This is a genomic window from Caproicibacter sp. (genome assembly GCF_046707225.1).
Lineage (GTDB): Bacteria > Bacillota > Clostridia > Oscillospirales > Acutalibacteraceae > Caproicibacter.
Window position 1 is genome coordinate 1 of record NZ_JBJKOP010000046.1, and the last position, 56,364, is coordinate 56,364.

The window sequence follows — 56,364 nt, forward strand, 5'->3', positions numbered from 1 at the left end:
GCCTGACAGGCTGTTTTTTCAAAGAGTCAGCTTTTTTCAAAAAGCGTACAGGCTGTCTGCGCGGAAAATCCCGGAGATTTTCGGGAATCTGGCAGGGAGACGCGGGCGGCGGACAGCGACAGGACGGGACAGGCCACGACAAAAAGAGCGGAAAAAGCGGGCACATTTTGAAAAAACGCCGCATATACATGCAAAGACACGTTTCAAAAAAGGGAGGCGGCGCTATGCCCAGCGGAGGCGCAAGGAAGGGCGCGGGGCGCAAACCGAAGCCGCTCGCCGAGAAGCTGGCGGCGGGAAATCCGGGACACCGGCCTTTGAAAAAAGTGGAATTCACGGGCACCGGCGGGGTCGATCCGCACGAACCGCCCGCGTATCTGCGCGTTTTGGAAAAGCGGGAGCAGGAGAACCGTCCCAGCATCCCCACGCCGACCGAACTGTATACCGACACGGTCAAATATCTGGAGCCTTCCGGATGCCTGAATCTGGTTCCCGCCGCGCTGATTGCCGATTACGCGATGGCGAAATACTACCTGCTCCACGCGCAGTATGAGCTCGGCAAAACGGCCACGGTCGTCAAAATCAAAAAGGGGCTGAAAAAAGAGCCCGCCGAAACCTACGAGATCACCGACTTTGCCGAGGCCATGCTGAAAATGCAGAAAAACGTGCTGGCGACGTGGGAGCCGATCTGGGATATTGTTTCGCGCAACAGCGAGCAGCTGGTGACGAATCCGGAAAAAGACCTGCTGGCGGTCATTATCAGTGGCCGCAGGCGCAAATCGAAGCCGAGAGGAGAGCCGCCCGATGGATTCCATGCAGATACAAAAAATCCCGGCTGAAAAACTGAATCCGGCGAAATACAATCCCCGCAGGGATTTGCAGCCGGGCGACCCGGAATACGAAAAGCTGCTGCGCTCGGTGGATGAATTCGGCTATGTCGAGCCGATCATCTGGAACCGGCGCACCGGAAATATCGTCGGCGGGCATCAGCGCTTCAAGATTCTGCGGCAGCTGGGCTTTGACGAAATCGACTGCGTCGTCATTGACATGGATGAAGCGCGGGAAAAAGCGCTCAATATCGCGCTGAACAAAATCTCCGGCGACTGGGATACCGCAAAGCTGGCGGAGGTTTTCAAGGACATCGAGCAGTACGGCATCTCGCTTGACATTACCGGGTTTGAAGCCCCGGAGATCGATAAACTGTACCAGAAGCTGAACCGCGAGGACGGTAAAATCGTCGAGGACGATTTCGACAGTGAGGCCGAAGCGGCGAAGATCACGGAGCCGGTCACCCGACCCGGCGACGTGTGGCTGCTCGGGCGGCACCGGCTCATGTGCGGGGACAGCACGGATTCGGACGCGGTCTCGCGGCTCCTTGACGGCAAAAAAGCCCGGATGGTTTTCACCGACCCGCCGTGGAACGTGGATTACGGCGGCGACGCGAAGCATCCCAGCTGGAAGCCCCGGCAGATTCTCAACGACAAAATGACTGAGGAGCAGTTTTACGCATTCCTGCTTTCGGCGTTCAAAGCGATGGCTTCGGCCTGCGAGCCGGGCGCGATGGTCTACATGGTGATGTCGGCGCAGGAATGGGGCACGGCCATGCGCACCATGAAGGAAGCCGGTTTCCACTGGTCGTCCACAATCATCTGGGCGAAGGATTCTCTCGTTTTATCACGGAAGGATTACCATACACAGTATGAGCCGATCTGGTACGGCTGGCTGGACGGCGAAAAGCGCCTCTGCCCTTTGCAGGATCGTCAGCAGAGCGACCTGTGGCAGATTCCCCGCCCCAAAAAGTCAGAGGAACACCCGACCATGAAGCCCATTTCGCTGGCAGGGCGGGCAATCACGAATTCTTCCCATACCGGCGACGTGACACTTGATTTTTTCGGCGGCTCCGGCACCACACTTCTGGCGGCGGAGCAGTCCGACCGCATCAACTGTTCCATGGAGCTTGACCCAAAATACTGCGACGTGATTGTAAAACGCTATATTGAATTCCGGGAAAGCGACGAGGGCGTGTTTCTTCTGCGCGGCGGAGAAAAGCTGGCGTACAACGAAATTGAAGGCTGACACCCATGTTTTTCAACTTGATTTTACCCCCGAAAAGAGTGATGAATGGGACTGCGGAAACGCAAATTAAATTTTCGGAGGTAACAAAATGGAATTCAGGTTTAACGTAACAGGCTCGGAACGCAAAAGACTGGTCGGAGCAATCAGCGAAATTCTCGACACCCCGATGAAATACCTCGGCGCGCCGGGCTTCGGTTACGAAGTCGGCGACTACACGGTGGATAAGGACGGAACGGTCAGCGGTGAATACAGCCCACGCCTTCTTTCCGCTCTTGCCGGGCACGGATTTGAGCCGGAATCGTACCAGACCCTGCACTTCATCACGCCACGAGGCACCCTGCTGATTGAGGAACGCTTCGATACCGAGGAAGAAGCCCGCACCGCAGGATACGAAATATATTTCACCCATGAGGGACGGGATATCTACAGCAAGCCAAGCGGAAGCGGTGAATCTTCCGTCAAGTTTGCGATTGTCGGCGCGCCCCTTGAGGAAGCGCCCGATAAAGCTGAGATGCCCGAAGAATCCGACCGCCTAATCATCGAGATGCCAATGGATGGTTTTACGCCGGAAAAGCTGGATAACCTGAAAAAGATGGTGGGAAGCAAGGCCGCGCTCATCAAAACCGCCCTCGGCGCGTATGACCTGCCCATTGAATCGACCGGCGAGACACTCCGCTTCCCTTGGTTTTCCGGCGGCCTCGACGGCGACACGGTGAGCGCGTATACACAGTTCATTGCCGCCCTTTGTAAAACGGCGAAAGAGAAAAAACGCGTAACCGCCAAGGTACAGGACGAATTTGAGAACCCACGCTTTACCATGCGGGTGTGGCTCATCGGCCTCGGCATGGTGGGCGACGATTACAAGTTGGCGCGGAAACTCCTGCTCCAAAATCTTACCGGAAACGCCGCGTGGCGGTACGGTGCGCCGGAGAAAAAAGACGCCAGCGACCCCGCTGACGGCGCGGACGCTGGCGAAGAAAACCCGGCGGCGATTGCCGCCCCGGCGAAGGAAGAAACCGCACCTGCCGCCGACACGGGCGCAAACGTGGCCGAAGAAGCGGGTGCCGACCATGAATAACTTTCCCTCAAAAGAAACAGTTGAGCGTCTCCGGCGGGAATACCCCGCCGGAACACGGGTGGAACTAATCGCTATGGATGACCCCTACACCAAACTTAAGCCCGGCGACCGCGCGACGGTTCTCGGCGTGGATGATGCCGGAAATATCCTGTGCGAGTGGGACCGCGGCTCCTCGCTGAGTCTGATTAAATAGCTTATTTCAAATTAAAGTAATGTTATATCGGAATAATACAGATATCCTCTTTTTGCGTTTTGTCTTAAATCGTCTTGAAAATAATTGATTGCATTTTGAATATTGAAAACTCTGTAATTAAATGCAACTGATAGATCTAGATTAACATTAAACCTTTTGCTTCTTCCTCATTAGATTTAATGGTACGAGGTTTTCTCGTCCTACTTAAATTATGAATTACACCTCTATAAATTAGATTTGAAAGCTTTTTTCGATCTGTACGTGTTACACTTAGAAATAAATGAACCGGAAGTTTTTCATTTGCTGATCGCGATACATTTCTAGTTTCAGCGCCAGAATTTCTTTGAGATAACTTTGGTATTATTATTCTTTCCAAATATTCAAAGTCCTTATCCGTCAACTGACTTTCACTTAATATCTGGCTATCCACTATATTTTGAATAGCTGAGCTTACCGAATTATAGTCAATCTTTTCAGTATGGGTGGAAGTAGCATATTTCTTTCCAGCAATATCATAAGCGTTTTTTAATATTTCAAAATACCTTCTTGGCAATCCATTAGCTGCAAATGCTGACAATAGGAAAGTCTTTTCATCTTCAAATATCCAGAGATATTCTCCATGCGATTCCGGATGATACTTATTTAATCTCTTTTGAGTAATGTATCTAAAAAATTCTTCGTAGTCGTCATTTAATACGTTCATTTCCAAATACTCCATGCTACAATCTTCACCAGCAATAAAATCAAATTCACAACCATATGCCTTAGAAGGGTAATTTGTTTTTTGTGGTGGATAAACACTTCCAATAAAATAAATAAAATTGCATTCTTCGCTAGAGTCTGTGGCCCCTCTTATTAATCTTAATAGTCTAAACACCTCAATTTGAGCTTGGTTAGAGACCCCTGAAATCTCATCAATTAGCAACAAACTGTAATTAATATTTAAAATATTTTTAAGCCCCCTAAAAAATTCGACAATATATCTTGAGCCATTCATATGCGCTAATTTTTCAAAGGTAAATTCCAACTGCTCCCTTTCATTTATTTTTCCAGCTAATCCAATTTCTTTATTTCCGAGTTTAGCCGAAGCTTCACTTGAATTCTCAGAAACAATATTGAGTTTCCCTGATAATAATTCTCTATTAAGACTATCTAAAAGAATATTTACATTTTCTAATATATCTTCAATGGCATAATCCTCAACTTCTTGATCAAACAAAAAAATTTCATTTAATAATTTTATGAATCGGTTTTTATTAATTTTTTCTATTACTAAAAGCTTTCTAGTATTATCCTTTATAAAATTTACAGTTACTTGTACTATATCGGTATAAAGATGTATCCTAAACATTGTTTCACTAAGTGCCTCATATTCCGAAACTTTGGATAAAGATATGTAAATCGGCAATATTCTTTTCTGATCGAATTTATTAAGCAATTCCTCTCTTATTGCTTTTAATATATGCGTTTTCCCAGTTCCCCTAATACCTTCAAACAAAATATTGGTCTTAGAAGTTGCAATATCCAAAATATCAAACCCTGGATTGGCATGTGTGCTATAATCAAAATTTGCTTGAGCATCATTATTGAAAAATTCTGGACTTATTTGCACGATAGACATTTTATACTTCCCCTTTTCAGTTTTATAGTCGATTAACTTGAAAAGCGTCTTTGTATTAGCAAGCATATTTTTCGTGATACAAGACGGATGACGAAGTCAGGCTGTCGCCTGGCGAGGAGGACAACGTAGCAGCACGAGAAATAGGCCGTAAAGACTGGGTGGCTTTGGAGTTAATTTTGACTATAGAATTTATTCAAATATACCATTTTCGCCTGCTTGCTTTCCTTATATTCCCATATTACTACTATTTCACTGCTTCGTCCATTTCTTTTTAAACAATATGCACGATTATCCTGCCCACCGGCTGAAAGTGCCAGCTTGTCTATCGAAATCTATATTTTTATGGGCTGTCCGGCGTCCTAATGGGAAAACCCGCCGCATAAAAATGATAATAAGCCTGCCGGGAGTCCCGAAAAGGACTCCCTTTTTCATTCCCGGAGGTGATGCTGTGGATGATTTCAAAACTTTGAAAAACTATAAACCGTCCCGCTTCAAGGCGGCGGGCTCGGTATATAAAGAGCGGTTTGCAGATTCGGCGGTGTATTTCGTCAACAATCTGCGCCACACCAAAGGGCGCTGGTACGGCGAGCCGTTCGAACTGATCAACTGGCAGGAGCAGATTATCCGCGATCTATTTGGAATCGTCCGCAAATTCGACGAGTGCCGCCAGTTCCGAACCGCGTATGTGGAAATCCCTAAAAAGCAGGGCAAATCTGAGCTTGCGGCGGCGGTCGCGCTGCTTCTCACCTGCGCCGATCTGGAGCACGGCGGTGAGATCTACGGCTGCGCCTCCGACCGCAGTCAGGCGAGCATCGTATTTGATGTGGCGGTGAACATGGTCGACCAGTTCCCGCAGTTGAGCAAGCTGATGAAGCTGAACATCGGGCAAAAGCGCCTGACCTTCACGCCGCTTGACAGCTTTTATCAGGTATTGTCCGCCGACGCGTACACAAAGCATGGTCTGAACGCCCACGGCGTCATTTTTGACGAGCTTCACGCCCAACCGAACCGGCAGTTGTTCGACGTCATGACGAAGGGATCGGGCGACGCGCGTGAACAGCCCCTGCATTTCATCATCACCACAGCCGGAACCGACCGCAACTCCATCTGCTGGGAAATGCACCAGAAGGCCGAGGACATTCTGCGCGGCAAGCGCATTGACCCCACCTTTTACCCGGTGATCTATTCCGCCGCCGACGATGAGGACTGGACTTCTGAGGAAGTTTGGCGCAGGGTAAATCCGTCCCTTGGCATCACGGTGACAATGGAAACGATGCGCCAGTCCTTTGAGGACGCGAAGCAGAATCCGGTGAACGAGAATATCTTCCGCCAGCTGCGCCTGAACCAGTGGGTGAAGCAGTCCGTCCGCTGGATGAACATGGAGCGGTGGGACAGTTGCGACTTTAAATTCGACCCGAAGTCGCTGGAAAACCGAATCTGCTACGGGGGCTTGGATTTATCCAGCACCACAGACATCACGGCGTTCGTACTGGTGTTTCCGCCGGAGGATGAGGAAGATAAATACATCGTTCTGCCGTTTTTCTGGATACCGGAGGAATCGCTTGAAACCCGCGTCAGACGCGACCATGTGCCATATGACCTGTGGAAAGCGCAGGGCTTTTTAAACACCACTGAGGGCGACGTCATCCACTATTCCTTTGTTGAGAAATTCATTGAGGAACTCGGCAAGAAATACAACATCAAAGAGATCGCGTTCGACCGCTGGGGCGCGTGGGAGCTGACGCAGAATCTGGAGGGACTAGGCTTTACCGTCGTTCCGTTCGGGCAGGGCTTTAAGGATATGTCCCCGGCGACGAAGGAACTGATGCGCCTGACGCTGGAGCGGAAGATCGCCCACGCGGGGAATCCGCCCCTGCGCTGGATGGCGGATAACCTCTGCGTCAGCACCGACGCCGCCGGAAATATCAAGCCAAACAAGCAGAAAGCGACCGAGCGCATCGACGGCGTTGTGGCGCTCATTATGGCGCTGGACCGCGCCATCCGCAACGAGGGCGCACTGCCGGGCAGCGTGTACGACACGCATAGCCTGCTGATGTACGGAGAGGACGGGTGGAACTGATGGGCTTTTTCTCACGGAAAAAGAATCCCAAGAACAGCCTCTCCACCTCGAAAAACTTCTTCTGGGGTGGTTCCACCTCCGGCACCTTCGTCAACGAGAACACCGCCATGCAGACGGCGGCGGTGTACGCCTGCGTCCGCGTGATTTCGGAAGCCATCGCGAGCCTGCCGCTGCACATATACCGCTATGAGGAGAACGGCTCCAAACTCCTGACCGGCCATTCTCTGTATAACATCCTGCACAACGCCCCGAATCCGGAGATGACCAGCTTCGTTTTCCGAGAAACGCTTATGAGCCACCTGCTCCTGTGGGGCAACGCTTACGCGCAGATTATCCGGGACGGCGGCGGGCGGGTGCTGGCACTTTACCCTCTTCTCCCCAACAAAACGGATGTCTGGCGCGGCCCGGACGGCCAGATTTACTACACCTACTGGCGGAACGCGGACGAAAGCCGCCCCAATGAGAAAAGCGGCGGCGTGACGCTTTCCAAAGACGACGTTCTGCACATCCCAGGCCTGAGCTTTGACGGGCTGGTCGGCTATTCGCCCATCGCGCTCACCAAAAACGCGGTGGGCATGGCAATCGCCACCGAGGATTACGGCGCTTCTTTTTTCGCCAACAACGCCAATCCCGGCGGCATTCTGGAGCATCCGGGGACGCTGCAGCATCCCGACCAAATCAGGGCAGCGTGGGAGATGCTCTACAAGGGCGGCAATAAAGCGCACCGGATCGCCGTTCTGGAGGAAGGACTCAAGTTCCACCCGATTTCGGTGCCGCCGGAGGAAGCTCAGTTTCTGGAAACCCGTAAATTCCAACTCGACGAAATCGCCCGTATTTTCCGTATCCCGCCCCATATGGTCGGTGATCTGGAAAAAAGCAGCTTTTCGAACATCGAGCAGCAGTCTCTGGAATTTGTGAAATACACGCTCGACCCGTGGGTGGTGCGCTGGGAACAGACCATGAACCAGTCTCTGCTCCTGCCGTCCGAAAAAGCCTCCGTTTTCATCAAATTCAATCTGGACGGCCTGCTGCGCGGTGATTACGCCACTCGCATGAACGGCTACGCCATCGGGCGGCAGAACGGCTGGCTGTCGGCAAATGACATCCGGCGGCTTGAGAATATGAACGAAATCACGCCGGAAGAGGGCGGCGACCTCTATCTTGTCAACGGCAATATGGTGAAGCTGGCCGACGCGGGCGCGGCGTATATGAAACAATCCTCAGAAAACAAAGGGGGTTCCGGTACATGAGTGAACAATCGCGGGCAAGCGGCTCGCAAAACGCACCGATTCCAAGGCGCGAATCGCCAGCGGCGGCTTGCCGCAAATTTTGGAACTTCGTTCAAAACGACGGTGAGGAGCGCACTCTGTATCTGGAGGGCGCTATCGCCGACGAAACCTGGTGGGGCGACGAGGTCACACCGAAGCTGTTTAAGGATGATCTGCTCTCCGGCTCCGGCGACATCACCGTCTGGATAAACTCTCCGGGCGGGGACGTATTCGCCGCCGCACAGATTTACAATATGCTAAAGGAATATTCCGGCAAAGTGACCGTCAAAATCAATGGAATCGCGGCTTCGGCGGCCTCGGTCGTCGCCATGTCGGGCGACCAGGTGCTCATGTCGCCGGTTTCCAATCTGATGATCCATAATCCATCGACCGTCGCCATCGGGGACGGCGACGAAATGCTCCGGGCAAAGGCGATGCTCGATGAAGTAAAGGAATCCATCATCAACGCCTACGAAGCGAAATCCGGGCAGTCGCGCGCTGCAATCTCCCACATGATGAACGATGAAACGTGGATGAACGCCAAAAAAGCGGTGGAGCTTCACTTTGCGGACGGCATTCTTTATACGGAGTCCGCGCCGCAGGATGCCTCCGGCGGGCTGATTTTCTCCCGCATGGCGATTCAAAATTCACTTCTTAGTAAATTCCCGGCAAAAAAGCCGCTTCCAGAGGTATCCACCATCGAGCGAGAATCGCGCTTGAATCTCTTAAAATAACATATCGGGAGGAACTGATGATGCCCACAATTCTTGAACTGCGCGAGAAACGCGCCAAAGCATGGGAAGCCGCCAAGACCTTTCTTGATCTCAAGAAAACCCCGGATGGAATGCTGACCGCCGAAGACGCCGCCGCCTACGATAAAATGGAAGCTGAAATTATCGCGCTCAAACAGCAGATTGACCGCGAAGAACGGGCGCGTGAATACGAGCAGGAGCTTGCCTGCCCCACCAGCCAGCCGCTGACCGGAAATCCCGGCGTTCCGGCGCAGGCTCAGTCCGGCAGGGCGTCCGACGCTTACAAAGCGGCGTTCTGGGATGCCATTCGCGGACGCAAGGCAGCAAACGCTTTGCAGGTGGGCACCGACAGCGAGGGCGGATATCTGGTTCCGGACGAATTTGACCGCCAGTTGGTAGAAGCCCTCGAGGAACAAAACATTTTCCGGCAGTTGGCCCGGATTATCCAGACTGCCGGCGGCGACCACAAAATTCCGGTAGTGGCAACCAAAGGCACCGCAAGCTGGGTGGATGAGGAAGGCCAGATTCCCGAGAGCGACAACAGCTTTTCTCAGGTATCGCTCAGCGCGTATAAGCTGGCGACGCTGATTAAGGTCAGTCAGGAACTACTGAACGATTCGATCTTCCCGCTGGAAAGCTATATTGCGAGCGAATTTGCCCGGCGCATCGGAGCTAAAGAGGAAGAAGCGTTCTTTGTTGGTGACGGCACGAAAAAGCCCACCGGCGTTCTCGCCGCGACGGGCGGCGCGCAGGTGGGCAAGACAACGGCGGTGGCAACCGCCATCACACTGGATGAAATTCTAGATTTGTACTATAGTCTGCGGTCGCCCTACCGGGCAAAGGCTGTGTTTCTCACAAACGACACGACCGTGAAAACCATCCGAAAGCTGAAAGACAGCAACGGGCAGTACCTATGGCAGCCGGCGATTACCGCTTCCGCGCCGGATACGATTCTGGGCAAACCCATCTATACCTCCGCCTTTGTTCCGGCTATCGCGGCAAGCGCGAAAACCGTGGCGTTCGGGGATTTCAGCTATTACTGGATTGCCGACCGGCAGGGGCGCACGTTCCAACGGCTGAACGAACTGTACGCCACTACCGGGCAGGTGGGCTTCATCGCGACCGAGCGTGTGGACGGAAAGCTGATTCTGCCGGAAGCGGTGCAGGTGCTTCAGCAGGCGGCGTCATGATATGGCGGATTTGCTTGACAAAGTAAAGAAGAATCTGATTCTGGAGCATGATCAGGATGATGTCCTGCTCCAAAGCTTCATCGTCGCCGCGACCGCCTACGCCGAAAAATATCAGCATGTGGCGGACGGTTTTTACGCCGAAAATACGATGCCAGCAACCACGGAGCAGGCAATTATTATGCTGTCAAGCCACTTTTATGAAAGCCGCGACGGCTCCACCGGGGGATTTTTTGCCGACAGCGTTCCGGCGGGGCAGCAGGTATGGGATACGGTCAATATGCTCCTGCGCCTTGACCGTGAATGGAAGATGTGAGCCATGAGTTTCGGAAAAATGAACGCTTTCATTGATGTCATTCAAACCGAACAGACGAAAGACACTGACGGTTTCGTCACCTCGTCCGATACGGTGCTTGCCAGCGTGCGTGCTTACCGGGAAGACCGCCACGGGAACGAGATATGGGCGAATCGGGCGGCGTGGTCGTCGGCGACCAGTTTGTTCTGTTTCCGCAGGATTCCCGGCGTAGAAATACGACCCTCGCTTTTACTCGTCTGCTCCGGCGAACGGTTCCGTATTCTCAGCGCGGAGGATGTGCGTGGGCGCGGCATGTACATTGAGGTTTTGGCGGAACGGCTGGAGCCGAGCAAGCATTGAGGAGGGATTCCTGTGGCAAAGGTAAGTTTTTCTATGCCGGACGACTTTTTGCGGAAAGTCTCCGCGCTCGGCGAGAAAACCGATGAGATTATTCCCCGTGTGCTGGAAGCGGGCGGTGAGGTCGCGCTCGAAAAGGTTCGCGATAATCTGGAATCGGTCATAGGCCGGGATACCAAATCCCCTTCGCGTTCCACCGGAGAGCTTGAGTCGGCGCTGGGACTTTCTCCGGCGAGGATGGATAAGAACGGCAATTTTAATGTTAAAGTGGGCTTTTCGGAACCACGTCCCGATGGAGAAAGCAACGCAAAAATCGCCAACATTCTTGAGTACGGCAAGCACGGACAGCCGCCGAAGCCCTTTTTAAAGCCAGCAAAGACACAGGCGCGCAAGCCGGGCATCGAGGCGATGAAGGAAAAGCTGGAGGAGGAAATCAAAAAGATATGAACATCCTTCAGGAGCTGACCGCGCTTATCACCGGACTGGGGCTTGCGGTGGAAACCGGCCTTTTTTCCGGAGAGGCTCCCGCCGAATACGCGGTCATAACGCCGCTGACCGACTCGTTCGATCTGTTCGGCGACAACCGCCCGGAATATGAAACGCAGGAGGCGCGCCTGTCGCTCTTTTCCAAAGGAAACTACATTGCGCTGAAAACCAGCGTTCTCCGCGCGCTGGTGGCCGCCGGTTTTACCGTCACCGACCATCGGTATATCGGACATGAGAACGATACCGGTTACCACCATTATGCCATCGACGTGGCAAAACCGTATGCATGGGAGGAATGAAGATGGCCACCATCGGCATGGATAAACTCTATTACGCAAAAATCACCGAAGGCACCGACGGGGATGAAACATACGCGACGCCAACCCAGCTTGCAAAAGCGATTAAAGCCGATCTCACCATTGATCTCGCGGAAGCGACGCTCTACGCAGACGACGGTGAAGTATATATCATCAAGGATTTTAAGTCCGGCAAACTGTCGCTGGACGTGGAGGACATCGGCGCTCAGGCGGCACAGGACCTGACCGGGGCTGTCGTGGACGGCAACGGCGTTCTGGTTTCCGCCGGTGAAGACGAGGGAGCGGCGGTGGCGGTAGGCTTTCGGGCGCTTAAACCGAACGGGAAATACCGCTATTTCTGGCTGTACCGCGTAAAATTCGGCATCCCCGCCGCGAATCTGCAGACCAAGGGCGACTCCATCACCTTCCAGACCCCGACCATTGAGGGAACCGTGATGCGCCGGAACAAGGCCGACAGCAAGGGCAATCACCCTTGGAAAGCCGAAGCGACCGAGGGCGACGCCGGAGTGGCTGACGCAACCGTCACCGGCTGGTACGCACAGGTTTACGAGCCGGTTTACACCGCGCCGCCGTCCGGCACATAAGGGGGGATTTTTTCATGGAAGAAGGACGCGGCGCGCTGATTGACATCGGCGGCGAGGAATACGAGTTGATTCTCACCACGAGGGCGACAAAAGCAATCGCCGGGCGCTACGGCGGCCTTGAAAATCTGGGTGAAAAGCTGATGCGCTCGGAGAATTTTGAGATGGCGCTGGATGAGATCGTCTGGCTTCTGACACTGCTCGCGAACCAGTCCGTCCTGATTTATAACCTCAAACACAAAGACGCGCCGAAGGAACTACTGACCGAGGAGGAAGTGGAGCTTCTCACCTCGCCCCTGCAGCTGGCGTCGTATAAAAACGCCATCACCGAAGCCATGCTCCGGGGCACCGCCCGGAACGTGGTCAGCGAAGGCGCGGAGAATCCATTAAAAAACACACCAGCCGGGTGAGCGACAGCGAACTTTTCACCCGGCTGTATTATTACGGAACCGTTCAGATGCACATGGAGCCGGAGCAATTCTGGCTCACGCCTATCGGACTTTTTCTGGATTTATGGGCCTGCCACAAGCAGTTTCTGGGGATCGAGAAACCGTATCGGGAGCTGACAGTAGATGATGTAATACCAAGAGATTTTTAAGATCAATGCTACATCTCAACATGTAAAGTGATCTCATTATACTCCTGGGCAGCCTCTTTAAAAACATCAATAATTTTACTGATTTCAGAAGTCAACTCTTGAGATCCTTCCGTTTCCGGCTTGTAAATAATGGTTATGTCCGCCGGAACATACATAATTCCGGTTATGGAATCCCAAAGCGCATCTAAATTTTGCCCATACCACTCAGGCAATTCCAATTCCTGTTGTATTACTTGATGAATCTCACCTAAATACTGACATTTCGAGAAATCAAGAACTCTCTTCTCACAAATAAAATATTTCTTGCAGATTCTGGCTCACTCCCATCGGCCTTTTTCTGGATTTATGGGCCTGCCACAAGCAGTTTCTGGGGATTGAAAAAGTGCATAGGTAAAAAATTATGCCAAATAAACTCTAACTGTTTTCGGAAATCATTTCGTAAAATACATTTTCTGAAATGATTTCGATATCCATTCCAGAAGCCTTGTACTTTTCGGCTTTCTTTTGCTTGGAGCTCTTGCCATCCTTAATACTTGAACAATAATCATTATTACCCAGAACTAAGTAATTTGTATCTTTCGTTACTCCATCTCCACATTTCCCGCCCATGTTCACTACCAATTGCATGGCATCCTTGCGAATCATTCTTTGTAATGTACCTGTGAATACAAAAACCTTTCCAAATATCGCGGTCGTTTCATCAAATTGAGAAGTGGTCGCTGCAATGTCGGAAGCCCTGACTCCGCCCTTGTGCAAAGGATAAAGGGACTCGAAAAGAATCCCTGAATTTTTCGCATAGTTTTTCATGTAATCGTAGCATTGATTCGCTTTCATTACATCCGACAGTGCCCTATGCTCAACATCCCCTTTAATACCAAAGCGTTCCGACAGATCAGACAATCGATGATGACGTTCTTCCGAGAACAGGCGGCGGCTTAACCGCATTGTATCAATGAAATCATTCTTAAAATACGTCGACGGATTCAACGGACACAGGCATCATAAAGAAAATTTATATCGAAGTTTGCATTATGAGCGACAATTATGCTATCACCGATAAAAGATAGGAATCGAGGCAAAACACTATTTACGTCCGGAGCCTCCTGAAGCATTTGATTTGTTATTCCGGTTAAGCCAGTAATAAAGCCGTCAATTTCATAACCGGGATTTACAAAACTTTCAAACTGGTCAACAATTTCTTTATTTTCAACCCGGACAGCGCCGATTTCAATAATATCGTCATAATCGGGGTCAAGTCCAGTGGTTTCCAAATCAAGTACAACATAATCGTCTAACTCTTTTAATAAGCTTTTTCCTTTGAATTCACGCTGAGCAATATTTTTCACGTCATTCTCTAATCCAAAACTTATGCGTATATCCACAGAAAATCACCATCCTTAAATCCTTTTTTCCATTATATATCGAAAGCTAGGCTTTTTCAATTTCATTTGTTTGGAGGTGACCGCATATCGCTGACGATTTTGGGGTGCGGATCGGCATTGAGGGCGAAAAGGCTTTCAAGGACGCGCTCCGTGACATCAACCAGAGTTTCAAAGTCCTCGGTTCCGAGATGCAGCTGGTCACCAGCCAGTTTGACAAAAACGACTCCTCCGTGCAGGCCGTCACCGCCCGGAATGAGGTCCTGAATAAAGAAATTGACCAGCAGAAGGGAAAAATTGAAACGCTTCGCGCCGCTTTGCAGAACGCCTCAGATTCTTTCGGCGAAAACGACCGCCGCACCCAAAACTGGCAGATTCAGCTGAACAAAGCGCAGGCCGACCTTAACGGCATGGAAAAGGAGCTGCAGAAAAACAACAGCGTTCTGGACAGCGCCGGGAAGGAATTCGACGACGCCGAAAAACAGGCGAATCAGTTCGGCAATGAAATCACAAGCGCATCAAAGCAATCGGAAGAAGCGTCCGGACGCTTTGATAAGCTCGGCGGTGTCGTCAAGGGGATCGGCGCGTCTCTGGGCGTGGCTCTGGCCGGAATCGGCGCGGCTGCCGTGGGCGCGGGCAAATCGCTGGTGGATGCTTCCGTAAACTCCGCCGCCTACGCCGACGAAATTCTCACTCTGTCCGACCAGACGCACGTCGGTACGGAGGCGCTGCAGGCCTACCAATACGCCGCCGAACTGATCGACACACCGCTTGAAACCTTTACCGCGAGCATGGCGCGGAATGTCCGGTCTATGGATTCGGCGGCGGGAGGCTCTAAGGAAGTGGCTGCGGCTTACGCAAGGCTTGGCGTTTCGATTCAGGATTCGAACGGACACCTGAGAAACGGTGAGGACGTTTACTGGTCGGCAATCGACGCACTCGGGCAAATATCCAATGAAACCGAACGGGATGCGCTTTCGATGCAGATCTTCGGCAAATCCGCGCAGGACCTCAATCCTCTGATTGCGAAGGGCAGCGCGGGAATCAAAGAGCTGACCGCCGAAGCACAGAACATGGGTGCGGTCATGTCGGGCGACCAGCTCAATTCGCTCGGAAAGTTCGACGATACAGTCCAGCGCCTGAAATCCGGAGCCGAGGCCGCAAAGAACGTCATGGGCACAGTCCTTCTCCCGCAGATGCAGACGCTCGCCAGCTCCGGCGTGTCGCTGCTCGGGACCTTTACGAAGGGACTTTCGAACGCGGGCGGGGACTGGACAAAAATTTCAGCGGCAATTGCAACGACGATTGGAGGGCTGACCAGTTCCATCCTCACCGAGCTGCCGAAAGTGGTGCAGGCGGGGCTGGACATTGTGCTGTCGATTGGAAACGCGATCACAGCAAATCTGCCGACGATCATCAATTCGGCGGTTTCCATCGTCATGACGCTGGTGCAGGGACTGGTGAGCGCTTTGCCGCAGATCACGCAGGGCGCGCTGCAATTAGTTCTGTCACTGGTGGACGGCATCATCGCTAATCTTCCGCAGCTGGTGAACGCCGCGCTGACAATGGTGATTACTCTGGCGTCGGGCATCGGGGACGCGCTTCCGAAATTGATTCCCGCCATGATCGACGCGGTCCTTACGATTGTGAACACACTTCTCAACAACATGGATAAAGTGCTTTCCGCCGCGTTCAAGATCATTGAAGGGCTGGCGAGAGGGCTGATCAACGCTCTGCCGAAGTTGATTGACCGGCTTCCGCAGATTATTGACTCCATTGTGGATTTTATTGTAAACAATCTGCCTCTCATCATTGAAACCGGCGTAAAAATCATCGTTGAACTGGCGGCTGGCTTGATCAAGGCGATCCCGACGCTCGTGGCAAAGCTGCCGCAGATTATTTCCGCGATGGTAAGCGGTTTCGGCAAGCTGCTCGGCGCTTTTACGAATATTGGAAGCAACATTGTATCCGGCATCTGGCAGGGTATTGCAGGGATGAAAGACTGGATTTATGACAAGGTATCCGATTTCTTCGGGGGCATTGTGGATAACGTCAAAGGTCTGCTCGGGATTCACTCCCCATCCACCGTGTTCGCCGGGATCGGCGGCTTCATGGCGCAGGGACTCGGGCAGGGATTCAGCAAGGCGATGAACGATGTTTCCGCCGATATGCAGAATTCGATCCCCACAAATTTTAACCTGAATCCTGCACTGGGTGTCGGCGGGTTTACAGGCGGTTTCACTGGCATGGCGGGAGCTTCCGGCGGCTTTACGCTGCACATCGAGAATTTTGTGAACAACACGGAAAAGGACATCCAGCGCCTTGCCTATGAATTTGAGTTTTATCGGCAGCAGGCAGCGGCGGCAAGGGGGAACGCGTGATGCTGAGCTTCACGTTCGGAGGCAAGGACAGCTTTCAGGACTTTGGCATCTATGTGGCTTCCCGTCCGCATATCCCATCCCCGGAGCGCCGGGTAGCCTACATCGACGTGCCGGGAATGGACTCCCGGCTTCGGCGTGACAAGGGCACTTACGGCGATATCACTCTTTCCGTGGAATGCTCGTTTCTCGGCGACCCCGTTCCGAAAATCAGCGCCGTTAAAGGATGGCTTCTGGGCGCTGGCGAAGCTGATCTGACTTTCAGCCACATTCCGGGACGGAAGTATCGCGCGCAGGTGGTGAACAGCATCGACTTTGAAATCGTGCTGAAAATCACCTCGCATTTCGTGATACTGTTCAACTGTCAGCCGTTCCAGTACGCGACCGATAATACACCCATTAGTGTTGCAGATGGTTCCGGCTATGTTCTATCCAATCCGGGAACGGTGAAAGCTCTTCCGGTCATTAAGGCAATCGGCTCCGGTGCGGGCGCTCTGACGGTGAACGGGAGTGCTGTGTCTTTCAGCGATATCGATGAGAATGTTATTCTCAACTCTGAAATTCAGGAAACGTATCAGGACACCGGCACGGAACTCATCAGCAAGAATTCCACCAAGACCGGGGATTATCCGGTACTTCTGCCGGGTGAAAATGCGATCTCGTTCTCCGGCGGGATCACATCCCTTGAAATTACTCCGAACTGGCGGTGGCTGTAATGGTGTTAGTCTATGATTCCAAGACGCAGGAATTTTCGAATGACGGACTGGGGACGGTCACTCCAAGTTCCTGTGTCGTTTCGGAAGAAATCAACGGCGCGTTTGAACTGGAGCTGACGCATCCGGTCGATTCCTTCGGCAAGTGGAAACGACTCCAGAAAAACAATATCATCCGAGCAAATACACACCGTGGGATTCAGGCATTCCGTATCTACCGGGTGGTCAAGAACGTTGTCGACGGTACGGTGAAGGTGAATGCCCGGCATATTTTTTATGATTTGCTGGCTAATTTCGTGGAGGATGTCCGACCGACCGGCAAGACCGGAGCGGAAGCCGGACAGCAGATTCTGAGCGGATGCCAATACCTGACTCCGTTTACCTTCTCAAGCGACATCACACATACTTCCACCGCCTACTATCTCCGCCAGTCCCCGGTGCAGGCTTTTCTCGGTGACACTGATCAGGCATTTATCTCGAGGTGGGGAGGCGAGATCGTCCGGGATAATTTCAGCATCGCCGTCAACACCCGGCTCGGCGCGGACAACGGAGTGCGGATCGCTTACGGAAAGAACATGGCGGGGCTGGAATTTCAGGAGGATGCTTCCGGCGTAGCGACGCGGATTCTTCCGGCGGCCCTGACCGAGGACAATCAAATTCTGCTGCTCCCGGAAAAGTATATCGACAGCTCCCATATCTCTGAATACCCGTTTCCCATTGTTGCCATGCTGGACACCGGCTTTCAGGTTGGGAAGGAAGTCGACGGCGCGGTTCCGTATCCTACAGTCGATTCCTGCTATACAGCCATGCGGCAGTTTGTTTCTGACCGGTATCTTGCCGGGGCTGACATTCCGAAGCTTTCCCTGTCCGTGGATTTCGTGGATTGGAAGGACATCACCGGTTATGAAAAATACAGGTCTTTGCTGACCGTGAATCTCGGCGATGACGTGACGGTCGACTATGCACCGTTTGGCGTCAGTGTCAAGCTCAGGGTGTGCGCGGTATCGTACAACTGCCTGACCGACCGGTTCGAAACGCTGACCGTCGGAGAGAAGCGGATTTCCGTCGTGAATTCCATCAACTCCGCTTCGCGGCAGCTCAGCGAAGTAAAGCGGGAAATTACAGTTACCAATCAGAACGTGTCCTCTGTCACGGAAAACGTATCTGACCTGAACAGTGACGACAAGCTGACTCCGGGTGAAAAAAGCGCCGCCCTGCGCGAGTGGAGTTCCTTTGCCAATGAAAAAGGAACGCTCAGCACGCAGGCCACGGCGCTTGGAATTACAACCGAACTGTCTGCCTACAACGACTCGTTCCAGCTCCTCTCCAATTACCTGAATGGCGGAGCGCTGTACACGACCGGTATCCCCCTCTGGCTGGATTCCGGCCACCTCAGTGTGACCACTGAAATCAGCGGCACACAGTACCGGCAGAAATTTGAGGATTACTATGCTGCCCGAAACACACTGGTTCAGGCGATTACCGCAAAGCTCAAGGCGCTGGCTGATACCGCACAGAACGGCGTCAACGCCAACACGAACGAAATCACGACGATCAATTCGACGCTCACGACAGTTCAGACCGATGTGAACGGCCTGCAGACTTCGGTTTCCAGCATTGACGACCAGATTTCCAACACCGAGGACGGCATCGCGCTCCGGCTTTCGAATGCGGAATCGACCATTGAACAGCACAGCGCTTCCATTGTCACCAAAGTCGAAAGCAGCACCTTCGACGGATATGTTTCGGAAAATGACGCACAGTTTTCAGACGTTGATACCCGGCTGACCACGATGCAGCAGACCGTGGACGGTTTGTCGCTTTCGATCAGCCGGACCGGCTACCGAAATCTGCTGAAAAACTCAGCGGGCCGGAACGGGCTGACCTTCTGGAGCACAACCGAAACAGTCACTACCGTTTCCAATACGGATACTTCAAACAACACGGTCAGCAATTCCGCGTTCCTCATGGCGGCGGGCAGCGCCATCTCGCAGGATTTTTCCCTGAAATTCAACGCGGCACATACGGTTTCTTTGCTCTTTCGGGCTTCCGGCTCCGGCGGAACAGTTACGGTCAGCATTACACAAAACGGAGCCGAATCCGTTTTATATGACAACGCGAATACCGGCACGGACTGGGAGTTCGTCACCTTTTCCTTCCATTCTCTGGACACGGTCTGCTCCATTAAAATTACAGCTTCCATTGAAATTCTCGCGTCCGATCTAATCGTTTCCGAGGGCACAAACATCGCGCCGTGGGTACAGTCCGACGAAGAGCTCTACACGACGAATTTTATCGCCGACAGCACCGGTCTGACGATTGGGAGCAACACCACCGACATGAAAGCCCACATCTCTACATCGGCATTTGAAATCTATCGCGGCGATGATCTGCGTATCAACGTCGCGCCGGACGGAACGCGCCTGCAGAAAACCATTATTGAGGACGATCTCACCGTCGGCAGCGTTAAGGAAATTGTCCGGGCTGGGGTCGGAGTGGACTTTGTAGTGATATAAATTATTTATTTGAGATAGGTTTCCAGGTGCTGTCTTTGACATCGTCTTGATTCGGCTTTCTCACATGTTTCAGCATATTTTTCTGGCAGGCCCCAAATTCTGAATAATTTTTTTGAGCCTGCCGCAGTGAAACGTCATTTGCTCCGCCAACAAAATCCACATCATCAAATTGAATATCATCATCTTCCCAAAAGCAAATAGGACAAATATCATATTCGTGTTCATTCTGTAAAGTCTTATATCCACAACAGGGGCAAGTATATTTTTTCATTCAGTCACTCCCCACATTGAAATGATTATATAAAATTCTTCCATTAGTAAATTGATATTGGAGAATAAATATGTCTGAAATCATCAGCGCCCTGCAGAACGGATCGCAGGTCAAGGTTGTGTATTCCTATACCCAGAATATCTCCGCGAATACGTCGGCCATCACCACTTCCCTGTATGTTCACCGCGACAGCTACGGACCTTCGTATGCCGATTCCTGTACCGCGTATATCAACATCAACGGCGCTCGGGCTATGACGTACACGGCGGGCTTCACGATCGGGTCGAGCTGGGTGCAGATCGGCAGCACGGCGACCGCGACCGTCGCGCACAATGCCGACGGTACCAAAATCGTCAACATCGCCGGATACTTTAATTCCAGCGTCACCTCAAAACTCGAAAATCTCGGTGTTTCCCAGAACATCACACTGGCAACGATTCCAAGGGCGAGCCAAATCACGGCGTCCTCCGGTTCTTTCAACATCGGCGGTTCCATTACAATCTACACGAACCGGAAGAGTACTTCCTTTACGCATGCCCTGAATTTGTATTTCGGCGGCTATGCCACGACGATCACCTACGATATTACCGACAGCTACACTTGGAACACCTCCGGGTGGGCCTCGGCCATGTACCAGCAGATTCCGAACACGAATACCGGAACCGGCACGCTGCGGCTCATCACCTACGACGCGGGCGGCAGCGTGGTCGGATACACGGAACTGGTAATTACGGCCCATGTGGTTAACAGCAATCCATCGTTCACCAATTTCTCCTATGCCGATGTGGATTCCAATACCGTCGCGCTGACCGGCGATTCTTCACAAATCGTCCAAACAAAATCGAATCTCCGGGTGACCGTGACCGGCGCGTCGGCACAGAATTACGCGACCGTTTCCTCTTACCGGGTGCAGTACGGCTCCAAGACGGTAACAAGCAGTTCCAGTGTCATCAGCTTTGGCACCGTGTCCGCAAGCGACAGCCTAATCGTGACCGTCGTCGACAGCCGGGGTAACACGGCACAGCAGAGCGTCGCCATCACGACGATTGCCTATTCCCCGCCGGTGATTTCTTCCGTTTCACTCTCCCGCGTGAACAACATCGAAGCCGGAACGGGGCTGCAATGCGCCGGGACATACGCTGCCTACATGGTAACGAAAAGCCAGTATTTTCTGAAATACCGGTACAAGACAACTTCTTCCGGCACATGGAGCGAATACGTCCCCGTCACGCCGACCGTGAGCGGCGGTGATTTCTCGTTCAACGCCAGCATCGGGAACTTCGATATCGACTCGTCGTTCAACTTTGAGATCGCGGCGTCCGACTATTATGTCTCAACCGTACAGTCTGCCCTGCTGCCCACGGCAAAGCCGGTCTTTTCCATCCGCGACGGACAGATCGGCGTCAACAAAATCCCGGAGAACGGGGCGCTGGACGTCAGCGGCGACGTTTATATCTCCGGTTCCAAGGCTTACAGCGACGGCTATCATCCCAGCGCCGATACTGTAGACGGGCTGCACATCCTGCGCGGCGCGGCATCCGGGACCACGGCGACACAAACGGCATACGGTTCCATCTACTACTCGGCGGATATCAACATCAGCTTCGGAATGACTTTGCCGGTGGTTCCGTATGTCCTGACGTCGTTCAACACGAACGGCTTCGGCTACTGCGTCATCAAAAGCACAAGTACGACCGGGTTCACAGTCAAAATCACCAATGAGGTCACATCCTCGGGTGTAAACTGGGGAATCCATTGGCTCGCAATCTATGAATCGTAACAGTTGAAAAGCAAAACGCAATATTGCAGATGGAACACCTGATTTTTGCCCTTTAAAACAATGCGGGTGAAGTCCGTCAAAATTATGTAGAAAATTCCAGCCGGCGATTCTTTCGCATCCGCTTGATGTTCCTGCCTTTCAGAGTTATACTACCCATGATAGGATTTTGCGGGTCCGTTCGGTATTGTGAATCAAAGCATTTGGAGGACATGCTCGTTTGTCCACAACAGGGAATTGGTTTTAGGAATCAAAACTTCAGGAATTACGGTGTTTGCATGGACAAACTGTAAAAATTTTACTTACTTAGCAAATTTTAACTCTATGGGACCGCAAAGACCGCATGAGCATGGCCAGCGGGCTGGAGGTCCGCGTCCCCTATGCGGACCACCGGATTGTAGAGTATGTTTTCAACGCCCCCTGGAGCTACAAATGTCCCGACGGCGTCGTAAAGGGGCTTCTGCGGGACGCCGCCCGCCCCTGGCTGCCCGAAGACGTCCGCACACGCCGGAAGAGCCCCTATCCGAAGACGCATAACCCCGCATATGAACGGATTCTCCGCCGCAGGCTGGACCTCGTGATGAAGGACGAGGAGGAACCGCTCCATCTCCTGGTGAATTCCGCGGCGGTTGAGCAAATGCTAAGTGAAAAATCGGATTACGGGAAACCGTGGTTCGGGCAGCTGATGGCGGGACCGCAGATGATGGCATATCTTCTGCAGATCAACTATTGGATGAAGAATTATGAAATTGAGATCGAGTTATAACCTCAAAAAACCTGCCGGGGCAAGAACCCGGCAGGTTTTTAATTTTGCTCTGTAATTTACTGTATGGCGGAATCCGGCTCAGACGACACCATGACTCCCGATTCGTCAAACGTATAAGTCACCCCGTCGATCGTACGCGACGTGCCGACTACATATTGTCCGTTCTCATAATAATACTGATCCCCTTCAAAGGTGACGAACCCATTTTCCGGGTAACTGATTTGAGGAAGTTTAAACCATTTGGTCCAGTGATAACTGCCGCCGATCACTTTGCCGTATTTCATGTTCTCTCCGGAACAACGGTTGTCCACCGATTTATTTCCTCCCACGTAAACCCCAACGTGACCCGGGCTGTAAAGGATCAGTCCGTGAATGCGCGGGAGTGTGGATGCATCGGACAGGTTGATGCTGCCTTTCACTTTCGCTGAGGCGAGCATGGAAGTCGAACTGCCGGCAACGGAAATCAGACCCGGATCCGGGTCGCAGTCATCGCCCTGCCACCAAAGATAGGATTTGACCAGACCGGAACAGTCGGTGGAACGGGAACCGTCAATATACTGGCCATAGTGCCCGTACTGGTATTCCCATCCTTCCTGATAGGCCTTCAGAACATGCTCCGACAGGCCGACGCCCGTCTTTGCCTCCGCAGCCGACGCGGGTACCGCCTGAAATGCCAAAACGCCCCACAAGGCAAAATTCATCAAGAGAGCGGCAACAAAAGCAAATCCCCGTTTTGATCTCATGGCGCATCCTTCTTCCGATTACGAACTTTTAACAACTGTTACAATTTAGTAACATAATATCACACAAAGGTAACAGTTGCAACAGAAAAAGGAAGCGCAGGGATAAATTTGTAGTATTTTTACAAGGGATAGGAAATAGTTTTTGTAATATTTACCTATTCATGAAGAAGAAACGCGACAATTTCTTCGGTATGCATGGAACGGGAGCCCTTAACAAGAACGGAATCACCGGGCTCCAGCAATGTTTTCAGCACTTCGCAGGCCTGTCGGTTATCGCCGCATACACGGCAATCCATGTCGGAGCGGACAGCTCGCGCTCCTTCCGCCATGAGGGCGGCACGCTTTCCAATCGTGATGAGTACGTCCACGCCGGAATCGGCGGCGAATTCACCCACATTCCGGTGCGCTTCGGCGGAATAGCTGCCCAGCTCCAGCATATCGGCCAGCACGGCCACCCGCTTTCCGCTTTTCAGGGATTTCAGAACCCCAAGGCTGCTTTTTGCCGAATCCGGACTTGAATTATAGCTGTCGTCCAGGATGATTACACCGTTCTCACGGCGGATTTGCTGCCTCATGGCGGGCGCGCGGTAGTTTGAAAGAGCCGCCGCGGCATCGGGCAGCGGTACGCCGAGCTGGCCGGCAACGGCAAGTCCCGCAAGCGCATTGAGAACATGGTGCGTTCCGATCATGGGGAGCGATACCTCCCCCGCTTCTCCGTTCGGAGCAATGTATTGGAAACGGGTCGACTCCCCCGTGATTTCGATCCCCTCCGCCCGAAAGTCGCAGTCCTCTCCCGTTCCAAACAAAACTGTTTGAAAAGGAAGAGTTCCGGCCAGGCCGCGCAGCATTTCATCGTCCCCGTTTAAAAACAGTACGGAACCCGGATGAAACCGGTCGGTAATATGCAGTTTCTCCGCCAAGATATTCCGGCGGCTTCCCAACTGCTCGATGTGGGAAACGCCGATGTTTGTCATCACCGCATAATCCGGCGCGGCAATTTTCGCAATCCGGCTCATTTCCCCGAATTCGCTCATCCCCATTTCGACGACCGCGGCGCCGTATTCTTCGGAAAGGCGGAACACCGTCAGAGGAACCCCGACCTGACTGTTGTTGTTCCCGCGGGTTTTCATCACATTCAGCCCCGCCGAAAGAGCCAGGGCCACCATTTCTTTCGTGGACGTTTTCCCCACGCTGCCCGTGATGCCGACAACCGGCAGGGAAAATCGCTTTCTGTACTCGGCGGCGATGCGCTGGAGCGCGTCCTTCGTGTCGCCGACGGCGATCCAGGCGCCCGGACCGCCCGCCGACTGATGCTCCTGGGTCAGAACAGCCGCAGCGCCCGCTTCCAGAACGGAGGGGATGAATTCATGTGCGTCTACCCGCTCGCCGCAGATCGGGACAAACAGCGCCCCCGGGGCAACCTCGCGGCTGTCCGTTGAAACCGACGTCACTTCGGCGGTCGGACTGCCGCAGAGCAGCCGGCCTGCGCACGCCGATACCATTTCAGAAACCGTCATTTTCATAGAATCCCCTCACAGCTTTCCGTTTAGAATATCGGCAATGACCTCGCGCTCATCCAAATGATACTTGACGCCCTTGATTTCCTGATAATCCTCATGTCCCTTTCCGGCAAGAACAATTACGTCGCCGTCCTGAGCGTTTTCCATACAGTATTTGATCGCCTGTTTCCTGTCCGGGATGACGACGTATTTTCCTCCGGTTTTGTCGATTCCCGTGCGAATATCGGCAATGATGTCCATTACGTCCTCGTCGCGTGAATTGTCCGCCGTTAAAACGGACAGGTCGGCAAGCCTTCCGCTTTCTTCCCCCATTTCAAACCTGCGGGAACGTGCGCGGTTTCCGCCCGCGCCAAACATGCAGACAAGCCTTTTCGGGTGATATTCGCGCAGGGTCTCCAGAATATTTCTCATTGCGAGAGCATTGTGGGCGTAGTCGATAAGAAGGGTGTAATTGCCGGGGACCTTGACCGGCTCCACACGTCCGCAGACTTTTACGTTTTCCAGCCCGTCGCGGATATTCTGTTCCGTAACCGGAAAGTGCAGGCAGACGGCTACGGCCGCCAACGCGTTGTAAACACTGAATCTGCCCGGAATCCCGACTTCCACGCCGGAAAAATTCAGCCTTCCGGAAAGGTTGAACCTGACCCCCAGGAACCCCTTGCGCGAAACAAGCTCTTCCTTTTCCGCAGCCAGCCCGGCCTTCGGCGAAAAGCCGAAAGTTTCCAGCGCACAGGTATGCCCTTCCACGATCCCGCTCCAGTTCTCATCGTCCACATTGATCACGCCGATTTCGCACATACGGAACAACAGGCGTTTGCAGGCCATGTATTCCTCCAGGTCTTTGTGCTCATTGCCGCCGATATGGTCCGGAGAGAAATTGGTGAATACCCCGTAATCGAATCGGATTCCGGATAAACGATGCCCTCTCAGGCCGATGGAGGATGCCTCCATGACAACCGCCTTACAGCCTTCATCCGCCATCCAGCGCAGATAAGACTGGATTTCATAGGATTCGGGAGTCGTGTTGTCCGTCTTGATCACCCGGTCCCCGATCACCGCTCCGATTGTGCCGATAACGCCGGTCTTGATTCCGGCTGTTTCCAGAATCGAACGAACCATATAGGAAACGGTGGTTTTTCCTTTCGTTCCCGTAATCCCCACAACCGTCATTTCGCGTGCCGGATACCCGAACCATGCCGCGGAAATCAGCGCCATGGCAAGGCGCGTGTCCGGCACCATAACGACGCTCGCACCGCCGGCCTCAACCGGGCGCTGTGCCACAATCGCAGCCGCGCCGGCCTTTGCCGCTGTTCCCGCAAATTGATGGCTGTCAACCGCAGACCCGCACAGGCAGATAAAAAGGCTCCCCTGTTTCACCTGTCTCGAATCATAAACCACATCCGTTATTTCCAGATCCGTACGCCCGGAACAGGTAAAGTCCAGATCCCGGATTAAATCCGCCAAAAGCATGAAAACGCCTCCGCTGTCATATTGTTTTATGGATGAAATTTCCTGAATTATACCGTAAGTGAAAGGCTGTGTCAATATTCCCCGACACTTTGCGAGAACTGTATTAAACAAGAACTTCTTCGGTATTAGTATGAATAAATAATACTGAATAATGTTTATAGAAAGGAAAAATTCTCCTGTTATTTTAGCTCGCTTAGAGAAAAAATATTTCTCTGACACTTGCCGCATATTGTATAATTTTTTTACTCTGTCATAAAAATGTATGGTTACAAGTCGAATGATTTCGTGTTATTTTATAATTAAATTTTACCCTTGCAGGCCGATTATGAGGAAAGGAAGCATATCTTTATGGGTACTGTAAACGAGAAGCTGGAGTCCTACGGATTGAAAAAAGTGCTGAACTACCTGGACAGCAATCCGGAGGAAAATGTGCCGAAGCTGATCGGCTGGCTGAAAAAATTCGATCGGGACGGCCTTTACCAAAACACGTATGAAATGGTTGACGGCTTTATAAAGGACCCGGAGAATAACTGGAACCGTCTTATCCTAAGCCTTTATTCCGATATAGACGAAAGCGTCCGGAGAAAAACTTTTGAGAATTTTCTGATCAACTCCGCGATCCTCGGCAGTCAGAAAAAGAACAAGCTCGTGGAAAAATACGACTGCAACATACCGTGGGCCATCCTCATGGACCCGACCTCCGCCTGCAATCTGCACTGCATCGGGTGCTGGGCGGCGGAATACGGAAACCGGCTGAACCTGAGTTTTGATACTCTGGACGATATTGTTCGCCAGGGGAAGGAACTGGGCACGTACATGTATATTTTCTCCGGCGGAGAGCCGCTGGTAAGAAAAGACGATATCATCAGGCTGTGTGAAAAGCACAATGACTGTGAGTTTCTGGCTTTTACCAACGGAACTTTGATTGACGAGCACTTCGCGGACGAAATGCTGCGGGTCAAGAATTTTGTTCCCGCCATCAGTATTGAGGGATTTGAGAAAGAAACTGATTTCCGCCGCGGAGAAGGGACCTATCAGGCCGTCACCCGCGCGATGAAGCTTCTCAAAAGCAAAAGGCTTCCGTTCGGCGCTTCGCTGTGCTATACGCGGCAGAACGCGGAAACCATCGGCAGCGAGGAATATTTCAATCATCTGATCGAGCTGGGATGCAAATTTGCCTGGCTTTTCACTTACATGCCGGTCGGAGTGGACGCCAAGCCGGAGCTCATGGCAACGGCGGACCAGCGCAAATTCATGTACGAACAGGTGCGGAAATTCCGCGAAACAAAGCCCTTGTTCACACTGGACTTCTGGAACGACGGAGAATTTGTTAACGGATGCATCGCGGGAGGGCGCCAGTATCTTCATATTAACGCGAACGGCGATATCGAGCCCTGCGCCTTTATCCATTACGCGGACTCCAACATTCATGAAAAGACATTGCTGGAGGCATACCGGTCGCCGCTGTTCATGCAGTACCGCAGAAACCAGCCGTTTAACCGGAACCAGCTCCGCCCTTGCCCGCTGCTCGACAACCCCGGCAGGCTTTCGCAGATCGTGAAAAAATCCGAAGCAGTCTCCACGGATCTGGCTCACCCCGAAAACGTGGATCAGCTGACGGAAAAATGTGTGGAAACCGCAAAGGCATGGGCGCCCGTCGCAAAGGAAATCTGGGAAAACAGCGAAGGCCGCGAACGGGCGGACTGGAAAGCGGATCGGGAAGCGCAGCAAAAAGCCCAGATTGAAAAAAAGGTTCAGGAAAAGGAAAACAAAAAAAAGATTAAGGTATCCATGTGATAGAAGCTTCATACGAAAGGGACTGTTTCGCAATGCGACAGTCCCTTTCCTTATGCCGTTTTATTGTTTTCCGTTTTCTATCAAAGCATAAAGCTTGTCAATCTCGTCTTCATTGGTGAGATCACACCCGGACAGCGCCCGCGCGTATTTTTCCCGCAGTTCTCCGTCCTTTGCAAGGCTTTCCAGGCCCTGTTCCACTCCTTCGGTCGTCATCGGCACAATCAGCCCGTTTTCACCCGATGTGATCTGGTCGGAGGCGGTGGAAAAATCCGTGAGCAAAATCGGACGGCAAAGCACCATCGCCTCATCTACGGCAATGGCTTTCCCTTCAAAACGCGACGGCTGCATATAAATGTCGCATTCCCTGACAAAGGGATACGGGTTGCCGCGCTCCCCCAGAAAAACGACGCAATCCTCCGCTCCAAGCTGAGCCGCCTGCTGTTTCAGGCTATCTTCCTCCGGCCCGACACCGATCACATACCACCGCAGGCGAACGCCTTTCCGGTTCAAAGCAACGACGGCAGGCATCGCCAGATCAAGCCCTTTCTGGTGAGAAAGCCGCGCAACGGACAGCACCCGGATTCCGGTGTATCCGTCGTCGAATCCCTTTTCTCTTTCCGCCATGGAGCGCAGAAAATTCGAGGATATGATATTGTAAATCACGTGGAATTTTCCAGACTGGTCGGGGAAAGTTTTTTCCAAAGCCGTTTTGCAGGATTCCGATACCGTGCAGAGCGCGTCCAACTTTGCAACATACGGACGGTCAAAATCTTTGTAAAGGCCCATCGCGTTGTAATCGCCGTGAATGAATCCGATTTTTACGCCCGCATTCGCTTTCTCGACGGCGTAATAAAGCGGCTGCCCTTCCATATACGCGACGACCGCGTCATACCGCTCCCCGGCCGGGCGGACAAAATGCCGCTCAATTTTCCACATTCTTGAAAGCCGTTCTCCCATCGTGCCGCGAAGCCCGGCAAAGCTGACCAGCAGACGGCAAACAGCCAGAAGCGGGTGTCCGCTGGATACAAGAGCCGGAAATGCTTTGCGGATATTGAGCCGGTATTCCTGCGGAAACAGCGGCGGCAAAACATGGACCTTTTCCGGTACACGGCTGAAAAACAGCCCCTCGTTCGCAAACAGCTGCAGATCCACCTCATATTTTTTATTATCAAACAGTGATAATACCGTTACCAGGCTTTTCTCGATTCCTCCGCTGTGCAGACTGTAATTGACAAAAAGGATTTTCTTCCGTTCAGGCATGGTAAAACTCCCAAGGATTTATTTTTTTCGGGTATCTCTCATTAATACGCGTGAATACGCGCCGTAAAACAGATAGACAAGGGGCGCAAACCCGGACCGGATAACCGCCAAAATCATTCGGTCCGCCCTGCTTCCGTATTTCAGATAATCGGAACGAACGGCTTCCCTTGCATACGGATTTTTCAGAATTGAGCGAATTTCGCGATACTTCTTTAAAAATCCGCCGGGATTTTTCGGAGAAAAGCAGTTGATCAGGGACGAGTGGACCGCCGAGCGCAAAAACCACGCAAGATGCCGCTTTGCGTACCTCTCATACAGTCTCTGTTCCGTCAGGATCCTGCGGATGACCGAATAGCACTGGGTCATCATCTCCATTTTGTGCGGACGATACCGCGTGCTGAGAGAGTCCGGATTGTAGCGGTAATGATAATAGGCTCCGCCTACGACCAGAAGGCGTTCCGCGGCACAATGCGCCATGATGGACGCCGGCATATCCTCCAGCATAATTTCACGTTCGTCGCCGAACCGGATCCCGTTTTCAAGGTACCAGCTGCGCAGATACATGCGGCGCCAGGCGCAGCCCAGCATTTCCACGTGGCGCCAGGCGCTGTCTTCACGGTCCGGCCCGACCAGTTCCGTAATCAGAAGCTCCTTTACTTCGTCGCCGAATTCCGGATAATTGATAGGAAGCTTGCAGACGCGCTGTTCACCGTCCTGAAGATTTTCCCGGATAAAGTTAAAAAGCACAAGATCCGCCTGATATTCGACCGCGGCCGAATAAAGATTTTTCAGCATATTCTCGTCGATCCAGTCATCGGAATCGACAAACAGCAGATAATCGCCTCCGGCGCGTTCCACACCGTAATTTCTCGTATTCCCCAGCCCGCTGTGGGGTTTGTCCAGCACGCGGACGCGGCCGTCCCCGGAATACTTCCGGGCAATTTCCAGCGAGCGGTCGGTGGAAGCGTCGTTGACTAAAAGGACCTCAAAATCGGAAAAAGTCTGATTCAGGATGCTGCCGACGCAGCGCTCCAGATATTTCTCAACATTATAGATCGGTACGATCACACTGATTTTTGGCACTGTTTATCCCTCGTATTCTTCCGCCGGGAATTCGGAATCATCACAGCGGCAGTCATATTTGGACTCGGCGGCTTTGTACTTACTTCCGCGGGTAGGAAGAAGCCGCCCGCTTTGCCGAAACAATCTGCGGGCAAAGAAACTCCCCGGACTTTCCTCTTCAGGATTCCGGGAATTGCCGCCGATCCATCCCTCAGAAATTTCATACTGTTCCTCCCCCGCCGCGCTCTGGTGTACGGCTGTCAGTAATCTTTTCCTGAACTATTTTCAGTTTGGATTATTATAGCATTGTCCACCCTGAATTACAAGTAAACGCCTGCTACATTCTCCCCGCGAAGGTTGAAATCGGATGCGGTCTATGCTATGCTTTATGGGATGCGATAGACATTATTGGAGAGAGATTTTTATGAATTATTGTCTTATATTGCTGACAAAAAAATATCCGTTTGATTCCGGCGAGGAATTTATAGAAAACGAAATTCCTATCCTCGCCAAAACGTTTCAGCACATTGTTTTAATTGCAACCTCGGTTTCCGACCGGGGTGAACAGACCCGGCCGGTTCCGGACAACGTGGAGATTCACGCTCTGCGCGCCTCCGGAATTCGCCGTTCTCTTCTGCCGCCCCTTGCCTGCTCCTTCCCGTTTCCCCTGCCGGGGGTTGTTTCGGGCCTCGACCGCAAAGAAGCGAAAGAGTCTTTTCGAAGAAAGCTGTTTTGTCTGTACTTTCTGGCAAAGGCCGGGCAGGTATACAAAGGATGCCGAAAAATACTGTCTGACAAACATCTGGACTCTTATGACGGCGTCACCTTTTACAGCTACTGGCTTTATGACACCGCCCTGGCGGCGGCGAACCTGAAACGGGAATTCGGCTTGAAAAACAGCCGTGCGGTCAGCCGCGCGCACCGCTATGATCTTTACGCGGATCAAAACCCGTCCGGGTTCCTTCCAATGCGCGAGTACCTTCTTCAGAATCTTGACAGGGTTTACCCCTGTTCTGTGGACGGTGAAAATTATCTCGTTGAGCGGCACCCGCAATTTTCCGAAAAAATTCGAACGGCCTATTTGGGAACCCGGGACCACGGCGTTTCACCCGAAAATGAAAGCGACGTCTTTCACCTGGTCAGCTGCTGTCACATCTCCCCGGTGAAACGGGTCGACCTGCTCGCCCGCTCGCTTGCAACGCTGAAAGAAAGCGGCCTGAAACTGAAATGGACACATTTCGGGGGTGGCGAGGGGCTCGAGGCGCTTCAAACCTACGCGAATGAAAATCTTAGATTCATCGAATGCCGTTTTGAGGGCGAAACCGGCAATGCCCGCCTGATGGAGTACTACGAAAAAACGCCGATCGACTGTTTTGTGAATACCAGCAGTTCCGAAGGGCTGCCCGTCAGTATTATGGAAGCCATCTCCTTCGGCATCCCCGTCATTGCGACCGACGTAGGCGGCACGGCGGAAATTGTAAGGCCCGATCAGAACGGCTGGCTTCTTCCGGCTGATTTCAGCCCGGAACAACTCGCCGGCAAAATAGAATTGCTGTACCGGATGCCGCCGGAAGCACGCAAGAAAATGCGCAACGCAAGCCGCAGCCTGTGGACTGAAAACTTTTGCTCCGAACAGAACTATTTGAACTTCGCGGCTGAAATATCCGCCAAGGATTCTTAACGTATGTAGACTCCGCCGATCGGCGGAGTTTTTTCATTAAAATATATTCGCGATACTTGGAATTTCCGACTCATTCAAATAGGAAATCTGCTCGATGCTGCGGTCACAGTCCGCAAGGAACTGTTCTGTGCCGCCGTACTGGCAGAGCATCGGCAGCCCGGCCAGCGTCTGATCGATTGCCTCAAGCTTGGAGTGAGGCATATAAGTGCAAAGAACCGTGTGCATGGAACGCCAGTCGTCCCCCGCTTTGCGGCTCAATTGAACCGCTGTTTCAGTTTCTCCTCGCTGTTCCGCGCTTTTTGCCTCCGTTACGGTTTGAATCATCCGGGTGCTGATTTGATTGGTATAGACGGTCCCCAGAATACAAACGCCCGTAAGAACAATAAAAATGCCCAGTGAAATCCAGACGCGCTTCACTTTGACGCCTCCTTTTTCACGATGAAAAAGTCGCCCTTGGTATTGGCAGTCATAAGAAAAACATCCGCGGTGGAAAGATGCTGCCCCCGCAGGACGCCGTCAAGCCAGTCTTTATTTTTTTGGCACAGCTGCAGCGAAAAATCCGAAATAACGCCGTCGCTGACCACAACGGTCTCAATCCCGTTGTCCGGAAGAGGAACCGCCAGCATCCCGGCCGTCGGCTGTTCCTTTTCCGGTTTTTTAATCACACTCATCTTGCCGTTGGTCTCAACAATCGCATAGGCCACGTCCTGAATGCTGAACACGTTTTTCTGCCGAAGCTGCTCGCTCAGGTCTTCCGTCGTCATGCGCAGGCGCTTCATTTCATTCTGCTGTACCGCACCGTTATTAATGACGATAATCGGCTTGCCGCACACGAGCTTGCGGAATTTAGTACTTTTCAGCATCAGCGCGGAAATGACGATTTCAAACATAACCAGGGCGGCAATCGGAATCAGCCCGCTGGCAAGCGGCTGCCCGGAATCCTGCATCGGTATGGAAGCAATATCCGATATTAACAAAGTCACAACCAGCTCACTGGTCTGCAGTTCGCTGATCTGTCGTTTTCCCATCAGGCGTACCGCCAAAATAACCACCGCATACAACATTAATGTGCGGATAAAAGAAATTGTCATTCTTATCACCACAGTTAGTATAAGCGGCAGACCTCTCATTATGTATCGCCCGGCGCGGACACTCAGGCGTTGGTCGTTACAAAACCGATCACATCACCCCCTGCCGCTGAGATGCGGCTGCAGGATTCTTTCAAATCGTTAAAAGGCGTGGAACCGTATTTTGCGGTAAGAATGACCGACCGGGCATACGGAGCGATACTTTCCGCATCCGAAAAGCGGATCTCTGAGGGAGCATAAAAAACCACATAGTCGTAGGATGCCGCCGCTTCTTCCGCAAATTTTACAAAGCCTTCCGTGGAAAAAAGGTCGGAGGGATTGACTCCGGAAACCGGCGAACCGGAAACAAGACTGAGGCCGGTCGTCTTCTGAACCGGAACAACGGCCTGCTGCAAGCTGCAGTCACCTTTCAAAACCTCATTCAGCGTTTTTTCGGGCTTGATTTTCAGCTGAGAAGCTAACTTCGGGCTGCGAAGGTCACAGTCCACCAGAAGAACAGATTTTCCCATCATGGAAAGAGCGGCGGAAAATCCGGCCGCGACCTGATCTCCTCCGTTATGCTCGCACACGTTCGCCACAAGAAAGCTGCGGTTCTCTCCGCACGCGTTCAGAGCGGCGGAACGAAGAGAGCGCAGGGAGTTTCCCCTGTCCCTTAACTCATGCGGAATCTCCGCAAGCAAGCGCACTTTCAGCATTTCCTCCGCAAATCTGCTGTTCCGGATAGTTTTATCGCTCAGGACCGCCAGAATTCCGAAGCAGATAAATACGATAAATCCAAGGACAGCGCTCAGAAATCCGGCTTTCACAATGGAGGATTTGATCGATTGGGGCTTCACCTGCTCGGCATGGTCGCTGATGCCCGCGGTCAGAACCGGGTCCGGAAAATGCTGTACCAGTTCCTCCATGAGCAGTTCGGCCGCGGTGTCGGAAATCTGGGCGGCCTTCGCCGCGTTGGTCGTGCTTACGGTCAATTTAACCACCGGAGAGGAATTTTCCATTTCTGCCGTTATTTTTGCGATTTCCGACTTGTCAACTCCGACTTTTTCAGCGGTATGAGTCAGAAGGTCGTCTCCGGAAGCCAGCGGAACGGCGCTCTGAACACGGCTGTAGAGAATATTGGTATACTGAAGGTGATAGTCGCTGTCGGCTCCGTTCGGCACGCCGCAGGTCACGGTAAAGGTTGTGCTGCTTTGGTAAACACGGTGTCCGAATTTCAGCGGCAAAAGGCCGCCGACAACGCCGAACGCCAGAACCACAAGAATAAATTTCATCCAGTTTTTTCTGTAAAAATGCATAATTTCAGAAAAGCTTACAAACAGTTCCATTGGTATCCTCCCATATGCTTTCTTTTTCAGGCGCCCGCAAAAGCCAGCACCTGCCTGAGAATGGTTTTCCAATCATAGTTCCGCCGCGCGAATTCCCTTTCCTGTTCGGAAAGGGACGGGTCATCCCGGCAGCGGAGCGCAAACTCTACCGTTCGGCCGATGTCGACCGCAGAGGAGTCGTTCGGCAGACGAAGCGCAAACGGAGGATTTCCGTCCAGCGCGTCGTCCTCATAGGCATAAAGAAAAGGCAGCCCCGCCGCACAGTATTCCCTCGCCTTCAGCGAAGAGCATCGGGTCAGGCCGCGGCGGTAACATCCAAGCGACGACACGCCGAGGTCGGCCGACGCGTACACGCGCAGCAGTTCCTCGCCGCGCAGAAAGCCCCTGCACTCCACATCCTCCTCAAGCCCCCTGCTTCTCACATCTTCCAGAAAAGCGGGCATTTCCTTGCGGTCCCCGCCGACCAGTACAAAACGGACGCGGGGGTCTTCCTGCTTTTTCCGTTCCCGGTAGACCCGCATCCCCTCCAGAACACGGTCGTACGCCTGCCACCAGAGCGTTCCGGCAACCCCGACGAGGACGACTTCTCCGCTGTCCCCTTTGTGCCGGACAAAAGAGAACTCGTCCACGTTCACTCCATTGGTGATGTTGACGGCCGGTAGCCCGAAAAAGCGATCCGAGCGGTCGCCGATCAAAACCGCCGCGTCGGCGCATTCGCGAAGGCGGCAGCCCGCCAATCGGTCCTGCGCGGCCGTACAAAGAACTTTCAGCAGCGTGACCGCCTGCCTCTGAATCGGCCGGACTCCCTTCACACTGCGCAGATAGTCCATCAGATAAGGATAGTTCGGGATTTCCACGATCACGCGGCGCGTCCCGTTCTCTTTCAATTTGCGGCAAATGCGGATTACATCAAAGCTGATGCGGTCCAGCCGAAGATAGGCGACGTCAAAGCGATGATCGGTTAAATAGTCCAGCGCCGCCTGGGAAAACCGGTGCATTCTGCGGAATCCTCTCGTTACGGGAACACTGAGGGTTTCACCGCCCTGGAAAAAGATAAAGCATTCGTTTTTCCAAAGCGTATGGGTAACCTCGTATCCGAGCTGTTCAAAGGCCCGAACCTGCCATTCGATTTTTCTCGTCACACCCAAATACAGTTCAGCATCCTCCTGAAAGGTCAGATAGAACAGTTTCATCGGGACAGCACCTCATAAAATTCAGGATAATTTCTCTCGGCGCTGAAGGAACCGCGCCAGATGGAGCGCGAATTCCCGCAGAGCTTTTCATAGTCCTCTTCCTCCATGGCACGGACACGCTCCAGCATACCGAGAAGCTCGGAGGGATCGAAATCCGCCTTCAGCAGGAACCCGTTCTGCCCGTCTTTCACAATTTCCCCGGTTCCACCCACATCGGTCGCAATGACAGGAAAACCGAACGAACAGGCCTCCATAATGGAAACTGGAATTCCTTCGCTGGAGCTGACGTTGACAAATACGGACACTTCCTGCTGTTTATAAAAATCCAGCACGTCCGCGTTTTTCATCGCGCCCGGAAATTCCGCCCGGACGCAGGGAGGCAGGGATTTTGCCAGCTGTTTCAGCTCTCCTTCCATCGGGCCGGAGCCGATATGCGTCCATTTCACCGGAAAATCAGCATTGTGCAGCGCTTCCGCGATTAGAGGAAGGCGCTTGACCGGAACCATGTAGGAGCAGGAGACAAGATGGAACTGCGTCCTGCATCCCCCGCGGCAGCCCTCGTCCGGCGTACCCAGATGCGCCGTGCGCACCTTGCCGGCATACTGCGGGTAACGGCTTTTGAGAATTTCCGCGCCTTCGTTGGAGCAGGGAAAAACGGCCGAAGCGCTTTTCAGCAGATAACTTCTCATCGGAAGATAGCGGTGCGCGCTCCGTTCTTCATGAATGTCAAAACCGTGAGCGCGTGAAACAAGTCTTGCTTTTTTCCCCTTCGAACGGAGATATTCCGCGAGCAAAGCCCCTGCCGCAGCCGCATCGTAAAACCAATAGCTGTACACGGTGACGTCATCGGCGGACAAAATCAATTTTTCCCGAATCAGAGCCCGGAAAATGCTCATCGCGTTCTTCATGAAAAAGAGCGTTTCATGCGCTCTTGCCGCGGACAGCCTTTTGGTGCGTATCAATTCAAAGAGCTCCGCGCGAACACAGGGCATTCGCAGCAGGGACGCATATTCCGCCCTGCCGGCGGCAGCGCGCTTCAGGGGAATCCATTCGACGCCTTGCGGCAGAGAGCGGGTCTTAACGCTATTTTCTTTCAGTCCGCAGGGGCAGACCAGAATTTTATCAAATCCGCTTGCATAGCGAAGCTCATTTTCAAGGAATTCCTCACCGCCGTCAAACGGAAAAGCCGAGGTGAGAAGCAGCAGCAGTTTCACGGATGCTCCTCCCCCAGCCCCTGCACCCGCTTAACCGGGCGCACATGGGTCCCCAGCCGGAAAACAAAAAGCGCGGCCAGATAAACTGCAACGTAAAAGCAAAGATAAGTCAGATTAAAGACGTTTGTCACCCATAGAAACGCAAAGCTGCGGGGAATATAAACAAAATCCCTGAGCGCGAGCAGGCAACAGGCCATTACGATCCATGACCGGGTCAGCATGGAGGCAAAAAACCGAAGAATCAGCCCCACGCCGGCTCCGACGATGATCACGCCCAAAAAGCCGAACGCGACATAGGATTCCGCAACAAAAGAAGTTCCGAAGCCGCCGCCCGACAGATAGCGAAGCGGATCAACCAGATAGGTCAGGGCATGGGCGTAATTGTGCGTGCCGACCACAAAGGCCGTGGTCTGGACCTCGAGAATCGGTGATAATCCGAACAGGGACCTCGTAATCAGATTATTATGGACAAACAGCTCAAACGGATAAAACAGGTACTTCCATGTCATGCCGTGATCAAACAGATCCCAGTTGTTGACCGTTTGGACAACCACGCGGAAGCTGGCTCCCTGGGAATAAAGGAAATTCACCACGGTATCCAGAAAATTCCGGTGAGACAGCAGTCCGTAAGCGCGAATTTCGGCCAGAAGCTGGAGCAGATACATTGCGACGACCGCAAGAATTCCGCCGCCGACCACCGTCCGTTTTTTAAAAATACGCTCTGATTTTTCATTCAGCGAGTCCCGAAGGACGAAATAAATCAGAATCGTAATCGCTTCGCAGACAAAGGTATTTCTTCTTCCGGTAAACAGGGTCGCGAGCAGATAAACGCCGTAAACCGCCATCGGCAGCTTAAGCTGTTTCCGGCTTGGCATCGTGGCGAGAAAAACCGCAAACGACGGAACAAAAAACATGGAAAGCCGGCTGACCGCGGACGGAATGCTTGCGGCGTTCACCTTGGTGAAAGAACCCAGGTATCCGCTTCTGAGGACATTGAGAATGGATTCCATCAGCGTATAGAAAGAAGCCAGGGAGCTGACCAGCAGAACAACCGTACTGATCTGCCTGATGATGGGCAGCAGCGGATTCTGCGACACGGCGGCCCAGCCGTTTTCTCTGACGGATTTCTCCCGTTTGGCAAACATCGGCCCGGCCAGCCGGTAAGCGGTATAGATGCTTAAGAGACAAAGCATAACAACCTGGAGCGCGACAAACAGATTATAAAAGTTTTCCGCCTCCAGATAATAAAGGATTTCAGAATAATGCGCCAGAAAAGACACATAGACGCGTCCAAGCAAAAGAATATTGTATGTTCCGACAAAGACAAGAAAAGGAAAGTCACGCCGAACATTGGGAATCAGATCACAGACAATGGCAAGATTCATTACGATATTTGCGGCAAACATCAGATTCGCGGCGGTCTCATAAAAAAATCCGCCGAATGCCGTCAGAAGATTTGCCGTAAGCATCAGCAGCAGGGTGGTACCGAACAGGATCGTATTCCTGAAGCCGCTTTTTGCCGAAAATCCCGTCATGATACTCCTCCATTTTACGATCTATATGGAAAACATTACTAACCCGATTATACCATTAAATCGAAATATTGCCAGCTTTCGCTGTAAAATTCATTTAGCTCTCATTTTTTCCGCCGCTTCCCGGCTCGGTTCTGCGAAAACGGTTTTATTTTTTACATAAATCACCATACCCGGCTTCGCCCCCTGGGGTTTGGACACATTTCTTACAAGGGTATAGTCCACCGCGACATTGGAGGATTCCCTGCCGCGGCTGAAGGTAGCCGCGAGAAGAGCGGCCTGCGCAATGCCGACGGGGGTCGCCTCCCTCCCCTGAGTAAACAGGACGACATGAGAACCCGGGATATTTTTCGTATGGAACCAAAGATCGTTTTTGCCGGCCTGCCTGAGCGTGAGAAGATCGTTTTGGCTGTTGTTCCTTCCGACCAGAATGCGAAACCCGTCGGAAGATTCGAACTGCATCGGCCCCTGAACGGCGGATTTTCGCTTCGCTCCCCTCTGCACACGGAGATATCCTTCTCCGGCAAGCTCTTCGCGGATCTCGTTCAGATCCCTCTCGTCTGCAGCACGGCTCAACTCTTCAAACACCGTATCCAGATACGCAAGCTCATGCTCCGCCCGCTGAATCTGCACGGTAAGAATTTCCTCCGCCGTGCGCTGTTTGCGATATTCCTTGTAATATTTCTGCGCGTTCTGCGCCGGGGAAAGGATCGGATCCAGCGAAACTGTGATGATCGGCTGCCCTTCCTCGTAAAAATTCTCCAGGAGGGCGGAACTCCATCCCTTTTCCAAACGGTACAGGTTGGCGTTAATCAGATCGCCGACCATCCGCAGGGTATCCCGCTTCGCACACTGCTCCAGCTCCGCCCGCTGTGCGTTGATCTTTCTGCTCAGTCGGTCGGAGGCGTTCGTGAGAACCCTCAAAAGGTCCTGGGAGCGTACTTTCATGCGGGCGATACGGTCGCGTTCCTCGTAAAAATCGTCGAGAAGCGCGGAAAAGCTCTCTTCCTGCCTGACAATCGCCGCGCTGCCATATTGACCGATCCGCAGGAAGGAGAAATCAAGCGGTTTTCCGTCCGACGCACGCGCGATCCACGGAGCGCCGGAAGCGTCCCCGACCGTGCCGGAAACGCGTTCCAGAAAAAAGGCAAGACGGTCCCATTGTTCCGGCGTCATTGCGCGCAGAGTCATTTCTTTGCCGCGCCCCGTGAGAAAAGCAAGTTCTCTGCAAACGACAGGTGACACGCCCTGAAGGTCGGAAAGCAGCGCCTTGGAAAGCTCCATATCCCCGGGAATCGCCCGAAGACGGGCCAAAATCTCATCCCGGCCGACCGACAGCAGGCACAGCTTGTCCTGAGGCGGTGGCAAACGGTACGAGAGGCCGGGCAGCACCAGCCGTCCGGAGGTCATCCCCGCGTCAACCCTCCGCAGCGCATCGACGATGGCGCCGTCGCCGTCGATCAGAATAATATTGCTGTAACGGCCCATAACCTCCATGGCGACGGTAAGCCTGACGGCATCGCCCAGCTCGTTCACCGTGTCAAAGTCCAAAAAAAGAAGACGTTCCAGCTGCGGCTGTCTGATGCCGGCAAGGCGCGCCCCCGAAAGTTTTTTTCTCAGCAGCATGCAGAGCATCGGAGGTTCTTTGGGATTTTCAGGCGCATAGCGGGTAAAGTGAATGCGCGCGCTGTCTGCCCTGGCGGACAGAAGCAGACGAAACGCGCCGTCTCTGGTCCGCAGCATCAGCAAAATCTCTTCCCGATTTGGCTGATAGATTTTATCCACTCTGGCTCCGGCCGCCGTTTCTTCAATTTCGCGCTTCAAATGGTGCAGAAACGCCCCGTCCAGTGCCATTCTTTTCCCTCCGTATCGTTATAGATAATGTGCCGGCCCGTGCATCGCGCCCGACCGGATAAACCTGACATCCCCAAAACGTTCCCCAAGCTTCTGCATCAGGAACGGAATCACCGGATCCTCCGTTTCGAAATGACCGGCCTCAACCATCGTGACGCCAAGGCTCTCCGCGTCCAAAAGAATGTTATGCTTGCATTCTCCCGTGACAAACGCCTGGCATCCGGCCTGAGCCGCGTCGTAAAGATATTCGGCTCCGCCGCCGCCGCATAGCCCGACCGAGGTAATCCGCCTTTTCCCGTCCGTAAAGCGGACGCCCTCGCACCCAAGCGCGTTCTTTACAAACTCGGCGAACTCGCGGGGGCCGTACTCCCGGTCCGTCTCGCCGCAAAGCGCCTCGGCGAGGCCGCACGCCGAGTTCTCGCGCAGCATGCGGACATTTTTCAGTCTGAGGCGTTCGGCCAGGCAGTCGTTGACGCCGCCGGGCGCCATGTCGAGATTCGTGTGGGCGCAGATTGCGGCAATGGAACTGCCGGCCAGCAGGTAAGGCACGGAATTCGTATTCAGCTTTTTCAGCGGATGAAAAATCACCGGATGATGACTGACAATCAGCTGCGCCCCCAACCCGGATGCTTCCAATACGACTTCAGGCGTAATATCCAGGGAAAGGACGGCGGCGGTGACCCCGGTGTTTTCATCCCCGACCAATAATCCGGGGTTGTCGAAGCTCATTGCCGTGCGAAACGGAGCGAAACCATCGATAAACCGATAAATATCGCCTGTAGTTGTCATAGCGCAACCCCTCTTCTCATGAAACCGATTCGGATTTCAGAATTTTATCAATTTCAGCCGCAAGGGACATGAAATGCCTCGCTTCCTGAATGCTTCCGGTTTTAAAAAGCCCATTCGCACGCTTTTCCAAGCGCCGCTTTTGAATCGTCAAATACTTTTTTCCGCTCTCCGTTTCCGCCGTCATTCTGCCGATAGTACAAAAAAGCTCGTTTTCCTGCGGCTGCCGCGGACCGAAAGAAACCTGCATGACAGCGTAAACATGGCCTTCTTCTTCGACGGCCTGCTCCCGCAGCACAGAATATCCTTCGCGGGCAAGGTACGCCCGCAGTTCCTCCGCTTTTGTCATGGGCTGAAGAATCAGGCGGCGGTCCGGTTCCCGCAGCCAGGGGGCCTGCTCCAGAATATGAACCATCATCAGGCCGCCCATCCCCGCGATGACAATATCCTCGGCCTCGCAAGGCTCGATTTGCTCCAAACCGTCCGAAAGACGAGCCGAAACAACACTCGAAACACCGTAGCGTTCGATGTTGGCGCGGGCTCTGCCGAGAGGGCCCGGCCGAAGATCGGCGGCTACGGCGCTGCGGACCAGTCCCTGCTTTGCAAGCCAGACCGGCAGATAGGCGTGGTCGGTTCCCACATCCGCAAGCGCCGTGCCGCGGCGAACCAGAGAAGCGCAGAGCGCGAGCCGGTTTCCCAAGGAAAACAAAGGGCGCTTGCCGCCGGACATGCCGGACGGCCGTCCGGCAGAGCTTCTGTCGGGCGGCCGTTTGCTGTTACTGGCGGGCAGCGAGGTGTTCATTCAGCTTCTGAACCATTTCCTCAACGTCCACGCCGTGAACGACGCAGGCTTCTTCCAGCGATTCGCCGCGAGAAGCCGGACAGCCCAGACAGTGCATTCCCATCTCCATAAAAAAAGGCGCCGTGCTTTCGTCAAGATCCAGAATATCTCCGATTAAAGACTGTTTTGTAATTGATGTCATCATTGTATCCTCCAAGAATAGGTAAAATTCATAAAAAAGGGACACGCTTATTATAATACCCATGCAAAATCTTTGCAATACATTTCTACAGGCGGGCGATGCTCCTATCAACCAATCACCAATTCATGCAACGCCTGTAAAAAATTTTCGTTTATAATTTACAAATCTCCGGCCGTTTTTATTGATATCTGAGAATGATGCTAGTATACTGAATTTGTTAGCGCCTTAGCAAATCTGTCAAAAACGGGAGGGGAACAAATTTGACATCGTATCACTTTTTATTTGATCTGGCTTTGATTCTGCTCAGTACCAAGCTTCTCGGTCTGCTGACAAGAAAAGTCCAGATGCCTCAGGTGGTCGGTGCTCTGCTCGCTGGCCTGATTCTTGGACCGGCCATGCTGAACATCCTGAAGGAAACTGATTTTATTTCAAAAACCGCCGAAATCGGCGTTATCGTCCTGATGTTTACGGCAGGGCTTGAGACCGATTTTCAGGAAATGAAAAAGACGGGAAAAGCGTCTTTTCTGATCGCCATGGTCGGCGTCCTCATTCCACTGGCCGGCGGTTACGCTGTTGCGGCAATGTTCAACAAAACCATGCTGCCGGAAGTCGACGTCAGCCTGTTTCTGCAAAATGTTTTTATCGGGGTCATTCTTACGGCGACCTCCGTGAGCATTACGGTCGAAACGCTGAATGAAATCGGCGCGCTGAACACCCGGTCCGGAAACGCGATTCTCGGGGCCGCGGTGATTGACGACGTGCTCGGCATTGTCTGCCTGACCCTTGTCACCAGCGCCGCGGACCCTTCGGTCAATATCGCGGTCGTCCTGCTGAAAATCGTCGGCTTCTTTTTCTTCGCGGGCGTCGCGGGATACCTATTTTATCTTCTGTTTAAAAAAATGATCAATCGGAGCGACAAGGATCTGCGGCGTTATGTCATCCTCGCTTTCGTTTTCTGTCTTTTGCTTTCTTACTGCGCGGAGCGCTTTTTTGGCGTCGCCGATATTACGGGCGCCTATATTGCGGGCCTGATTCTTTCGAACACCAAGGAGACCGAATACATAACTTCCCGCTTCAACACGGTTTCCTACGCGCTTCTCTCCCCCATGTTCTTCGCCAGCATCGGCATTAACGTCTCCCTGCCGGAAATGACGCCCTCCATTCTGTGGTTTTCCGTTCTGCTGACGGTCGTCGCCGTCTTAACGAAAATCGTCGGCTGCGGGCTTGGGGCCAGGTTATGCAGGTTCACAGGAAGGGAAAGCCTTCAGATCGGCGTAGGCATGATTTCCCGCGGTGAAGTAGCCTTAATTGTAGCAAACAAGGGGTTCGCACTGAAAATGATGTCCCCCGTTTATCTGGGTCCCGTTGTTTTGACGGTGATTCTGACGACGATCCTGACCCCAATTCTTCTGAAAATTGTGTATCGGAACCAGGACCTGACGCACAATTCACCGGAAATGTTCGAAAATAAAGTCGGCAAGCATTATCAGGCTCAGGAAAATTATGATAAAGGATAATCGCTGAAACACCACATAAAAAAACTTCTCTGCCTCACTGGCAGAGAAGTTTTTTATCATTCTATATTTTCCGCAGGATAGTACCAATTGTCCCCTTCCTGCTTTTTCGCAATATACATCGCACGGTCTGCCTTCACAATCAGTTGGTCGACCGAATCCCCGTCCTGAGGGTAAAAACTGACTCCGACGCTCAAACAGATTTCCACCGAAATCCCATTGCAGACAATGGCGTCCCGCTTTGCCTGAAGAATCTTGGACACGACGATTTTATAATTGTCCGGCGCGTTAATCTGCGGAAGCAGGATCAGAAATTCGTCTCCCCCGTAACGGGCCACAACATCGTTTCTGCGCGTCGCCGCGGTCAGGATTCCCGCAACCTGAACCAGAATCTTGTCTCCGGCTTCATGGCCGTAGGTATCGTTAATCTGCTTAAAGTTATCCACATCGATAAACATGAGTCCAAGAACTTCATGATTCCGCTCCGCCGCGCGAAGGAATTTTTCCGCCAGTTCATAAAACAGCGCCCGATTGGCGACCCCCGTCAGCTGATCGTAATAGGCAAGGCTTTGAATGGCCTTTTCCTTCTGTTTCAGCTCCTGATTCAGAAGACGGAGCTGGCTGATGCTTTCCCTGAGCTGACGGATCCGCTCGAAGGAATCCGTCACCTCCGTAAATTCCAGAAGAAGGCGTTTTTGGTCCTCTTCCATAAAACGGGTTACCCTGATATTGTATTTTTCACGGCTGTCGATCAGTTTTTCATGCATGGCGGCGGAAAAAAAAAGGCTATGCCCCTGCTCCAGCGCATCTATCAGGGATATTTGAAAATACGGGCTGTTAAAACCGGGAATGAGTTCCGGCAAGCTGCCGCACTTTCCATCTTCACTGTGTCTTTTTATAAAGCGAAGCATGAAGCGGTTTTGAAATAATATTTTCAGCTTCTCATCGACAATGAGAATTCCAAGATTCAGATGATCCAGCACCTCGTGAGCAACCGTATCCATTAAAGCCCCGCCTCAATTCCGTCAAGCAAACGAAACAGCTCCTGAAAGGATTCCACCATTAAATCAATGATAACCGCACCCTCTATTTCCGTGTCGTCGATCAGGAAAGTAACAAACAGGATCATAAAGGAATGGTTTTTTTCACCGTCTAAATCTTTGTTGAAATCGATCCGGTTATAGACCGCCACCTGTGGGAGGTCATAGTTCAGCTGAATATTGATCAAATTTCCAAGTTCTCCGAGAATACAGTTGAGCAGAATATTCCCGATTTCCCGGATCACGTCAAAATCGACATCGGTAAAAACGGTGTCTTCCGGCGCAAGAGAGCCTTCTCCGGAGCAAAGAGCCACAAATTTCTTTATTTTATCGGCCGGAAACACCAGGTTTGCTTTTCCCGTCAGGCTGTTTGTAAAGGATATCGTCGAAACCATCAGCGCCGCATCGAAAAATCCCGAGAACTGATCGCCGAGCAGTTCGCCGGACTCGGTTTCAGGAATTATGATTTTGGGGATCTGCAGCGCGATCCTTTTTTGGACAATTTCAGACAGCATATCCGCCGCTTTCCCCATGCCGATATTAAACAGCTCGCTTAGAATATCATAACGAAAGCATTCCCGATCCATTTTTATCGTCCCTTATCATCCGGTCGCACAGCAACCGCATTTTTTCATCATTCAGGGGTTTGTTGACAAAAGCCAGAACATTCTGCGCCTCGATTTCCTCCCGAACGCTTTTCTGTACATCCGCGGTGACAACAATAACGCCGGAGCCGCCTTCCTTTTGAACGATGCGAACCAGCTCAGCTCCGCTCAATTTCGGCATTAAAAGGTCGATGAAAATAAAATCCGGTTTCAGACTCCGAAACTTCTCGAGACCTTCCTCCCCGTCGGAAGCAAAACTGATTTCCATAACCTTACCCTGCATAATTTTTTTTAATAAATTAGCGGTTACTTTTTGAGAAAAAACAGAATCATCCACTATGAGGACATGAATCATACGCTTGTTCAGCCTCCAGCAGTTATCGTTACAATAAATAATTAGACAATTTTCTTAATCATAACATGGAGACAAAGCAATGTCAATAAAGCCGTGGAAAGTGACTGCTGCAGCGCGAATTTTAACATTGCCGGAAGCTGTAGCAAAAATAAAAAAAGCAGGGAAAAGAGACAATAGGCCTTTCTCTTTCCCCCGGCAGACTTTAATTATTTACGATTCAAAAAACACTCTGATTCCTTCGTAGGTCATATAGATGTCCAGCTTGGAAACGACTTCAAAGGGAGAATGCATGGACAATACCGGAACTCCGATGTCAACCACGTCAACATTCAGATTGGCGACATACATGGCAACCGTTCCGCCGCCGCCCGCGTCCACCTTTCCAAGTTCACCGATCTGCCAGAGCACCCCGTTTGCCTCAAACAGGCGCCGGATTTCGGAAACAAATTCGGCGGAAGCCTCGCTGGAGCCGCTCTTGCCGCGTCCGCCCGTATACTTGCACATTCCAACCCCTCCGTTCAGGAAACAGGAGTTGGCCGTCTCGTAAACATCCGCATAGTTCGGATCGTACGCAGCCGTCACGTCGGCGGAAAGGCATTTTGAACGGCTGAGAACGTGCCGTCCCTCCAGGCCCTCGGCCTCTGCCAGATCGGCGATAAAATAGCGCATAAACTGGCTGTTCAGGCCCGTGTTTCCGTCGCTGCCGATTTCTTCTTTATCCGCGAGGACGCTCAAAACCGTGTGCTTCGGGGTTTTCATCTGAAGCGCGGCCATCAGAGCCGGGTAAGCGCAGACTCTGTCGTCGTGTCCGTAAGCTCCAATCATGCTGCGGTCAAATCCGATGTCCACGGCGCCGAACGCGGGAACAAGCTCCAGGTCGGCAGATACGAAATCTTCTTCCGTCATGCCGTACTTCTCATTGAGAATTTTCATCAGGTTGAGCTTAACCAGATTTTCGCCTTCCTCCACACGAACCGGACGGCTGCCGGCCAGTATGTTCAGGTTTTCTCCCTCAATCGCCTTGGAAAGTGTTTTCTGCATCTGTTCGGACGCGAGATGGGGCAAAAGATCCGTGACGGTAAACTGAGGGTCGCCCGGTTCTTCGCCGACACGCAGGTCCACATGAGTGCCGTCTTTCAAAACCACCCGTCCGTGCAGAGACAGCGGAACGGCCGTCCACTGGTACTTTTTGATTCCGCCGTAATAATGTGTTTTGAACAGCGCCAGCCCGTCCTTTTCATAGAGCGGATGGGGCTTGAGGTCCAGTCTGGGGGAATCGATATGCGCCGCGGCAATCCTCACGCCGTCGCGGCAGCCTTCTTCTCCGATTATGGCCAGAATTACCGCTCTGTTCCGGTTGTTGTAGTAAACGCGGTCTCCGGGCTGATAGTGCTTTCCCTGTTCATAAGGGACAAATCCGGCCTTTTCCGCCGCCTCAATGGCGAAGCACGCCACTTCCCGCTCCGTTTTTGCCCGCCCGATAAAGCTGCGGTAGCCCTCGCAGAAACGGTCCGCCTGCTCCGCCTTTTCCTCCGGCACCTTAACAAAACCGTTTTTTCTGTCAATCAGAAGCTTTTTGGTCAATTCCTTGATTTCTTCCTTTTTTTCCATGGTCCGACTCTCCTTTATATTTGATAAAGTTTTTTATACTTTTCATAGCTGTTCATGACGGCGTCCGCATAATTTCTTGTTTCCGAATAGGGGATCCGGGTTAAATTTTTCCCGTCCGGCGAGATTTCGGAATTCTTGAGCCAGCCGTCCACCGTTCCGGATCCAGCGTTATAGGCACAAAGGGCGGTGCGAAGCACTCCGTATTTTGTCACCATCATGGACAAATACCGGCACCCGTAGCGGATGTTAACCTCCGGCTGAAGAAGGTCCTGTTCGGTATAATGGTCGTTCTGGCTTTCCTGAAGCCAGTTGAACGTGTCCGGCATTAACTGCATCAGGCCAAGCGCTCCGGATCGCGATTCCGCTTCCGCTTTAAAATTGCTCTCCGATCGAATCACCGCGTAAACAAGCGCGGGCTCCAGCCCGTATTCCCCGGCATACTTTTCGACATAGTCAGAATAACGAAGCGGGTATACCGATTTTTCAAAACGGTTGTACCCGATTCGGAGAACCAAAGCGGCCGCAATCAGCAGGGCCGCCAGCAAAACTGCCGACTTCCAGAGTTTTTTCTTTTTAGAGCGCTTCATTCTCCTCCCCCAGAATTTGTTTCAGCAAGCAAGAGACGCTTGCTTCCAAAATATCATAACCGGTAGAGCCGCTGAAAACATGCCCGGCTCGCTTTTCATAAAATTCATTCGGGTTCTGCGCGCTCATGCGTTCTTTCGCCGCTTCCTCCGACAAACCGTCGCGATTCATAATCCTTTTCAGCCGGGATTCGGCCGGAGCCGTCACCGCGACGCTTGTGTCGCAAAGAGAATCGGCGCCGCTTTCAAACAGAAGGGGAGCGTCAAGAATCACGGCGACGGAGTCGCCGCTCTGCAGCTCCTGAATCCGCCGCACCGTCTCTTTCAGAATAACGGGATGTGTAATTTGATTCAGGCGGCGGGTTTTTGCCGGGTCGGCAAACGCCCGTTTCGCAAGCAGGCGCCGGTCGAGCTGTCCGTCGGCATTCACAAGATCCGCCCCGAACTCCTCTTTCAGCTCCGCCAGACACTCCGCGTTCTGAACGGCTTCCCTCGCCAGCAAGTCCGCGTCGATTACGGCGCAGCCAAGCTTTTGAAAAACCGCCGCCACGGTGGATTTTCCCGCCCCGGTTGGTCCCGTCAGTCCGATGACCGGCTTAATCAAGCTGCAGCACCTCGAATCCCGCCGCCCGCATCAGTCGGTTGTAAACGGCAAGGCCGACTCCGTCGGGAGCCGGGCAGCGCGCGTAAACCGTTTTTGCCCCGAGATCGTCCAGCCGCCGAAGGGCCTCAAAAAGCTCCCTTGCCTGCGTTCCGTTGTCTTTTTCCGCTCCGTAGCATACGGCCGGGACCTTCAGCAGTTTGTCCTCGCCGTCGTAGCAGAGCGCCGCAACGCCCGGTTCCGCGTGAGAATTCACAAATGCAAAATAAGATTTTTCGCCGCCGCTCAAAATCACCACATTCGCCTTCGGGGAATAATGCTTGTATTTCATCCCGGGCGACAGCGGCCTCGCTCCCTTCGGCAGAGGGTTCATGACGGCGGGGTCCACGTCCACCCGGCCCAGCACGGCCCGCAGCTGATCCAGTGTGATTCCGCCGGGTCTGAGCAGCCGCGGCGGGTCGGAAACCAGCGTTACGATTGTGGATTCCACACCGACTCCGCAGGGGCCGCCGTCCAGGACGGCGTCAATTTTTCCGTCCATGTCCCGCATTACATGCTCCGCCGTTGTGGTGCTGGGCAAACCGGACCGGTTTGCAGAGGGCGCGGCGATGGGGACGCCCGCGGCGGTGATCAGAGCCCGCGCAACCGGATGCGAGGGAAAGCGGATTCCAACGGTCGGCAATCCTGTGCTGACCTCGTCCGGAATCAGTTCCGATTTCTGCAATACCATGGTGAGCGGCCCGGGCCAATACGCCCGCGCGAGCTTTTTCGCCGATTCAGGCAGATTTGTAACCAGCCGGTTAATCTGTTCCATGCCCGAGATATGGACGATCAGCGGATTGTCCTGAGGCCGGCCTTTCGCTTCAAAAATTTTTGTTACGGCCTTTCCGTCCAGCGCGTTTGCGGCCAGGCCGTAGACGGTTTCCGTCGGCATGCCGACAAGGCCGCCGTTTCTTATTATATGGGCCGCGGCTTCAATCGATTCGCCTTTCGCCGCGTCAAGGTAAAGTGTTTTCATTTTATTCTCCAGAATTTGTTCCGTTTTCAGCAGAATTCTTTAGTTTTTCCGCCCGGTCCGCTGCGATCAGAGCATCCAGAATTTCATCGAGGTCCCCGTTGAGGATCGCGTCCAGCCGGTACAGCGTCAGGCCGATTCGGTGATCCGTCACGCGCCCCTGCGGATAATTGTAGGTGCGAATCCGCTCCGAACGGTCGCCCGTCCCAACCTGAGAACGCCGTTCGGCAGCCACCTGATCGTCCTGTTCCTTTTGTTTGATTTCGTATAATCTGCTGCGCAGAATTTTCAGAGCCCTGTCCTTGTTTTTGTATTGGCTTCGTTCATCCTGACACTCCACCACCATGCCGGTCGGAAGATGGGTCACGCGGATGGCGGACGACGTTTTATTGATGTGCTGGCCCCCGGCGCCGCTGGAACGGAACGTGTCGATTTTCAGATCGTTCGGGTCCAGTTCAAACTCCACCTCCTCAACTTCCGGCAGCACCGCAACCGTCGCTGTCGAGGTGTGAATCCGTCCCTGCTGCTCCGTCTCAGGCACACGCTGAACACGGTGGACCCCGCTTTCGTATTTCAGGCGGGAGTAAGCTCCGTCGCCCGTTATCATAAAGCTGATTTCCTTAAAGCCGCCCAGCTCGGTTTCATTGGCGTTCATGATTTCCGTCTGCCAGCCCCTTGACTGGGCATACATGCTGTACATACGGTACAGCACGCCGGAGAACAGGGCGGCTTCCTCCCCGCCCGCTCCGCCGCGAATTTCAACAATGACGTTTTTTTCATCGTTCGGGTCGCGCGGAAGCAGCAGAAGCTTCAGCTCTTCGCCGAAGCGTTCGCGGTCCGCGCGCGCCGTGCTGATTTCTTCTTCCGCCATATGCCGAAGCTCCCGGTCGGACTCTTCTTCCAGAATCTGCCTCGCTTCGTCTTCCGTTTCCTCGGTTTTCCGGAATTCGCGGTATTTTTCCACAATCGGCTCGATGGAACGGACCTCTTTCATCAGTTCCCTCGATTGCTCCGGGTCGCACGCCACGACCGGGTCGCATAGTTTTCGGTTTAATTCTTCGTATCGTTTTTCAAAGACCGTCAAATTTTCAAACATCAGCATTCTCCTTTGTTTTTTAACCGTGAATCCAAAGGAGAGCTATAATTCATCCTGGCTGGTTTCCCGGACGATTTTTTTAATATTCTTTTCGCACTTCAAACGCGGAACCATAATTTCATGGCCGCATTTTTGGCAGCGGATTTTAAAATCCATACCGGAGCGCAGCACCAGAAACGTATTGCATCCGCACGGATGCGGCTTCTTCATTTGAAGCACGTCTCCCGGTCTGACGTCCATGGGCGCACCTCTCTTCCATCGCAATTAATAGCCACAGTCTTTAGTATAGACCAAAATTCGCCAAACAGCAATATCCGCCGCCCAGTTTTTCGGGCGACTTGCGGTTTGTCCAGGTTCGGCATATAATAAATCCATTCTGAACAATAAGGCTGGGATTATTATGGGAACCAAAGAGCAGATTCTCAACCGTCTTCGTGAAAACGGGGAGTACATCTCCGGGGAGGAACTCAGCGAACAGCTTCACGTTTCCCGCACGGCGGTTTGGAAATACATCAACTCCCTGAGGGAGGAAGGTTACGGCATCGTTTCGGCGACAAACCGCGGCTATCGTCTGGAAAGCTGCCCGGACCGTTACTCGGAGGCCGAAATCGGCGCCGGTTTGGAAACGGAGTTTTTAGGCAGGAATCTTTACTGCTTCGATACAATCGATTCGACCAATGAGGAGGCAAAACGCCGGGCGCTCACCGGCGCCCCGAACGGCAGCGTATTTGTTTCGGAACAGCAAACCGGAGGCAAGGGCCGCCTTGGCAGAAGCTTCGCCTCCCCCGCAGGAACCGGGCTGTGGTTCACCGTTCTGCTCCGGCCCGGAATCCTGCCGCTGCGCGTCTCCGTCACGACCCTGCTTTCCGGGCTTGCCGTAGCCAGAGCCATCCGCTCCCTTTCCGGATGCGACGCCAGGATCAAATGGCCGAACGACGTTGTCATCGGGAGCAAAAAGGTCTGCGGGATTTTGACGGAAATGACGGCGGAGGTCGACCGCATTGAATTCGTCGCGGTTGGAATCGGGGTCAACGTAAACAACGCGGCTTTCCCCGAGTCCCTGAGGGAAAAAGCAATTTCCATCCGCATGGTCGGCGGAAAGCCGCTGCGGCGCGTTTCTCTTTTGCAGGAAATTCTGATTCAGTTTGAAACCCTGCTGAAACAAAACGCCGAAGCAGACCCCGCGTTCTGGGAAGAATATAAAAGCTTATGCGTTTCCCTTGACCGCCAGGTCGAATTCACACGCAGAGGCGCGCTGGTAAAAGGAACCGCCGCGGACATCTCCGCCGGCGGCGAGCTGATCGTCGAACTGGAAGACGGAACAAGGGAAACCGTTACTGCCGGAGAAGTCAGCGTACAGGGGATCTACGGGCATTAAAGGACGGCGTCCAGCGCAAAGTCAGCGCGGGCGCCGCTTTTTTATGAACCGCGAAACCGCCTAACCGTGCTGCGGCTTCGTTAAGTTACATGATACAGTTGCGTGATCGTTCCAAGGTCATGCGTATTGCCTTCGTCGTCCACCAAATAAGTCTGGATTTCATAGCGGTATTCCGAGAATGCGAACGTGCCGTTCGGGTAATAAGCCTCCCGGCGCGTCCTTTGGACGCCTCCATGGAAATGGGAAGAACCGCCTACGTAGGCCAGGCCCTGAAACGCCACGGCGATTTCCGACGCGGCAACCTGTGTTACCTTATCCGGCATCAGAGGGGTAAGCACCGCGGCAAACAGGCCCATGGCCTCCGCGGTATCTTTAAAGCTGAAAGTGCTCCAGCCCCAGCAGCCGCATTCGTTCCACGGGCCATAGAAAAGCCCCGGAACCGCGCCCTCCCTCCGGCCTCCGGTCAGAAGGGTTTGAAACCACATCGTCTTATCTGCTGAAATCAGGATGAGACAGCGTGAAAGCCAACGCCAAACCGACAGCATTCTTTTTGTTTTGAGCATCTCATTACCTCCTTGATTTTACCACGGTTGACTGGCTTACAACAGCAGAAAATCCTTTCGCCGAAATCAGAACATTGGAATCACATCCTTTCCATTCAACCGTCTCTCTTCCGCGGACTTTCCGGCGGGAGAGCGGCGCGTGTCCGCAAATTATCTTCTCAAGCGTTAAAAGCTTTGATTGTTTTTCCCATCAAGCAATATAACCACTTAACAACACGATTTGTTACAGAAAAAATTTAAATTTGTAGCAATCAATAAAATTAAGATCTTACTTTTGTGAATTATAATGGATTTTCGAAATTTCAGCGTAAAAAGCAACGCCGGGTTCGGATAGAACCGGGCGTTTTGGTAAAGTCATGTGAAAAGCCTATCTAATATTCTAAGACGCCCATATATCCTGTACTAAATATATCAAAGACAACTTTGTGTCAAAAACGATATATAATTTAGTTTGACGATAGGATTTATTGAAAACTTTCCATTGATAATCATGAGAGAAATTGGGATATTTTTGTGTATCTACGTCTAATATTTTCAGAATCGCAATCATCTGCTCCTGCATCTCCGTGCTTTTTTGTGAGGACATTTTTTCTAAGAACGGTGCATCTCCCTGCGTGTCTGTTCCATTCAACGCATAAATTTCATATGTTTCCCTGTCACCCGTGCCGCCGGTTTCTGACACGGAATATTGCTTTTTAAAATTGCTCGGAACGATGAAACCCCAATCCTGGTACATTCTAGTATCCGACGTAAAATACCCATAAAGGAAAAATCCGAGTGGAACCCCTAAAATGATCAAAAAAACAAGGATGATTCCCCGGTTGGATTTTTGCACGTTAATTCCTCCAAGCAATTATTTTCTTCCCTTTTTTCTATCTGCGAGCCTGTATTTTGGAAGCGTACCTTCCCAAAGTTAACCTGTTCCCTAAACGGAACTTAAATTCGAAGTCCTTCGGAAGACGGTCCGATAAAGAGCCATGATGAAAAGCCAGCCCGCCGCAAACAAAACGCCGTCAAAAATGCTGAGAGGACCGTAAAGCGGATGAAAGGCGAATTCCGTCAGCGCCGGAAGAAGAAGAATTCCAAGCGTAACAGGGAAAACAATGCGGAAACGCAGAAATCCATAGATTGTGTACCATCCGGCGAGAAAAAGCAGCATCAGATAGAAGAGACGATCGCTTTGAATCGGAATGGGAAACATTTTGACTCCTGTTTCTAATCCTTGAAAAATCGTGATATTGTTCCCTGTTGTCATTTGTATGAGTAAGCTGTTGAAAAAAAGCAGGACCCCTAAAACCGAAAAAGCTGAGACAGCCGCTTTTTTCCGCCGAAGATTATCTCCGTGCTTTTGTGCCGCCCAAAAAGCAAACCAGGCTGCTCCGCACCAGAAAATCGCGCCAATTGTACGCAGCCCTTCAAAAATCCACGGAGCACGGCTCCATGGAGTAAAGGCAAATTCGGTCAGAGCGGAAATCAGCAAGACCGTGAAAACGGCGGGAAGGACGAAGCGCAGCCTTGCGAAACCGTATGCAAGGAACCCGCCCAGAAACAGCAGGAACAGACCGAAAAGCACATTGAAGCCCAGTTCGCTCAGCCGGTAAGCCAAATCCAGCGGCCTGCCCGCTTCCTCAGTCGCAGCCCGGAATCCCTGCGTGTAGCAGATCATCCGGAACAGTGTTACAATCCAAAGCAGCGCCGCAAAAAGAGAGTTTATCATCCATATGTTCTTTCGCAAAGCTTTGCTTCCTCCTTTTTCAAAAAGCTATATAAATGCGGAACAAAGAAACGGCAAAGCCCGGCGCAGGTTTACGTCGCGATTTTTTGCCTATTTTTCCTTGTCCCTGTCTTCGCTGATCTGCTGCTTCTCGGAACAATCGTGATCGGCTTTGCCATTCTGCTTCCCTCTGGACAGATACAGAAGATAGATTGCAATGCCAAAATTAACGATGACGGCAAAAAATGTAAACGGATGAATATAATCCACTAATCTTCTTCCCGTACCCAGGAAAGCAACCCATTCATATTCTGTTACCCATATTGACTGTACCGTATCGGCACAATACATCATATTAAAGAACAGCAGCGCAAGTCCAACTACTCTTATAAAAAGATTTTTCATTAATCCGAACCCCCTTCCTGTAAAAATCAGCGGGCCAACAGCTTTTCTCTGACGGCCCGCTGTTATTGTTTGGGCCATTACTTTGAAGTAGAGTCAGGGAAAGCTGCATTGAGACATTCCGTTGCTTTTTTTAATGTCGTTTGGAATTTCGTAAGACTGTCTCCCTTGCCGATGTCTTTTGTTTTAATAAATAAACTGTCCGAGAGAGAAACTAATGTTTCAGTGTTTTGCTGGAAGGAACGGTCTGTGGGGAATTGACCTTTCTCCTGCAAAACTTTTTTTAAGTTCCTTTGATAAGCCGCCTTTGCGTTGAAAAAATCAGCAAATCGTGAGTTTAGCTCCTGAGGAAGAACCGGTTCGTTCAGTCCTTTTTGGCTCGTGTAAATAATTTTGATATACCTTGGCTGAGCATTGGTATCGCAATCGATATAACCCAAAAGATAATCTGCCGATCTCTGGTCGCCGGAGGACGATTCCGCTATCTTTTTTACCATATCCTGAAATCGGCAGCAGTCCTCAAACCATTGAAGGTTAAATGAATTGATGAGAGCCTCTTGTAAATGAGTTTCCGAAACCCTATTTGCGGCGGATGCAGAGGAAGAAGATCGGCAGGCGGTACCTACCCCGACCAAAAAGAAAATTGACAGGACAATAACTGCTTTTTTCATCATTCAGCTTTTCCTTTACTTAACAAGTGTGGACTCCTGTTTTTCCCATCCGGTTGCGTACGGCGGCCCGAACCTCTATGTACCTGTGCTCAACTCGTTGTAAAAATTCTGTAGTGTTTTATAAATGGAATCATAATCATCTGCAACATAGGACCCGGTGATTAGCTTTCCTGAATACCCATCATATCCAACAAAACCGGAGTCAAGAGTATAACTAAATTGCCCGGAAATCCCCTTGCAGGTACAGTCAATGGAGTAAGACCATCCGGAAGCCAATGAATCATCACTAAAAGACAATTTTTGCGTGTCCAGTTCGTCAAACAGTGAACGTATCATCCCCTGATCCTCTGTCTCAAAGCTCTTTCCGGTATTTCCATCGCTGATTTTTACTTTTTCGATAGTGACATTAGCCTTATCATATCCATCAGAAAACAACATAGATTTCTCCGTTTTTGAGAGGAAGGGTAATTTTCCTGAACATCCCGAAAGGTTTATGATCAGGACAGATGAAAATATGCAACTGCTTAATAAGACCACTTTTAATCGCAATCTTTTCATTTCCTCCTTCCTGCAAAATATAAAAGTATCATGGTGCCTCTTCCAAAACGGTGTGTTCCACATTTTGGGGCAAATCATCAATCCGAATAATACTCAGTAAATCAGTCTCATCCTTATCTGCTTGGATGCTTTCCCTAGACATATGGGACCAACACAGATAATGATTGTTCGTGAAAAATCCGCTCGTAAAATCAATTTCACCCGGCGATAAATCAACGGTTCTGCGAAGCAGCCGGTCAAACGCGATGGCCTTTTGACCGTATCGCCACAGGGCAATCCGTTTACTCAGGCAAGGCCATGAATAACCCATATTCGAATAATCGGGTTTCTCTTTTCGGACCAGCGTTTCAACCCCGTTTTCTATTAAATGCAGATCCATCAGCAGCAAAGTTTCTTTTGGTGAAGCTCCTTTTTGAAAAGTCTGGGAAACGTACATGACAGAATCGCAGCCATCGGTCGCATA

General features: G+C 52.1%; 60 protein-coding genes (1 of these 60 only partly in view). 24 read left to right on the top strand and 36 right to left on the bottom strand.

Going from position 1 to position 56,364, the window contains the following annotated elements:
• The first annotated feature begins 224 nt into the window (after positions 1–224).
• The 4 genes from ACLQ3M_RS12725 to ACLQ3M_RS12740 all read left to right on the top strand — a co-directional run bounded on the left by ACLQ3M_RS12725 (position 225) and on the right by ACLQ3M_RS12740 (position 3,344).
• On the top strand, positions 225–836 hold the full coding sequence (locus tag ACLQ3M_RS12725; RefSeq protein WP_411678060.1) for a hypothetical protein: 612 nt from the start codon (positions 225–227) through the stop codon (positions 834–836).
• The gene (locus ACLQ3M_RS12730; protein ID WP_411678136.1) at positions 811–2,073 is read left to right on the top strand and encodes a site-specific DNA-methyltransferase; all 1,263 of its coding nucleotides are present in this window, start codon (positions 811–813) and stop codon (positions 2,071–2,073) included. The genes ACLQ3M_RS12725 and ACLQ3M_RS12730 overlap by 26 nt, the downstream gene beginning before the upstream one ends.
• An 88-nt stretch (positions 2,074–2,161) precedes the next feature.
• Positions 2,162–3,151, top strand: coding sequence for a virulence protein (locus ACLQ3M_RS12735; RefSeq protein WP_411678061.1), 990 nt, complete (start codon positions 2,162–2,164; stop codon positions 3,149–3,151).
• A complete protein-coding gene (locus ACLQ3M_RS12740; protein WP_411678062.1) occupies positions 3,144–3,344 on the top strand; it encodes a DUF4314 domain-containing protein in 201 nt (66 codons plus the stop codon). Before ACLQ3M_RS12735 ends, ACLQ3M_RS12740 begins: the two co-directional genes overlap by 8 nt.
• A gap of 136 nt (positions 3,345–3,480) precedes the next feature.
• Here the strand turns inward: ACLQ3M_RS12740 and ACLQ3M_RS12745 are convergent, their stop codons facing one another.
• Positions 3,481–4,965: an ATP-binding protein gene (locus ACLQ3M_RS12745; RefSeq protein WP_411678063.1), complete on the bottom strand. Its 1,485-nt coding sequence runs from the start codon at positions 4,963–4,965 to the stop codon at positions 3,481–3,483.
• Positions 4,966–5,413: 448 nt separating this feature from the next.
• Between ACLQ3M_RS12745 and ACLQ3M_RS12750 the strand changes: the two genes are divergently transcribed.
• From ACLQ3M_RS12750 to ACLQ3M_RS12800, 11 genes are read left to right on the top strand one after another with little or no spacing between them, the layout of a single operon-like run.
• Positions 5,414–7,045: a terminase large subunit gene (locus ACLQ3M_RS12750; protein WP_411678064.1), complete on the top strand. Its 1,632-nt coding sequence runs from the start codon at positions 5,414–5,416 to the stop codon at positions 7,043–7,045.
• On the top strand, positions 7,045–8,295 hold the full coding sequence (locus ACLQ3M_RS12755) for a phage portal protein (protein WP_411678137.1): 1,251 nt from the start codon (positions 7,045–7,047) through the stop codon (positions 8,293–8,295). Before ACLQ3M_RS12750 ends, ACLQ3M_RS12755 begins: the two co-directional genes overlap by 1 nt.
• On the top strand, positions 8,292–9,047 hold the full coding sequence (locus tag ACLQ3M_RS12760; protein ID WP_411678065.1) for a head maturation protease, ClpP-related: 756 nt from the start codon (positions 8,292–8,294) through the stop codon (positions 9,045–9,047). The genes ACLQ3M_RS12755 and ACLQ3M_RS12760 overlap by 4 nt, the downstream gene beginning before the upstream one ends.
• Positions 9,048–9,067: 20 nt before the next feature.
• A complete protein-coding gene (locus ACLQ3M_RS12765; protein WP_411678138.1) occupies positions 9,068–10,255 on the top strand; it encodes a phage major capsid protein in 1,188 nt (395 codons plus the stop codon).
• Position 10,256: 1 nt separating this feature from the next.
• On the top strand, positions 10,257–10,568 hold the full coding sequence (locus ACLQ3M_RS12770) for a head-tail connector protein (RefSeq protein WP_411678066.1): 312 nt from the start codon (positions 10,257–10,259) through the stop codon (positions 10,566–10,568).
• A 3-nt stretch (positions 10,569–10,571) separates the two neighbouring features.
• Positions 10,572–10,907: a head-tail adaptor protein gene (locus ACLQ3M_RS12775; RefSeq protein ID WP_411678067.1), complete on the top strand. Its 336-nt coding sequence runs from the start codon at positions 10,572–10,574 to the stop codon at positions 10,905–10,907.
• Positions 10,908–10,919: 12 nt separating this feature from the next.
• Positions 10,920–11,351, top strand: a complete 432-nt coding sequence (locus tag ACLQ3M_RS12780) for an HK97-gp10 family putative phage morphogenesis protein (protein WP_411678068.1) — start codon at positions 10,920–10,922, stop codon at positions 11,349–11,351.
• Complete coding sequence (locus ACLQ3M_RS12785; RefSeq protein WP_411678069.1) at positions 11,348–11,689, top strand: hypothetical protein; 342 nt, start codon at positions 11,348–11,350, stop codon at positions 11,687–11,689. Before ACLQ3M_RS12780 ends, ACLQ3M_RS12785 begins: the two co-directional genes overlap by 4 nt.
• Positions 11,690–11,691: 2 nt before the next feature.
• A complete protein-coding gene (locus tag ACLQ3M_RS12790; protein WP_411678070.1) occupies positions 11,692–12,291 on the top strand; it encodes a major tail protein in 600 nt (199 codons plus the stop codon).
• 14 nt (positions 12,292–12,305) lie between these two features.
• Positions 12,306–12,698, top strand: a complete 393-nt coding sequence (locus ACLQ3M_RS12795) for a hypothetical protein (RefSeq protein WP_411678071.1) — start codon at positions 12,306–12,308, stop codon at positions 12,696–12,698.
• The gene (locus ACLQ3M_RS12800) at positions 12,695–12,886 is read left to right on the top strand and encodes a hypothetical protein (RefSeq protein ID WP_411678072.1); all 192 of its coding nucleotides are present in this window, start codon (positions 12,695–12,697) and stop codon (positions 12,884–12,886) included. The genes ACLQ3M_RS12795 and ACLQ3M_RS12800 overlap by 4 nt, the downstream gene beginning before the upstream one ends.
• An 8-nt stretch (positions 12,887–12,894) precedes the next feature.
• Here the strand turns inward: ACLQ3M_RS12800 and ACLQ3M_RS12805 are convergent, their stop codons facing one another.
• From ACLQ3M_RS12805 to ACLQ3M_RS12815, 3 genes are all read right to left on the bottom strand, one after another.
• Positions 12,895–13,197, bottom strand: coding sequence for a barstar family protein (locus tag ACLQ3M_RS12805; protein ID WP_411678139.1), 303 nt, complete (start codon positions 13,195–13,197; stop codon positions 12,895–12,897).
• A gap of 103 nt (positions 13,198–13,300) precedes the next feature.
• Positions 13,301–13,873 (bottom strand): exonuclease domain-containing protein, encoded by a 573-nt coding sequence (locus tag ACLQ3M_RS12810; RefSeq protein WP_411678073.1) that lies wholly within the window; start codon positions 13,871–13,873, stop codon positions 13,301–13,303.
• Positions 13,870–14,268 (bottom strand): PolC-type DNA polymerase III, encoded by a 399-nt coding sequence (locus tag ACLQ3M_RS12815; RefSeq protein WP_411678074.1) that lies wholly within the window; start codon positions 14,266–14,268, stop codon positions 13,870–13,872. The genes ACLQ3M_RS12810 and ACLQ3M_RS12815 overlap by 4 nt, the downstream gene beginning before the upstream one ends.
• An 86-nt stretch (positions 14,269–14,354) precedes the next feature.
• On the opposite strand from ACLQ3M_RS12815, the gene ACLQ3M_RS12820 reads away from it, so the two are divergent.
• From ACLQ3M_RS12820 to ACLQ3M_RS12830, 3 genes are read left to right on the top strand one after another with little or no spacing between them, the layout of a single operon-like run.
• A complete protein-coding gene (locus ACLQ3M_RS12820) occupies positions 14,355–16,646 on the top strand; it encodes a phage tail protein (protein WP_411678140.1) in 2,292 nt (763 codons plus the stop codon).
• Positions 16,646–17,359, top strand: coding sequence for a distal tail protein Dit (locus ACLQ3M_RS12825; RefSeq protein ID WP_411678075.1), 714 nt, complete (start codon positions 16,646–16,648; stop codon positions 17,357–17,359). Before ACLQ3M_RS12820 ends, ACLQ3M_RS12825 begins: the two co-directional genes overlap by 1 nt.
• A complete protein-coding gene (locus ACLQ3M_RS12830; protein ID WP_411678076.1) occupies positions 17,359–19,872 on the top strand; it encodes a phage tail spike protein in 2,514 nt (837 codons plus the stop codon). Before ACLQ3M_RS12825 ends, ACLQ3M_RS12830 begins: the two co-directional genes overlap by 1 nt.
• Before the next feature lies 1 nt (position 19,873).
• On the opposite strand, the gene ACLQ3M_RS12835 is transcribed toward ACLQ3M_RS12830, so the two are convergent.
• A complete protein-coding gene (locus tag ACLQ3M_RS12835) occupies positions 19,874–20,143 on the bottom strand; it encodes a CPCC family cysteine-rich protein (protein ID WP_411678077.1) in 270 nt (89 codons plus the stop codon).
• A 70-nt stretch (positions 20,144–20,213) separates the two neighbouring features.
• Between ACLQ3M_RS12835 and ACLQ3M_RS12840 the strand changes: the two genes are divergently transcribed.
• Positions 20,214–21,923: a DUF859 family phage minor structural protein gene (locus ACLQ3M_RS12840; protein WP_411678078.1), complete on the top strand. Its 1,710-nt coding sequence runs from the start codon at positions 20,214–20,216 to the stop codon at positions 21,921–21,923.
• Positions 21,924–22,263: 340 nt separating this feature from the next.
• The gene (locus ACLQ3M_RS12845) at positions 22,264–22,686 is read left to right on the top strand and encodes an asparagine synthase-related protein (protein WP_411678080.1); all 423 of its coding nucleotides are present in this window, start codon (positions 22,264–22,266) and stop codon (positions 22,684–22,686) included.
• 56 nt (positions 22,687–22,742) lie between these two features.
• Here ACLQ3M_RS12845 and ACLQ3M_RS12850 read toward each other — a convergent pair whose 3' ends face one another.
• From ACLQ3M_RS12850 to ACLQ3M_RS12860, 3 genes are all read right to left on the bottom strand, one after another.
• The gene (locus ACLQ3M_RS12850) at positions 22,743–23,429 is read right to left on the bottom strand and encodes a hypothetical protein (protein ID WP_411678081.1); all 687 of its coding nucleotides are present in this window, start codon (positions 23,427–23,429) and stop codon (positions 22,743–22,745) included.
• 155 nt (positions 23,430–23,584) lie between these two features.
• Positions 23,585–24,952: a UDP-N-acetylmuramoyl-tripeptide--D-alanyl-D-alanine ligase gene (locus ACLQ3M_RS12855; protein ID WP_411678082.1), complete on the bottom strand. Its 1,368-nt coding sequence runs from the start codon at positions 24,950–24,952 to the stop codon at positions 23,585–23,587.
• Positions 24,953–24,961: 9 nt separating this feature from the next.
• The gene (locus tag ACLQ3M_RS12860) at positions 24,962–26,419 is read right to left on the bottom strand and encodes a UDP-N-acetylmuramoyl-L-alanyl-D-glutamate--2,6-diaminopimelate ligase (RefSeq protein ID WP_411678083.1); all 1,458 of its coding nucleotides are present in this window, start codon (positions 26,417–26,419) and stop codon (positions 24,962–24,964) included.
• Positions 26,420–26,767: 348 nt separating this feature from the next.
• On the opposite strand from ACLQ3M_RS12860, the gene ACLQ3M_RS12865 reads away from it, so the two are divergent.
• The gene (locus tag ACLQ3M_RS12865; RefSeq protein WP_411678084.1) at positions 26,768–28,216 is read left to right on the top strand and encodes a radical SAM protein; all 1,449 of its coding nucleotides are present in this window, start codon (positions 26,768–26,770) and stop codon (positions 28,214–28,216) included.
• 60 nt (positions 28,217–28,276) lie between these two features.
• Here the strand turns inward: ACLQ3M_RS12865 and ACLQ3M_RS12870 are convergent, their stop codons facing one another.
• Positions 28,277–29,476 carry a glycosyltransferase gene (locus ACLQ3M_RS12870; protein ID WP_411678085.1) on the bottom strand — a complete coding sequence of 400 codons (1,200 nt, stop codon included), beginning with the start codon at positions 29,474–29,476 and terminating at the stop codon, positions 28,277–28,279.
• Between the two features lie 18 nt (positions 29,477–29,494).
• The gene (locus ACLQ3M_RS12875) at positions 29,495–30,559 is read right to left on the bottom strand and encodes a glycosyltransferase family 2 protein (RefSeq protein WP_411678086.1); all 1,065 of its coding nucleotides are present in this window, start codon (positions 30,557–30,559) and stop codon (positions 29,495–29,497) included.
• Between the two features lie 403 nt (positions 30,560–30,962).
• Here ACLQ3M_RS12875 and ACLQ3M_RS12880 point away from each other — a divergent pair, with 403 nt between their 5' ends.
• Positions 30,963–32,219 (top strand): glycosyltransferase, encoded by a 1,257-nt coding sequence (locus tag ACLQ3M_RS12880; RefSeq protein WP_411678088.1) that lies wholly within the window; start codon positions 30,963–30,965, stop codon positions 32,217–32,219.
• Positions 32,220–32,255: 36 nt separating this feature from the next.
• On the opposite strand, the gene ACLQ3M_RS12885 is transcribed toward ACLQ3M_RS12880, so the two are convergent.
• From ACLQ3M_RS12885 to ACLQ3M_RS12930, 10 genes are all read right to left on the bottom strand, one after another.
• On the bottom strand, positions 32,256–32,636 hold the full coding sequence (locus ACLQ3M_RS12885) for a DUF4363 family protein (protein ID WP_411678089.1): 381 nt from the start codon (positions 32,634–32,636) through the stop codon (positions 32,256–32,258).
• On the bottom strand, positions 32,633–33,247 hold the full coding sequence (locus ACLQ3M_RS12890; RefSeq protein WP_411678090.1) for a DUF421 domain-containing protein: 615 nt from the start codon (positions 33,245–33,247) through the stop codon (positions 32,633–32,635). Before ACLQ3M_RS12890 ends, ACLQ3M_RS12885 begins: the two co-directional genes overlap by 4 nt.
• A gap of 125 nt (positions 33,248–33,372) precedes the next feature.
• Complete coding sequence (locus ACLQ3M_RS12895; protein ID WP_411678091.1) at positions 33,373–34,632, bottom strand: hypothetical protein; 1,260 nt, start codon at positions 34,630–34,632, stop codon at positions 33,373–33,375.
• A gap of 26 nt (positions 34,633–34,658) precedes the next feature.
• Complete coding sequence (locus tag ACLQ3M_RS12900; protein WP_411678092.1) at positions 34,659–35,825, bottom strand: glycosyltransferase; 1,167 nt, start codon at positions 35,823–35,825, stop codon at positions 34,659–34,661.
• Positions 35,822–37,039 (bottom strand): glycosyltransferase, encoded by a 1,218-nt coding sequence (locus ACLQ3M_RS12905; RefSeq protein WP_411678093.1) that lies wholly within the window; start codon positions 37,037–37,039, stop codon positions 35,822–35,824. The genes ACLQ3M_RS12900 and ACLQ3M_RS12905 overlap by 4 nt, the downstream gene beginning before the upstream one ends.
• A complete protein-coding gene (locus tag ACLQ3M_RS12910; protein WP_411678094.1) occupies positions 37,036–38,574 on the bottom strand; it encodes an O-antigen polysaccharide polymerase Wzy family protein in 1,539 nt (512 codons plus the stop codon). The genes ACLQ3M_RS12905 and ACLQ3M_RS12910 overlap by 4 nt, the downstream gene beginning before the upstream one ends.
• A 90-nt stretch (positions 38,575–38,664) precedes the next feature.
• Positions 38,665–40,425, bottom strand: coding sequence for an NFACT family protein (locus ACLQ3M_RS12915; protein ID WP_411678095.1), 1,761 nt, complete (start codon positions 40,423–40,425; stop codon positions 38,665–38,667).
• A gap of 18 nt (positions 40,426–40,443) precedes the next feature.
• Positions 40,444–41,214 carry a Nif3-like dinuclear metal center hexameric protein gene (locus tag ACLQ3M_RS12920; RefSeq protein ID WP_411678096.1) on the bottom strand — a complete coding sequence of 257 codons (771 nt, stop codon included), beginning with the start codon at positions 41,212–41,214 and terminating at the stop codon, positions 40,444–40,446.
• 16 nt (positions 41,215–41,230) lie between these two features.
• On the bottom strand, positions 41,231–41,920 hold the full coding sequence (locus ACLQ3M_RS12925; protein ID WP_411678097.1) for a class I SAM-dependent methyltransferase: 690 nt from the start codon (positions 41,918–41,920) through the stop codon (positions 41,231–41,233).
• A 67-nt stretch (positions 41,921–41,987) separates the two neighbouring features.
• Positions 41,988–42,194 carry a DUF1858 domain-containing protein gene (locus ACLQ3M_RS12930; RefSeq protein ID WP_411678141.1) on the bottom strand — a complete coding sequence of 69 codons (207 nt, stop codon included), beginning with the start codon at positions 42,192–42,194 and terminating at the stop codon, positions 41,988–41,990.
• A 260-nt stretch (positions 42,195–42,454) separates the two neighbouring features.
• Between ACLQ3M_RS12930 and ACLQ3M_RS12935 the strand changes: the two genes are divergently transcribed.
• Complete coding sequence (locus ACLQ3M_RS12935) at positions 42,455–43,711, top strand: cation:proton antiporter (protein WP_411678098.1); 1,257 nt, start codon at positions 42,455–42,457, stop codon at positions 43,709–43,711.
• Positions 43,712–43,767: 56 nt separating this feature from the next.
• Here the strand turns inward: ACLQ3M_RS12935 and ACLQ3M_RS12940 are convergent, their stop codons facing one another.
• The 9 genes from ACLQ3M_RS12940 to ACLQ3M_RS12980 all read right to left on the bottom strand — a co-directional run bounded on the left by ACLQ3M_RS12940 (position 43,768) and on the right by ACLQ3M_RS12980 (position 50,855).
• Positions 43,768–44,712: a GGDEF domain-containing protein gene (locus tag ACLQ3M_RS12940; protein ID WP_411678099.1), complete on the bottom strand. Its 945-nt coding sequence runs from the start codon at positions 44,710–44,712 to the stop codon at positions 43,768–43,770.
• Positions 44,712–45,335, bottom strand: a complete 624-nt coding sequence (locus ACLQ3M_RS12945) for a chemotaxis protein CheC (protein WP_411678100.1) — start codon at positions 45,333–45,335, stop codon at positions 44,712–44,714. Before ACLQ3M_RS12945 ends, ACLQ3M_RS12940 begins: the two co-directional genes overlap by 1 nt.
• Positions 45,310–45,708: a response regulator gene (locus ACLQ3M_RS12950; protein ID WP_411678101.1), complete on the bottom strand. Its 399-nt coding sequence runs from the start codon at positions 45,706–45,708 to the stop codon at positions 45,310–45,312. Before ACLQ3M_RS12950 ends, ACLQ3M_RS12945 begins: the two co-directional genes overlap by 26 nt.
• 210 nt (positions 45,709–45,918) lie before the next feature.
• Complete coding sequence (locus ACLQ3M_RS12955) at positions 45,919–47,319, bottom strand: aminopeptidase (protein WP_411678102.1); 1,401 nt, start codon at positions 47,317–47,319, stop codon at positions 45,919–45,921.
• 14 nt (positions 47,320–47,333) lie between these two features.
• Positions 47,334–47,906, bottom strand: a complete 573-nt coding sequence (locus ACLQ3M_RS12960; RefSeq protein ID WP_411678103.1) for a lytic transglycosylase domain-containing protein — start codon at positions 47,904–47,906, stop codon at positions 47,334–47,336.
• Positions 47,893–48,507 carry a dephospho-CoA kinase gene (coaE, locus tag ACLQ3M_RS12965; RefSeq protein ID WP_411678104.1) on the bottom strand — a complete coding sequence of 205 codons (615 nt, stop codon included), beginning with the start codon at positions 48,505–48,507 and terminating at the stop codon, positions 47,893–47,895. The genes ACLQ3M_RS12960 and coaE overlap by 14 nt, the downstream gene beginning before the upstream one ends.
• A complete protein-coding gene (locus ACLQ3M_RS12970) occupies positions 48,500–49,522 on the bottom strand; it encodes an L-threonylcarbamoyladenylate synthase (RefSeq protein ID WP_411678105.1) in 1,023 nt (340 codons plus the stop codon). Before ACLQ3M_RS12970 ends, coaE begins: the two co-directional genes overlap by 8 nt.
• A gap of 1 nt (position 49,523) precedes the next feature.
• Positions 49,524–50,615 (bottom strand): peptide chain release factor 1, encoded by a 1,092-nt coding sequence (prfA, locus tag ACLQ3M_RS12975; RefSeq protein WP_411678106.1) that lies wholly within the window; start codon positions 50,613–50,615, stop codon positions 49,524–49,526.
• A gap of 42 nt (positions 50,616–50,657) precedes the next feature.
• Positions 50,658–50,855 carry a DUF951 domain-containing protein gene (locus ACLQ3M_RS12980; RefSeq protein ID WP_411678107.1) on the bottom strand — a complete coding sequence of 66 codons (198 nt, stop codon included), beginning with the start codon at positions 50,853–50,855 and terminating at the stop codon, positions 50,658–50,660.
• Positions 50,856–51,015: 160 nt separating this feature from the next.
• Between ACLQ3M_RS12980 and ACLQ3M_RS12985 the strand changes: the two genes are divergently transcribed.
• Entirely contained in the window at positions 51,016–51,993 is a 978-nt protein-coding gene (locus ACLQ3M_RS12985) for a biotin--[acetyl-CoA-carboxylase] ligase (protein ID WP_411678108.1), read from the top strand.
• An 80-nt stretch (positions 51,994–52,073) separates the two neighbouring features.
• On the opposite strand, the gene ACLQ3M_RS12990 is transcribed toward ACLQ3M_RS12985, so the two are convergent.
• The 7 genes from ACLQ3M_RS12990 to ACLQ3M_RS13020 all read right to left on the bottom strand — a co-directional run.
• Positions 52,074–52,556, bottom strand: a complete 483-nt coding sequence (locus ACLQ3M_RS12990; RefSeq protein WP_411678109.1) for a hypothetical protein — start codon at positions 52,554–52,556, stop codon at positions 52,074–52,076.
• A 379-nt stretch (positions 52,557–52,935) separates the two neighbouring features.
• Positions 52,936–53,391 carry a hypothetical protein gene (locus ACLQ3M_RS12995; protein WP_411678110.1) on the bottom strand — a complete coding sequence of 152 codons (456 nt, stop codon included), beginning with the start codon at positions 53,389–53,391 and terminating at the stop codon, positions 52,936–52,938.
• Between the two features lie 90 nt (positions 53,392–53,481).
• Positions 53,482–54,291: a hypothetical protein gene (locus ACLQ3M_RS13000; RefSeq protein ID WP_411678111.1), complete on the bottom strand. Its 810-nt coding sequence runs from the start codon at positions 54,289–54,291 to the stop codon at positions 53,482–53,484.
• Between the two features lie 90 nt (positions 54,292–54,381).
• On the bottom strand, positions 54,382–54,675 hold the full coding sequence (locus ACLQ3M_RS13005; RefSeq protein ID WP_411678112.1) for a hypothetical protein: 294 nt from the start codon (positions 54,673–54,675) through the stop codon (positions 54,382–54,384).
• 77 nt (positions 54,676–54,752) lie between these two features.
• A complete protein-coding gene (locus ACLQ3M_RS13010; protein ID WP_411678113.1) occupies positions 54,753–55,346 on the bottom strand; it encodes a hypothetical protein in 594 nt (197 codons plus the stop codon).
• Positions 55,347–55,418: 72 nt separating this feature from the next.
• Positions 55,419–55,901 (bottom strand): hypothetical protein, encoded by a 483-nt coding sequence (locus ACLQ3M_RS13015; protein WP_411678114.1) that lies wholly within the window; start codon positions 55,899–55,901, stop codon positions 55,419–55,421.
• A gap of 28 nt (positions 55,902–55,929) precedes the next feature.
• Positions 55,930–56,364 carry the 3' end of a hypothetical protein gene (locus tag ACLQ3M_RS13020; RefSeq protein ID WP_411678115.1) on the bottom strand. It continues 822 nt past the right edge of the window, so the window shows 435 of its 1,257 coding nt (coding positions 823–1,257); the start codon falls outside the window, past its right edge — the gene reads right to left on this strand; the stop codon is at positions 55,930–55,932.

Excerpts from the sequence above, each read along its gene's own strand:
- ACLQ3M_RS12725 (WP_411678060.1), top strand. The coding sequence starts at position 225 with ATGCCCAGCGGAGGCGCAAGGAAGGGCGCGGGGCGCAAACCGAAGCCG.
- ACLQ3M_RS12730 (WP_411678136.1), top strand. The coding sequence starts at position 811 with ATGCAGATACAAAAAATCCCGGCTGAAAAACTGAATCCGGCGAAATAC.
- ACLQ3M_RS12735 (WP_411678061.1), top strand. The coding sequence starts at position 2,162 with ATGGAATTCAGGTTTAACGTAACAGGCTCGGAACGCAAAAGACTGGTC.
- ACLQ3M_RS12740 (WP_411678062.1), top strand. The coding sequence starts at position 3,144 with ATGAATAACTTTCCCTCAAAAGAAACAGTTGAGCGTCTCCGGCGGGAA.
- ACLQ3M_RS12745 (WP_411678063.1), bottom strand. The coding sequence starts at position 4,965 with ATGTCTATCGTGCAAATAAGTCCAGAATTTTTCAATAATGATGCTCAA.
- ACLQ3M_RS12755 (WP_411678137.1), top strand. The coding sequence starts at position 7,045 with ATGGGCTTTTTCTCACGGAAAAAGAATCCCAAGAACAGCCTCTCCACC.
- ACLQ3M_RS12760 (WP_411678065.1), top strand. The coding sequence starts at position 8,292 with ATGAGTGAACAATCGCGGGCAAGCGGCTCGCAAAACGCACCGATTCCA.
- ACLQ3M_RS12765 (WP_411678138.1), top strand. The coding sequence starts at position 9,068 with ATGCCCACAATTCTTGAACTGCGCGAGAAACGCGCCAAAGCATGGGAA.
- ACLQ3M_RS12770 (WP_411678066.1), top strand. The coding sequence starts at position 10,257 with ATGGCGGATTTGCTTGACAAAGTAAAGAAGAATCTGATTCTGGAGCAT.
- ACLQ3M_RS12775 (WP_411678067.1), top strand. The coding sequence starts at position 10,572 with ATGAGTTTCGGAAAAATGAACGCTTTCATTGATGTCATTCAAACCGAA.
- ACLQ3M_RS12785 (WP_411678069.1), top strand. The coding sequence starts at position 11,348 with ATGAACATCCTTCAGGAGCTGACCGCGCTTATCACCGGACTGGGGCTT.
- ACLQ3M_RS12790 (WP_411678070.1), top strand. The coding sequence starts at position 11,692 with ATGGCCACCATCGGCATGGATAAACTCTATTACGCAAAAATCACCGAA.
- ACLQ3M_RS12795 (WP_411678071.1), top strand. The coding sequence starts at position 12,306 with ATGGAAGAAGGACGCGGCGCGCTGATTGACATCGGCGGCGAGGAATAC.
- ACLQ3M_RS12825 (WP_411678075.1), top strand. The coding sequence starts at position 16,646 with ATGCTGAGCTTCACGTTCGGAGGCAAGGACAGCTTTCAGGACTTTGGC.
- ACLQ3M_RS12830 (WP_411678076.1), top strand. The coding sequence starts at position 17,359 with ATGGTGTTAGTCTATGATTCCAAGACGCAGGAATTTTCGAATGACGGA.
- ACLQ3M_RS12835 (WP_411678077.1), bottom strand. The coding sequence starts at position 20,143 with ATGAAAAAATATACTTGCCCCTGTTGTGGATATAAGACTTTACAGAAT.
- ACLQ3M_RS12840 (WP_411678078.1), top strand. The coding sequence starts at position 20,214 with ATGTCTGAAATCATCAGCGCCCTGCAGAACGGATCGCAGGTCAAGGTT.
- ACLQ3M_RS12845 (WP_411678080.1), top strand. The coding sequence starts at position 22,264 with ATGAGCATGGCCAGCGGGCTGGAGGTCCGCGTCCCCTATGCGGACCAC.
- ACLQ3M_RS12850 (WP_411678081.1), bottom strand. The coding sequence starts at position 23,429 with ATGAGATCAAAACGGGGATTTGCTTTTGTTGCCGCTCTCTTGATGAAT.
- ACLQ3M_RS12855 (WP_411678082.1), bottom strand. The coding sequence starts at position 24,952 with ATGAAAATGACGGTTTCTGAAATGGTATCGGCGTGCGCAGGCCGGCTG.
- ACLQ3M_RS12860 (WP_411678083.1), bottom strand. The coding sequence starts at position 26,419 with ATGCTTTTGGCGGATTTAATCCGGGATCTGGACTTTACCTGTTCCGGG.
- ACLQ3M_RS12865 (WP_411678084.1), top strand. The coding sequence starts at position 26,768 with ATGGGTACTGTAAACGAGAAGCTGGAGTCCTACGGATTGAAAAAAGTG.
- ACLQ3M_RS12870 (WP_411678085.1), bottom strand. The coding sequence starts at position 29,476 with ATGCCTGAACGGAAGAAAATCCTTTTTGTCAATTACAGTCTGCACAGC.
- ACLQ3M_RS12880 (WP_411678088.1), top strand. The coding sequence starts at position 30,963 with ATGAATTATTGTCTTATATTGCTGACAAAAAAATATCCGTTTGATTCC.
- ACLQ3M_RS12890 (WP_411678090.1), bottom strand. The coding sequence starts at position 33,247 with ATGGGAAAACGACAGATCAGCGAACTGCAGACCAGTGAGCTGGTTGTG.
- ACLQ3M_RS12895 (WP_411678091.1), bottom strand. The coding sequence starts at position 34,632 with ATGGAACTGTTTGTAAGCTTTTCTGAAATTATGCATTTTTACAGAAAA.
- ACLQ3M_RS12900 (WP_411678092.1), bottom strand. The coding sequence starts at position 35,825 with ATGAAACTGTTCTATCTGACCTTTCAGGAGGATGCTGAACTGTATTTG.
- ACLQ3M_RS12910 (WP_411678094.1), bottom strand. The coding sequence starts at position 38,574 with ATGACGGGATTTTCGGCAAAAAGCGGCTTCAGGAATACGATCCTGTTC.
- ACLQ3M_RS12915 (WP_411678095.1), bottom strand. The coding sequence starts at position 40,425 with ATGGCACTGGACGGGGCGTTTCTGCACCATTTGAAGCGCGAAATTGAA.
- ACLQ3M_RS12920 (WP_411678096.1), bottom strand. The coding sequence starts at position 41,214 with ATGACAACTACAGGCGATATTTATCGGTTTATCGATGGTTTCGCTCCG.
- ACLQ3M_RS12930 (WP_411678141.1), bottom strand. The coding sequence starts at position 42,194 with ATGACATCAATTACAAAACAGTCTTTAATCGGAGATATTCTGGATCTT.
- ACLQ3M_RS12940 (WP_411678099.1), bottom strand. The coding sequence starts at position 44,712 with ATGGATACGGTTGCTCACGAGGTGCTGGATCATCTGAATCTTGGAATT.
- ACLQ3M_RS12945 (WP_411678100.1), bottom strand. The coding sequence starts at position 45,335 with ATGGATCGGGAATGCTTTCGTTATGATATTCTAAGCGAGCTGTTTAAT.
- ACLQ3M_RS12950 (WP_411678101.1), bottom strand. The coding sequence starts at position 45,708 with ATGATTCATGTCCTCATAGTGGATGATTCTGTTTTTTCTCAAAAAGTA.
- ACLQ3M_RS12955 (WP_411678102.1), bottom strand. The coding sequence starts at position 47,319 with ATGGAAAAAAAGGAAGAAATCAAGGAATTGACCAAAAAGCTTCTGATT.
- ACLQ3M_RS12960 (WP_411678103.1), bottom strand. The coding sequence starts at position 47,906 with ATGAAGCGCTCTAAAAAGAAAAAACTCTGGAAGTCGGCAGTTTTGCTG.
- ACLQ3M_RS12970 (WP_411678105.1), bottom strand. The coding sequence starts at position 49,522 with ATGAAAACACTTTACCTTGACGCGGCGAAAGGCGAATCGATTGAAGCC.
- prfA (WP_411678106.1), bottom strand. The coding sequence starts at position 50,615 with ATGTTTGAAAATTTGACGGTCTTTGAAAAACGATACGAAGAATTAAAC.
- ACLQ3M_RS12980 (WP_411678107.1), bottom strand. The coding sequence starts at position 50,855 with ATGGACGTCAGACCGGGAGACGTGCTTCAAATGAAGAAGCCGCATCCG.
- ACLQ3M_RS12985 (WP_411678108.1), top strand. The coding sequence starts at position 51,016 with ATGGGAACCAAAGAGCAGATTCTCAACCGTCTTCGTGAAAACGGGGAG.
- ACLQ3M_RS12990 (WP_411678109.1), bottom strand. The coding sequence starts at position 52,556 with ATGCTCAAAACAAAAAGAATGCTGTCGGTTTGGCGTTGGCTTTCACGC.
- ACLQ3M_RS13005 (WP_411678112.1), bottom strand. The coding sequence starts at position 54,675 with ATGAAAAATCTTTTTATAAGAGTAGTTGGACTTGCGCTGCTGTTCTTT.
- ACLQ3M_RS13010 (WP_411678113.1), bottom strand. The coding sequence starts at position 55,346 with ATGATGAAAAAAGCAGTTATTGTCCTGTCAATTTTCTTTTTGGTCGGG.
- ACLQ3M_RS13015 (WP_411678114.1), bottom strand. The coding sequence starts at position 55,901 with ATGAAAAGATTGCGATTAAAAGTGGTCTTATTAAGCAGTTGCATATTT.